The sequence below is a fragment of the Aequorivita sp. 609 genome (genome assembly GCF_014212065.1).
GTDB lineage: Bacteria > Bacteroidota > Bacteroidia > Flavobacteriales > Flavobacteriaceae > Aequorivita > Aequorivita sinensis.
On sequence record NZ_JACJVM010000214.1, the window covers coordinates 57,672 to 99,008 of the forward strand.

Consider the following 41,337-nt stretch of genomic DNA (forward strand, 5'->3'; position numbering starts at 1 on the left):
AGAATTTGCTATTTTAGATATTAGTATGCCGGATATGGATGGGTTAGAAATAGCCGAAAACATTAGATTATATCAAATCCCAACTAAAATCATCCTACTTACTTCACACAAGGAAAAAAGCATTTTTATGAAGGCTGAAGCGCTTAAAATAAACGCTTACCTTTTAAAACAACACGCCTTAGAGGAGTTAAAAACCTGTATCAATTATTTAGAAAATAACGAAGTCTATTACAGTCATAGATTAAAATTGGATATCGAAACTGATATCGATTATCTAAAAGGCGAAGCACTCGGAAAATTAACTTTTTCTGAAAAAAAGGTGTTCGAATTAATTGTACAGCAAAAAACTACCAAAGAAATTGCCAAGATGCTTTTTCTCTCAGAAAAAACAATAGAGGCACAAAGAGCCTCAATCATAAGAAAACTAGGAATAGAATCTGATAAAAATGCACTCTTAAAGTATGCAGTTAAATTCTGGAAGCCCGAGTAGTTTTATGAAGATTTAAGATGGTTACCTTAATAATTTAAATATGCTACCTAATTTTAATTTTATCAAAATGATAGTCTTGCATTTTAGCTGCTAACAGAATACTGCACTAACCTACTTCTCCTCAAAACTCCTATATCGTGTAAGAAACACATAAAACGCACCATAGGAAATAAAACCTACAGCAGTAATTGCCATTAACACTTTTCCAAAGCTGGATTGGTTTAAAAATTCAAAAGCTTCCTGTATTCCTTTAATATTATTGTTCCCAGTATAGAACCCAGCGTGTAAAAAGAAATAAGCAATAATTCCCACTACAAAAGCGCGTGAGTAAAAACCAAACATCCCCAGCCTTCTAATAACTTCTGAATATTTCTTGCCTTCAAGATTAAATTGGTCTAACATTCCTCCCTTAAAAACGCTTATAATTAAAACAACAGTTTGTATCGCTAGGATAATTCCAATTCCAACAAAAACAATAGCAAGCGTAGTAGGCTCCAAAAAATCGAGATAGGTACTTTTTACTATTTCATTATCCGTAGGAGTAGCCAAGTGATAGAATGCCAAAACTGCTATAAAAACGTAAACCAAACCTGTGATAAACAAACCCATTCGTTGTAATAAGGCATTTCGGGTAACGCCTTTCTTTTCAGGATCTTTTATACTTTGTACAAACATCCAAAACGAATAACAAAACAAACCAACACCTAAAAACAACAAGAGAATTTGCCCGAAAGGTTGCTTTTTTAAAAACGTGAGTGCCTGATTGGTTCCAGAACTCTCCCCTCCCATATTTAATGCCGCCAATAAAGAAAGTATCCCTATAACCAAGTAGATTATTCCCTTGGAAATAAAGCCAATAATAGCAAGGGTTTTAAAAGAGTTTTTCACAATTCATTTATGGTTTGTCAATTGAGCATTTAAAGGTACGAATTGTTGTACGATGGATTGAGTTTTTAATTAGTGTTAAAACTTGTGGTAAATAGTGGTGCTATAAACTTATTGCTAGGTTATTAGGTGGTAAATGGTATAATGTAGAGGGTTAGTTATAGACAACATATTCTAGATTCATACTGTTGGTAGTATTGTAGGGAGGAAGACCTGAGGATGTTTGGTCTATATCATGCATTCTTAACGATTCACATTTAAATTAATAAAACTTCTCATTAGATTATAACAAATATATGGTACAGCTATAAGCGCATTTTTTGTTTTTTACGTTGAACCATAGTTTATTTTTTGTATTCTCTATTTTTTTCTAACTACATCATTCGAATTTGATGGAGTTTCAATTTTCTTAATTTCGATAGCATTATCATATGAGCCGAAATAGTTGAAAAAAATCCTACTTTACAAGTATTTATTTTGGAAGATAATAATTCTGTTCCTTTTCAATTTTTCAAAAAAAAAATTAAAAAGCCACCTTTCGATAAAAAAAATGCCTGTAGAAAATATATCTATAGGCATTTCTTCAATTTAAAACCCGAAAATTAACGGAGTAGTTTGAAGGTCTTACTTCCATCAGGGGTTTGCACTTTACATAAATAAATTCCCCGCTCCCAGTTTTGGGCTGCAATGACAATTTGGGAAATATTGCTTTTTTCTGAAACCAATTGTTTTCCAGAAAGGTCAAAAATGGTATACGACAACGGCGTTTGAAGATTGTTGTGCAATACAAATTGAGAGTCGACCGCTAAGGTGTTTTTAAAATAGATACCATTGAGTTCTACGTCTGGCATCGATAAAACAGTGAAAAAGTATGGCATCGATTCGATGATACAAGTTTCCTGTTCATTAAATGTTACTGCTACTGTATAATCACCTGTTTCAACTGGGGTATAAGTAAAAGTATTTGCTCCCGTAATTTCTGTGCCATTTAAGAACCAGGAATACGCATCGCCATTTTCGGTAGTAAACAAGCTATTTCCCGATTCGGTAATTAAAACCTCTTCGCCGCTTACGGTAAAAGTAACTGGCACTCCACTAGACAACCATTGGTCTGGACATTGTGAATATGAAACCTCTAATAGGTATGAACCCGCTTCAGAGACTTCATAAAAATCTTGAGTTCCTTCTTGAACAATCACGCCATCTTTGTACCATCTATAATTCTGGGGGCCAGAAAAAGCACTGGTAATAATGGAGGTTTCGCCATAACATAGGTCTCTGTCTCCATCGTGTTGTATTGCTGGAGTATTAAAAATCCAGGTATCGAACATTATATTGTTTGAATCCTCAGTACATCCATCGTCAGTCATAGTAACATAAACATATGCAAAGCCAAGATCTCCAGCAGTTATGGTGAGAGTGTTATTTGTTTCCCCTTGAAAATCGTTTGGATTCCCATTGGTAGAAAATTTGTATTTCCATTGATAACTATCGTACCCTGAAGGAGCGGTAAAAACGATTATCTGATCTGAACATTGCATTTGATTGCCCCCACTCAAATCGGGATTAGAGGTAATAGTGGTATCAAAGGTGCATTGGGAATACAGAATGTTTCCGATAAACATGAACACTGTAAGAAGGAGTAATTTTTTCATAATTTAAAATTTAAATTTTAGACATTTAATGAAATTCAATATTCCAAGAATTATTGATAAACTAATTACAAAAGCTTTATAAAAAGCGTGACGGATTTCGGAAAAAGTGTGACACAATACGCTAAAGTGTTGTAATATAGCTATATAAGACACTGCTATCTTCGAGCCCCATTTTATTGCTAATACGTTCTTTTCGCTTACGAGCCGCTTCAACGGTTATGTTAAAAAGCGATGCTATTTCCTTGGTGCTAAGCTCCATATATAAATAGCTAAGGAATCGAATGTCATTGGCGGTTAATTCGGAATGATTATTTCGAAGTTTTGTAAGCAACCCGTGATTTACTTCTTCAAAATGTGTAAGGAAACTTTCCCATTCCGAATCCTTTTTCAGTAATTTTTTAAGTTCTTTTATTTTGGTAGACAAAAAGGCATTTCGAGAAATTTCAGTCCGATCTGTAAAGCTATTGATTACTTCTTTTATCAATTCATTACGTCCTGATATTTGAAGGGCTTTGGCTGCCAACTTTCTGTTTCTTTTTTCTATCTCATTTTTAAGACGCTCCTGTTCTAACAGAGCTATTGCTTCTTTTGCATGTAATTGTTTTTCTAATAAAAGAATATCACTTTCTTTTTTTTGGAGTTCTAATTTTATAAATTCTTTGTTTTGTTGGTTTAATTTTTTGCGTTGCTTATTTTTAATATAGCTATTATAAAGTGCCCAAGCTGTAAGACATATAAGTATAATTGAAATACCCAAAAGGCTATAAAGGGTGATTCGCTCTTGCCTTTGTGATTCCTTACTTTGCTGAAGTTCTCTTCTATAATTGGCTACTTCAAATTTTACCCTATTGGCTTCAAACACCCTACCATTTTTTAATTTATGTAGGGAGTCTGTGAGAGCAATAACTGAATCCTTTGCCTTTAATGCCTCATTATAGGAACCACCTTTTGAGTATATCCTTGCTAATTTCTGAAATATATCGATACGATTTTTAAGATTAAGAGCAGCATTTAAGGCATCCTTAGCGTATGAAATAGCGTTTGCGGTATCTCCCTCATCTCTCGCTATATTAGAAAGCAACATTAATAAAGAAATTCGTTCTTCATTGAAAGAAATATTTTCTAACTCTGGCAGGATTTTTAGTGCTAATAATCTAGCTTTTTGCAGTTCACCACGCTTATACCAATTCTCTGCTAATGCTATCTCTACCTGAACTGATAAAGCGGGTATATCTTTAACAATTTTTCCTGCTTCGGCGAGATAGCGGGCTGCTTTTTCAATGTTACCCCGCTGATTTTCAACTATTCCAAGATTTATTGCATACAATCCCGTTTTAATTTTTTCATTATTTTCTTTTGCAAGTATATAAGCTTTGGAAAAATTTTCTTCTGCTTTAAGTAAATCGCCTTCCTCAATGTAGAGGAGAGCAATATTGTTTAATACAGTCATCTCTTCGTTGCCATCGAGATGTTTAAGCGCTATGGTGTATGCCTCCAAATAATTATCTAATGCCTCTCCATAATCTAACATAGAATAATAATTGGCTCCAATATTGTTGATGGCCAAAAATTGTTGTCTATACCATTGATTTTCTTCGGCAACAGAGCGTACTTTTGTTAAAATTTCCAAGGATAAGGAATAATTTTTATTACTTCTTGCATCTATCCCTTGCCTTAAAAGACTGTCTAGTTGGGTTACATTTTGTGCAAATAAAAAAGGACTTATAAGAAATATAAAAAGTTTAAAAAGGGTCCTCATATATAAACGAGATTGTGGGGTTATGTTAAATGTCAAAAGGTTAATATGGTATGGCAATTTATCAAAAAGCTTCAGGAACGATCAAAATAGATGCTTCATTGGAATATAAACAAGAGTGTAAATTTATTTTTGACTGGTTAAAAATATAGAAAATTGATGCTTAAAACTTGAAGGAAGTTAAGTTATTTATGGATTATATATCACTTTTAAAAAATCTTCCCTTCCGTTAAGTTTAGGTAACAGGTAAACACGCAAAACACACCTTAAGAAATAAAGCCGCTGGCAGTAATTGCTATTAACACATTCCAAAGCTGGATTGGTTTACAAATTCAAAAGTTTCTTGTATTCCTTTAATATTATTGCTCCCTAAAGCATTTAAACATTTTAAAATAAACTGAATTGGATTATTTCCATTTTACAGGAATAATTCCAAATATTAAAAATACTTTTCCTACATTTGTTTTTCAAGTAATTAAAAATGCAATCACAACTTTTTGCAATTATAGATGTTGAAACTACCGGAGGCGGTATTGCAGGGAATAGGATTACCGAAATTTGCATCGCACTTTTAAAAGATGGCGAGGTGATAGACAAGTTCACATCGCTTGTAAATCCGGAGCGTGAAATCCCGTTGCATATCACGGCCCTTACAGGTATAGACAACGAAATGGTAGCCGATGCTCCACGCTTTTTTGAAATCGCAGAAACTGTCGAAGAATTCACTAAAGATGCCATTTTTGTAGCTCATAATGTTAGTTTCGACTACAATGTTATTCGAGGCGAGTTTAGAAGAATAGGACAACATTACAACCGAAAGAAACTCTGTACCGTTAGACTGTCTCGCAAATTGATTCCTGGCCATCTTTCGTATAGTTTAGGCAGACTTTGTAACACCATAAACATTCCACACCTCAACCGACACCGAGCGGAAGGCGATGTGGATGCAACGGTTATTCTTTTTCAGCGATTGCTTTCCTTAGATGAAAATTGGGAAACCATCAATACATTTCTAAATCCGCGTTCTAAACAAGCTACACTCCCACCCCATATTGCCAATGAACAGATTAACGAACTCCCAGAATCCCCTGGGATTTACCTTTTCAAAAACCAAAAACATCAGGTGATTTATGCGGGGAAAGCGAAGAATATCAAAAAGCGAGTGCTCTCACATTTCTACGATAAAAAAACCAAGGAATACCAACTCGGGCAAGAAACACATTTTATAGATTTTGAAATTACAGGCAACGAGCTATTAGCGCTTTTAGTGGAGTCGGAACATATCCGAAAGCATTACCCAAAGTTTAACCGCGCCCAAAAGTGGCCTACAACTACCTATCAAATTATTAGCTATACCAATCAACGCGGGATAATTCAGCTTGCGCTAAGCAAGACCAATGCATTGCACGATTCGGTTGGCACTTTCTACAATAAAACAGAGGCTCTTGAAAAGCTAGAGGAAATTTGTGAGACTTATAAACTCTGTCCGCGATTTTGTACGCTGCAAAGCAATGTTGAAATATGCAGTCACTACCGAATAAAAAACTGTGAAGGAATTTGTGAGGACACTGAAACTATAGAAGATTACAACGCCAAAGTACAAGCGGCTCTACAAGATTTATACGAAAACAAACCCAGTTTTGCCATTCAAGGAAAAGGTAGAACGGAAGACGAAATAGCTTTTGCCTTAGTTGTTGAAGGTCAGTATCGAGGTTTTGGATATTTTGATAGAAGCGATGCTATTTGCAATGTTGAAGATTACGAACCTTTCTTAAAACTTCAACAAGCTACTTATCACACCCACGCCATTATAAGAAGTCATCTTAAAAAGCACGGAGAAAAAAATGTAGTGTACTTTGATGAATCTCCTCAACTCGCAAATTACAGAGTGGAAACCTTGCGAAACAAAAGAGTTAAATCTACTGTAGAAGATGTTTTTAGCCATTGGGATTTGGCTTAACTAGTCTTAGACCTGACAGGTTTCTAAAACCTGTCAGGTCTTTGGAAACGTGTCAGAACTTTAAAAACCTGTCAGGTCTTTAGAATCGGCTAGGATAAATCCGTTAATTTCTCGTACAGAATCTCATCAAAACTAGTAATCACCTTATCTGCTTTGGTGTAGTCTTGGTTTACGGAATGTGGGCTTTTAAAACCTACACAGTAAATATTTGCTGCTTTCGCAGCTTTAATTCCGTTAGTAGAATCTTCAATTACCATACAATTTTCAGCAGGTTGTCCAGCAAGCTCTGCGGCTTTAATAAATATTTCAGGATGTGGCTTTGAAGCTTTTAAATCGGCGCCACTAATTTTTGCTTTAAAATATTTATTTAAATCAAATCGGTCGAAAATACGATTGATATTAGGCATAGAAGCCGACGAAGCCAAAACCAATGTTAGATCGTTTTCGTAATAGTTTTTTATCAAGTCGTAAACCCCATCTAGAAGATCGAGGCTAGTATCATTTTCAAAAAGGTATTTAAAATGCTTTCTTTTAGTTGCCACCAAGTGTTCTGGAGCAACTGTAAGACTAAAATGTTCACACAAAGTTCTACAAATTGGCAAAGTGGCCTGTCCTGTAAACGAATCGTAAAGTTCTTCATTTACATCTATTTTTACCTCTTCAAACATTTTGAAGTAAGCTTTACGGTGTAAAGGTTCGGTGTCTACAATAACACCATCCATATCAAAAAGAACAGCTTTCAGCATTTTTAAAAATTTTTGACGAAGGTACAGAAAACAAAGTTTTTTAAAAACTTCCTTTTAAAAGTAGATGTCAATCCGTTTAGGGTTTAGGCACTATTGCTTTAATTCCGACAGTAATTCAAACGATTTTAATCTCGCTTCTTGATCGTGAATATGGGCTACGACAATAATTTCGTCAATTCTTGTTTCTGCTATAAAATTGAGAAGTTTTTTCCGAACTGTTTCCTTGCTCCCAATAAAAGTGAATTCCATCATTTTAGTAATATGCGCTTTTTCCATCGGACTCCACACTTCATCCATATCTTTTATAGGCGGTGGCAGTGGGGCGCGGGTATTTCTGATAATATTCAGCATAAACAACTTCATACTCGAAGATAAATATTCGGCTTCCTCATCGGTATCGGCAACTACCACATTAATTCCAGCCATAGTATAAGGCTTTTCCAATTGTTTTGAGGCTTCAAAGTTACCGTGATACAATCTTAAGGCATCGTGCAAATGCGTTGGCGCAAAGTGACTCGCAAAGGCATACGGCAATCCTAATGCTCCTGCTAATTGCGCACTATAGGTACTTGAACCTAAAAGGTAAAGTGGCACCTCCAATCCCTCTCCAGGAATGGCTCTAACTAAACTGTTTTGATTGCTTGCAGAAAAAAATTGTCGTAACTCCTGCACATCATTCGGGAAATCGTTTACAGATTCGGTACGCTCCCGCCTTAGCGCTCTCGTCGTAAGCTGATCGGTGCCTGGCGCACGTCCTAAACCTAAGTCAATTCTATCTGGATAAAGCGTAGCAAGCGTTCCAAACTGCTCTGCTACAATTAAGGGAGCGTGATTTGGCAACATAACGCCACCAGACCCCACGCGAATAGATTTAGTGTTTTCGGCAACATAGCCAATTAGTAATGGCGTAGCAGAACTCACTAAACTTTCTGCATTGTGATGCTCCGAAATCCAAAAGCGTTTAAAACCTAGCTCCTCAACTTTTTGAGCTAAAGCCAGACTACTTTCCATAGCCGTTTTATGACTACTTCCCTGTATTACAGGAACAAGGTCTAAAACTGAAAATGGTATATTTATTTTATGTTCTTCTTTAGTCATAATATGTTTAGTAGCTATTAATTGTTTTGTATTACTTTAAAATGAATCACAGCGACCATCTAAATAAGCGATTAGGTTTTCGATTGCCACAAGATCAACTCTGTAACTATAATTTAGCTCGTTGGTATTGTATTGGCCATTCGATATCTGCGTTTAACTCCTTGGCGGCACGTAATGCAAAATGTGGATCTCTTAAACTTTCTCTTCCGTAGAAAATTAAATCGGCTTTCCCTTCTTTTAAAATTGCTTCCGATTGCTCAGCAGTGGTAATTTGACCTACTGCACCGGTTAAAATGTTTGCTTCTTTTTTAATCTGTTCGGCAAATTTAACTTGATACCCAGGCTCACTCGGAATTACTGCTTTAGGCACATTCCCTCCAGTAGATGTATCGATAAGATCTACCCCTCGTTTTTTTAATTCTACAGCAAGTTTTACCGAATCTTCAATCGTCCATCCTCCTTTTGTCCAGTCGGTAGCTGAAATACGAACAAAAAGTGGTTTTTCCTCTGGCCATTCTGCTCTAACTAATTCGGTAACTTCAAGAAGTAAGCGAATTCTATTTTCGAAACTTCCACCGTATTCATCGGTGCGATTATTTGCTAAAGGCGAATAGAATTGGTGAAATAAGTATCCGTGTGCCGCGTGAATTTCCACCACGTCATACCCTGCTTTTTGTGCGCGACGCGTAGCGGCTACATAATCTTGTTTTACTTTTTCAATGCCGTTGGCATCTAACGCTAGCGGCGCTGGCTCCCCTTCTCTAAATGGCAATGCTGAAGAAGAGTACGTTTGCCAACCGTTTTTATCGTCTGGTGATATTTTTCTAGCTCCCTCTTGTGGAAGTTGATGACTTGCTTTTCTACCCGCGTGAGCCAATTGAATCCCTATCAACGCCTTTTGTGCGTGAACAAAATTTACTATTTCTTTCGGCTTTAGAATGTGTTCATCGCTCCAGATTCCCATATCTCCGTAGGATATTCTTCCTTCAGGGGAAACGGCCGTAGCTTCTTGAATAATTAAAGCCGTACCTCCCAAGGCGCGGCTTCCTAAGTGAACTAAATGAAAATCGTTTGCAAAACCGTCAACACAACTATACATACACATAGGTGAAATTACGGTTCGATTTTTAAGCGTTGTATTTTTTATTTTTAGAGGAGAAAAAAGTATGCTCATTTATATTTTTATCATTTATAAAATAGACTTGAATAGCATTCTCAGATTAAATTCATAGCCTGAAAATCATTTAGCCTTTTCAAATTTGTTTGTTGTTTACAGGGGTAGTTTTAAAACTTATAAAAACTTTAAAAACCCATAGAACTTTCGTTTTTTCAAGTAACCAAAATCACTTTGATAGTAATAAGCTTCTCTTTCAAATGAAATATTTCTATAAGCTTGATTTCTATTTGGGTATTGAATACAGCGAATTAAAAACTCAAGGCTGTACCAGATATAGAATAGTACAATCAATAGCTCCACTTGTTGGCGTAAATGAATACGTTCGTGATTTAATAACACAGCATCATTCTTTAATTCCTGATGCTTTAAAATCACAAAGGGCCAAATAGTAATTCCGTTAAAATTTTTACGGAGAAGCTTTGATTGTACTATTAATATCAACTTATGGTTACTGTTTTAAAAACTGACGCAAAACATATTGTAAGATTCCCTCATTTTGGTAGTATGCAACTTCAATTGGAGAATCTAGTCTTGCTATGGCTTTGAATTCAATTTCCTTGCCATCCTCTGTTTTGGCAGATACCGTTACTTTCTTTAATGGCGACAAGTCGTTTTCGATTCCTGAAATACTAAACACTTCATTCCCCGTTAGCCCGTGTGATGCAGCCGATTCACCTTTAACATACTCTAGCGGAAGTACTCCCATCATGATTAAGTTACTTCGGTGTATACGTTCGTAGCTCTCTGCCAAAACGGCCTTTACACCCAGTAAAATTGTCCCTTTGGCGGCCCAGTCGCGAGAAGAACCACTACCGTATTCTTTTCCAGTAAGCACAATAAGCGGAGTTTTATCGGCTATATATTTCTGCGCGGCATCATAAACAGACATTTGCTCTCCTGTAGGAAGATAAGTTGTATAGCCTCCTTCTCTATCGGCCAATTGGTTTTTTATACGCACGTTTGCAAAAGTACCGCGTACCATCACTTCATCATTTCCACGTCTAGAACCATAACTATTGAAGTTTTTCTTTTCAACCCCACGAGAAATTAAATACTGTCCTGCAGCTGAGTCTTCCGAAAAAGCTCCAGCAGGTGAAATATGGTCGGTGGTAATACTATCTCCTAGCATCAGCAAAGCTCTTGCTCCTTCAATATTTTTGAGCGGTTGAGGATCGTCTGAAAGATTGTGGAAAAATGGCACTTCCTTAATGTAAGTAGAATCATCTTCCCATTGGTAAAGTTTATCTTTTGGAACTTCTAGGTTTCTCCAGATTTCATTTCCTTCAAAAATTTCGTCGTAATTCTTTTTAAAGTCTTTTGGCGTTAACACCTTGCTCATTACTGCATGTATCTCATCGTCTGTTGGCCAAATATCTTTTAGGTATATCTTTTTACCGTTTCTATCGCAGCTAAGCGGTTCAGTTGTAAGGTCTATATCTACCCTTCCAGCAATGGCAAAAGCTACCACCAGCATTGGCGACATTAGGAAATTCATTTTCACCTGTGAGTGAATACGCGCCTCGAAGTTTCGGTTTCCGGAAAGTACTGAGGTTACAATTAAATCGTTTTCTTCCACCGCTCTTGAAATTTCTGGTGGCAACGGTCCTGAGTTTCCGATACAAGAAGTACATCCGTAACCTACTAAATGAAACTGAAGCGCTTCAAGGTCTTTTAGCAAATCGGCTTTTTCCAAATAATCGGTTACTACTTTTGAACCTGGCGCTAGGGAGGTTTTAACCCAAGGTTTTACGTCTATCCCAAGTTCTCTTGCTTTTTTTGCAACTAATCCCGCCCCTATCATTACAAACGGATTGGAAGTATTGGTACAAGACGTTATAGCCGCAATGGCTACTGCCCCGTCTGAAAGCATATACTTTTCATTTCCATGAGAAATCCAAACCGTTTTTAAACCATTTTTCATTTCGGCCTTCTCTATCTCTACATCTGGTGCAGGGTCGTGAGGTTGTTTTGTTGGTTGACTTCCTCCTTCTTCTTTCCAACGGGTAATCGCCTCTTCCCGTTCAGACGGTTCAATGTACGTTCTGCCAAAAGAAGCGTGTTCTAGCTCGATAAACTTTTCTTTTAAATCTTTAAGAAGAATTTTATCCTGAGGACGCTTAGGACCCGCTACTGTAGGTTGAATGGTTGAAATATCTAGCTCTACAACATCGGTATATTCTATTTTGTCTTCATCTTGACGCCAAAGCATATTTCCTTTGCAATACTCTTCCACTAACTTTATCTGCTCTTCGCTTCGGTTGCTATCTCGCATATATTCCAAAGTCTTGTCATCTATTGGGAAGTATGTAATAGTACATCCAAATTCTGGCGACATATTTCCGATAGTCGCTCTATCTGGCACAGAAAGATTATCAAGTCCAGGTCCGAAAACCTCAACAAATTTTCCTACTACTCCATATTTTCGAAGTAGGTTAGCAATGGTAAGCACCAAATCTGTGGCAGTAGAACCTAATGGAAGTTTTCCTGTAAGTTTTAAACCGATAACTTCTGGACTAATAAAATAAATTGGTTGTCCTAAGATAGCTGCTTCGGCTTCAATTCCTCCCACACCCCAAGCTACTACTCCAATTCCATTTACCATTGGCGTATGGCTATCGGTTCCTACTAAGGTATCTGGAAAAACCATTCCGTCGCGAGCGATTGCGCCTTTAGAGAAATATTCTAAGTTTACTTGGTGACAGATTCCCATCCCTGGAGGCACCACGCTAAAATTATCGAAAGATTGCTGCGCCCATTTTAAAAATGTATAGCGCTCCTTATTTCGCTTATACTCTTCTTCTATATTTTTATCATAAGCGTATTGTGCTGCAAAATAATCTACCTGCACACTGTGGTCTATCACTAAATCTACCGGGATAAGCGGATTAATTTTCGAGGCATCTCCACCTTTTCGGGCCATTTCGGCACGTAATGAAGCTATATCCACTACCGCTGGGACTCCTGTAAAATCTTGCATCAAAACACGAGCGGGTTTAAAGGCTACATCCTTTTCACTCTGTTCTGGCGTCCAATTTAGTACTGTTTTTAGATGATCTTTAGTTACAGAAAAATCGTCGTAATTCCGCAATGCATTCTCTAGAAGAATTCGTATTGAGAATGGGAGTTTACTTATATTATGTCCTTGTTTTTCAAGCTCGGGAAGGCTGTAGTAAGAAAGTTTGCCTTTTGAAGTATCGAGCGATTTTTTAATGTTGTAAATATCTTGTTTCATGGTGAGTAGTGTTTAACTACTAAAGTTAACCATAATTAACTATCCCTACACACATAGACTTTTGTTTAACAATGTGTTAACAAATTGAAAATAATTTACCCTTAAAAATAAAAAAAGCCCCTGAGAGACATTACCTCGGAAGCTTCTTTATATCACGTTCATAAACCTAAACTATTCCTTTATAATCTTTTTGGTAATAGTGCCATTTTTAGTTTCTAACTGAAGGAAGTAAACACCTTTAAATAGGTTTTCTACATTCATTTCTCCATTGGTAAAAACTGCACCGGTATCTTTGCCGAGTAGGTCAAAAAGTCTAACGCTATTAAATGCAACTTCAGTAGGATTCTCAATGTTTATAATGTTAGTTGTCGGATTTGGGTATACAGTTACTGATGTCAAATTATTTTCATTTACCCCAAGAGATTCGCCTTTAATAGCAAACAGGCTATATTGTCTAGAGCCACCAAACCCAAGTTCTGTAAGTTCACCATTTGCAAGATTTACTGTATAGAATTTATTCCAAATTACCCCATCACTATTCAGCAAAACGGCATACATAACATTGGTGGCAGGGTCAACAGAAAAACCATTTCGCACTGGATATGTGCCACTCGGAAGCATATTACCCACAACGCTCCCCACGCCTGTATTGATATCTACAATGTACAAATTTCCCGTATTGGCATCGGCAACATACACCTTCCCGTTGTTGTCGATTTCCATAGCAACTCCATTTAAAATCCCAGTGCCAGTACCTATTGGCGTTAGTACACCGGTGGTAATATTAACTTCATAAAATTGCGTTCCAGAGTTATTGTTAGGATCCGCACTCAATGCGTAAAAAGTATCGTTTGTAGGATTATAAGATAACTGATTTAAAAATTGTCCACCAACATTGCCTGATACGGTAATAGTATTATTTATAGCTCCCGTAGTTATATCTACAGTTCCCAATACATAGTCTGGATCTTGGTATACAAATGTATATAGTTCTCCAGCATCGTTGAAATCGCCTCCCAACATTGTAGGAGCACTACCCGTAATTACTGTACCTAACGGATAATAAGGTCCCGCGAGTGGAATAGTACCAAACTGGCCCGGATTGGTAAAATTTTCCATTACATAAACATCTGTTGCAGCCCCAAGTAAATTTTGTGACTTGACGGAAGTTGCAATAAATGTGAATAAAAGAGTAAAAAGAAGAATTTTTTTCATGACATATAGTTTTAAGGATTATAACTATATATCGGACGAGTATTAAAAAGTCATCATTTTTTGGGGAAGAAGTTACAGAGATTAAAGGTTTTGCGAAACGATATAGCCACCAGTCCAAGCATTTTGAAAGTTAAATCCTCCCGTTGTAGCGTCTATATCAAGAACTTCCCCAGCGAAGAAAAGATTTTTACAAACCCTACTTTCGAAAGTTTTAAAGTTTACTTCTTTTAAATCTACCCCGCCGGCTGTGACAAATTCCTCTTTAAAGGTACTCTTTCCGTTTACTTCAAAAATTGCAGCGGTAAGTTGATTGGCTAGATTTTGAAAATTCTCGCGGGTGGCCTCAGCCCATGTAAGCGTTTCGGCAATGCCTGCTGCTTTTACTATACTTTGCCAAAGGCGCTTGGGCAATTCGAATTGTGCGTATTTATAAATTGTTTGCTTGCCTTGTAATATTTTTAAATTTTTCAAAGAATCCAACACATCCTCTTCCGTAAGCGTATTAAGCCAATTCACTTCAATAGTAAAATTGTATTTTATAGGCTCTAATATTCTAGCGCCCCAAGCCGAAAGTTTTAAAATTGCAGGACCACTCATACCCCAATGGGTAATTAGTAACGGCCCGTCGCTTTCCAAAACTGTTTTACCATTTTTATCTAAAACTTTTACCGAAGCATTTGTGCTAAGTCCGGGCAAATCTGCTATACGACTATCTTTGATGTTGAATGTAAAAAGTGAAGGTACGGCGGGAACTATACTATGCCCTAAATCTTTGAGCAACTTCCAAATTTTAGGATTACTACCCGTTGTAACTACAATTTTTTCTGCGGAAAAAGTATCGGTACTAGTAGTTAAAATATATCGGCCTTCATTTTTCTGAATTTCCTTTACCGGCTGACTAAGCAGTACCTCGACCCCTAATCTTTTTGTTTCTGAAAGAAAACAATCTATGATAGTTTGTGAAGAGTTTGAAACCGGAAACATCCGCCCGTCCTCTTCAATTTTGAGTTCCACGCCTCTTTTTTCGAACCATTCAATGGTATCGCCTGTCATAAAAGTATGGAACGGCCCTAAAAGTTCTTTTTCGCCACGTGGATAGTTTTGGGTTAATTCTTTTGGAAGAAACTCGGCGTGGGTTACATTGCATCGACCACCGCCAGAAATTTTTACTTTGGTAAGAACCTCTTTTCCACGTTCTAAAATTGCAATTTTAAGATGGGGGGTTTTTTCCGCAGCGTTTATTGCCGTGAAAAATCCCGCAGCTCCGCCGCCAATTATAATAATATCTAGATTTTTTGGCAATGAAAATAGTATTTTGGTTTACAAGCTATAAAAGTAACAAATAGAAAGCCTACAGTGTAAAGCACAACCTATTTTTTAATAAACCTTTTAAGCAAACTCTCTCCAGCCTCATTTTTAAAAATCACAAAATACAATCCTGAATTTAAATCATTTATATTAATGGTTTCCAATTTTTCGTTAATAGTATAACTTTTTAAGTTTTTACCATTCACATTATAAATTGAAACATCAACTGGTTGATTAAAATTATTTTTAATGTTTAAGGTTTCATCAACAGGGTTTGGGTAAAAACCAAAACTTGAGTTATCAAATTCCGGTGTAGTTAACAACCGGCTATTATATATTGCAAAATCACCCTCAACATTTGTTACGGTTAGCTGTAAGTAATCATCTACAGGCTCGATTATATAATTGAAGGGATTTTTTGAGTTTACGTGGCTATAAAAATATACTGAATTATGAGTACCTATAAAATCATTTTGTGGTGGATTACAAAGCCCAATTAAAACAATCCAAGGTTCAGTTTCTGAAACTATAAAACTATTCGCGTTTATTACCACATTATTACTATAACATTCATCGCAGCTTGGATAACATAAATAAATTTCTTCACTATTAAAAGTAACCTCTATAAGATGTTCTTCTGGGGGCAGAAAAAATATTTCACCATCCAATTCACCAGTTACAAAATACCAAGTATTGTCAAAAAGATTTGGATCTTGTGCATAAAGATTATTTTGCTGCTGATTAAGAATTATATATTGTAGATTAAATAGAAATATTAACAATAAAAGTGATTTTAGATTAATATAATTTTTTGTTTTATTGTTTTAGTAAATTCTTTGGACATCCGCTTGTTTCACGACAAGGATTTTTCTTCTGCAAAAGATTCGCAAAGTGCGATAGTTTCCTTTACATCGTCTAATGTTGTTCTAGGGTTTATCAAGCACATTCTTAGTACTATCTGCCCGTTAAGAACAGTAGTTACCAATAAAGCTTGTTTTGAATCAACCACACTTTGAGAAATTCGTTGGTTAAGCGCGTCAAGCTTTTTCTCTGAAAGTTTGTTGCCAATTGGGTTGTATCTAAAGTTAATAACCGCCAATGTGGCTGGTGAAATAACCTCCCAATTGCTACTCGATCTTAAAAAATCTTCTGTTGCTTCTGCCAACTTAATATTGTAGGTTATGGCCTGCCTGAACTCACCCATTCCAAAAGTTTTTACCGACATATAGAACTTTAAAGCACGAAAACGTCTTGTTAATTCGATTCCGTGATCGTAAAAATTAATTTCAGACTCATTGCCTTCAATATCGCGTAAATATTCAGGTTTTTCGGTAAAAGTTCCTTTAAGCCATTTGTGATTTTTCACTAAAAGACAACCGATTTCATAGGGCTGATAAAACCATTTATGAGGGTCTATAGTAAGTGAATCGGCTTTCCCAATTCCTTTTAAAAGCTGTTTTCCATCTTCAGAAAGTATAGCAAAACCACCATAGGCCCCATCGATATGAAACCAGATATCTTCTTTTTTACAGATTTTGGCAATGTCGGAAAGCGGATCTACCGTTCCGGTATTTGTTGTCCCGGCAGTTGCAATCAAGCAAAAAGGTTGTAGCCCTTCCAACCTATCTTTTGCAATAGCGTTTTTTAATTTATTCAATGAGAATTTAAACTCCCCATCAGTAGGAATAATTCTAATCTGTTCTTTTCTAAAACCTAATACGCGAATGGCTTTAATATTTGAAGAATGCGCTTGGTCTGAAAGGTAAATTACAGCTTTACTAAAATCGTCGCCACATTTTACTCTTCGAGCAGTTACTAAGGCAGTTAAATTGGCCATAGAACCCCCACTAGTAAAAATTCCTCCCCCTTTTTTCTGAGGGAAGCCGAACATTTTTAAAAGCCAGTTCATAGCTACAATTTCCATTTGTGCGGCTGCAGGAGACGCTTGCCACCCACCAGAGAATATATTGAAACCAGCTGTTAAGCTGTCTGCCATGGCACTGATATAGTTACTAGGCCCTGGCACAAATGAATACGACTTTGGATGAGAAACAATATTACTTTTGGTCATTACCTCCTCCAAAACAAAATCCAACACCTTTTTAGGGTCGGATGGAGTTTCAGGAGCTTCTTCTAGAAATAATGCCTCCATTTCTTTCCTTGTACCCGAAACCACAGGGAGTTTTTCATTCTGTGTAGAAAAATGATCTACAATTGCATCAACTACCTCATACCCATAACTTTTCATTTCGTCATGGCTTAACTCTAATGTCGCTTTATTCTGAATCTTCACGTGTCTTTTTCTTTATTTTTTTCAAAGTGCAAAAATACTGTTTTAGATAGGGAAAAACAGTGTTTATTTCAATAAAAAATGCCTTGATAATTACATCAAGGCATTTTAGAAAATAGCTGTTCTAGTCTTTAAAAAAATTAGGCCTCGACTGCGCTCGACCAGACATTCTTCTCGTTTATTGAACAATCATCTTTTTAGTAATACTGTTATTATTATTGCTGAAGTTTACAAAATAAAGTCCAGAAGCAAGGTTGATTGACATTGTATTAAGCCCTTCAGAAATGTTTTTTGAAACTATTAGGTTCCCTTGAACTCCGTATATTTCAACTTTCTCAAAAGAAAAGATATTGTTGAAGTTAATTTCATTTTTTACTGGATTTGGATAAAAGCTAAAGTTTGAAGCAGCTACATCGTTAACTGAAGCAACTCCACAATCAAATGGATCGAAGGTAACTAAACCTAATGTTGCATCATCTACTTGGTGAAAAATTACATCTTCAACCTCTTCCACAGTACTTTCTTCCCCTTCAATCCAGCAGTTGTTTTTGGCCATTACTGGATTAGCTGTATTGTTATAAAGCGCATAAACTACACCACCGTTTCCATTTTCAGAAAACACATTTCCTCCTGGGTTGTCAATGTCATCCCCAAGGTTAATTGTTGCTTGGTCTTGTAGTGTAATACCCCAAATATTTCTTCGTATTGTATTACCTGTAACTACTACTTCATTTCTAGCAGAACTTGTAAGTATATTAATTCCACTTCCACCAAGAGCAGGATCTCCTTGAGTGTTATTGTCTTCAATTAGATTGTTTTTAATTAAAGCAGCATCTACAGGCCCCATAATAGTAATCCCGTATCTGTTGTTTTGAATAATGTTGTCTTGAATAACTGCATTTACATTTGCACCCACAAAGTTTGCAATTGCAATACCACCAACCTTGGTTAAATTTGGATCTCCGATAATTATATTTTGAATAATCTGCAAAGGCTCGTTTGCTAATGTAGTTCCGATGTTAATTTGCGGACGGTTAGCATTATCGGTATTATTTCCTTCAATATGGTTATTATAGATATATGGAGAAACCCCAGAGTTTGCAGCAGAACCAACGGCAGGATTTTCATTAAACTGTATAAGGTTGTTCGTAATCTGCGCCATCCCACGAGAAAGCTGAATAACAGCACTTGACGTAGCTCCAGAAACATTATTGGTTATTGTACAATTGTCAATAGAAAAAGTTTCAGTTAACACTCGAAGCCCTCCCCCGTAAGATATAGTTGCGTTTTTAATATCTATTTCTGAAAACTCTTCAAAACGAAAACCTTCATAAGGAGCAGCTTCGTCTAAAGCAGTAATTGTAACTTCGTTGGCACTTACAGTAAAAGCACCATAAACTTTAATTAATAAATCAGCATCAATTAAAAGAGTTAAGTCCGTATCGATAACTACGGCATCATTTTCAGCAATTTCTAAGTTTTCTAAAAGGGTATACTCACTGCCAGAAACCGTAATTGTAGTAGGGCTTGCTGCAGCAATATCATCTAAGGTCCAAGTAACTCCTGTGTTGGGAGTTGTATAGGTCTGTGCGAATGTTATGGCAAACGCAAAAAAAGTTAATAATGTTGTAAGGGTAATTTTTTTCATTTTATTGGTTTTTATGAACTGTAAAAATAGGTAGTAGCGACTAGGTAAAAAAGAATTTTCAAACCTTATTACATCGCTACAAATTAACTAACTTTGAAATATGGTATTATATATTTTCACGATATTTTTCATCCTTAGCCCCTTCTTTCCAGCTACTAGGCATCCTCATTGGTTTTTTCGTACTGCAGATTTTGTAAGACTTCAATCGGTGGTTATACAATTAATCCTACTCGGAATTTTCATTTACACCGAAGAACACTACACTACTTTTAGTTGGATTTTACTTTTTGCGCTTATTGCAAGCATCATCTACCAACTTTTTAAAATAACACCATACAGTTCACTTTTTCCAAGAAGAAGATCGCACGATGCTACAGACGGATATGTTTCTATTTTAGCAGGAAATGTTTTACAAACAAATAACTGCTACTCAGACTTCCTGAAAGAGGTAAAACGATTTGATCCAGATTTAGTACTCACGATGGAGTCTAACAAGGATTGGGAAAATGGACTTTCCGAACTTGAAAAAGACTATCCTTTTACCGTAAAGGTACCTTTAGAAAATTTCTACGGAATGCATCTTTATTCTAAAGTTGAAGTAAAAAACGTAGAAGTAAAATATCAGATTGAAGACGATAAGCCTTCTATATTTTTCGACTACTATACCGATAAAGATTCGCCTATTTTCTTTTGCTGTCTTCACCCGGCTCCTCCAAGTCCTACAGAAAATGAAACTTCTAAGGAACGTGATGCCGAATTAATGCTTACAGGAAAGAGAATTAGAAAAATTGACAAGCCAACGGTGGTTTGTGGCGATATGAACGATGTAGTATGGAGCCGCACAACGCGTCTTTTCAAAAAAATGACAGGGATGATAGACCCTCGTGTGGGGCGTGGATTCTTTTCTACTTTTCACGCAAATTATTTCTTTTTAAGGTTTCCCCTGGACCATCTTTTTCACACCCGCGATTTGTATGTAGGTAAAATGATACGTTCCAAGAATTTTGGAAGTGATCACTTTGCGATGTACTATGAAATTCATCATAAAAAAAAAGCAAAAACTCCCAAAAACCCTAAATTAAATGGGGATGAGAAGGAAGAAATCGAGGAATTGATTGAGGAAGGGAAAGACAACGAATAAATCTTTTTCTATAAAAACTATTGTCTTTACACACTGTAATTACTCTATTAACCTACCTCAAAATTTTACTGTGTTTCAAAAACACAAAACGTTCAAGCCTGAATATTGAATTGAATGTCCAAAACATAGCATTTTAAAACCTAAAAGGGTTTAAAACTGATTTATGTCAGTTGAAAAGTTTAGGAATTTTCGTAACTTCATTCGCTAAATCAATCTTAAAACTAAAGTAATGGATAAGAAAAAACCTAAATTAACTAGGCAAACAGGAGCTCCTGTTCCAGATAATCAAAATGTACAAACAGCTGGGCCACGTGGCCCCATGTTAATGCAGGATGCTTGGTTTCTTGAAAAAATGGCAAACTTCGACAGAGAAGTTATTCCAGAAAGACGAATGCACGCGAAAGGTTCAGGTGCTTTTGGAACCTTTACAGTTACACACGATATCACACAGTACACAAAAGCTGACATCTTTAGCGAAGTAGGAAAAAAAACAGAAATGTTTAGCCGTTTCTCCACAGTTGCTGGAGAAAGAGGGGCAGCAGATGCCGAAAGAGATATTAGAGGATTTGCACTTAAGTTTTATACCGATGAAGGAATTTGGGATTTGGTTGGAAATAATACCCCCGTGTTTTTCTTCCGTGACCCGATGAAATTCCCAGATTTAAACCACGCTGTAAAACGCGACCCTAAAACCAATATGCGGGATGCTAATAACAACTGGGATTTTTGGACTTTACTTCCTGAAGCTTTACATCAGGTTACTATAATTATGAGCGATCGTGGTATTCCAAGAGGATACAGACATATGCACGGATTTGGAAGCCACACCTATAGCCTTATCAACAAAGACAATAAAAGACATTGGGTGAAATTCCATTTCGTAACCCAACAAGGTATCGAAAACCTATCCGATGAAGAAGCGGCAAAAATTGTAGGTATGGACAGGGAATCGTCTCAGAGAGACTTATTCGATGCCATTGAAAATAAAGACTTCCCAAAATGGAAGATGTATATTCAAGTAATGACGGAGGAAGAAGCAAAAACTTACCGTTTCCATCCATTCGACTTAACGAAAGTTTGGTCTAAAAAGGACTTCCCTTTAATTCCTGTAGGGGAATTTGAATTGAATAGAAACCCAGAAAACTACTTCCAAGATGTAGAGCAAGCAGCATTTAATCCGACGAATATTGTTCCAGGAATTGGTTTCTCTCCAGATAAAATGCTTCAAGGAAGATTGTTTTCATATGGAGATGCACAACGCTATAGACTTGGTGTAAACCACTATCAGATTCCAGTAAACAAACCTACTTGCCCTTACCACTCATATCATAGAGATGGGGCTATGCGAGTAGATGGTAATTACGGTGCAACAAAACACTACGAACCAAACAGCTATGGCGAATGGCAAGAACAACCTCACGCTCAAGAACCGCCTTTAGAATTGAGTGGCGATGCTTACGCTCATAACTTTAGAGATGATGATGAAGATTACTTCACCCAACCTGGGGATTTATTCCGCATTATTAAAGCCGACGGAAAAGCTGACATGTTATTTAAAAATACGGCTGCTCAAGTTGGTGGTGCCGAGAAGTTTATTCAAATACGACATATCAGGAATTGCTATAAAGCCGATCCAGAGTATGGCGAAGGTGTAGCAAAAGCACTAGGTTTATCGATAGACGAGGTGAATAACTTCGATATGACACCTTATAACAAATGGGCACCAAGACCAAGTAATGGATAGTGCTTTTTAATAAATAATAGCAATAAAAGCAAATGCCATAAATGGTCGAAATTCGATTATTTATGGCATTTATGTTAACTTTAAATATTTCACTAACATTTAATAACTTTTAAAATTTAGATACTATGAAAAAAATTATGTCATTAGTTGCAATTGTATTTTTTACAATAACTTCATTTGCACAAACACAATGGAAGGTAGATCCTTATCACTCCTCGTTAAACTTTAATATTTCCCATTCAGGAATTAGTATTGTAAACGGCAGCTTTTTAGAATACACAGGAAACTTAACCACGGAAGGAGAAGCTTTAAATAATGCAAACTTCGATTTTACTGTAAAAGTAAACAGTATAAACACCAATGTAAAAGATAGAGACAATCATTTGAGAAGTGCTGATTTTTTTGAGGTAGAGAAATACCCTAATATGACTTTTAAAAGCACTAAAATTTTAGCTACTGGAAAGCCAGACAAATATTTGTTGTATGGTAAATTAACCATTAAAGACGTTACTAAAGATGTGATTTTTGACGTGCATTATGGAGGATCTGTTAAGAGTGATAAAGGTGAAAAATTAGGTATGAAAGCCAAAACCACCATTAATAGATTTGACTACAACATCAATTTTGATCCAGCTGCTGCAGGTGTTGGAAAAGACGTAACCATTGTTGTTCACTTGCAATTTGCAAAACAATAATTATGAAAAATTCACCAAAAGACGTAGTCGAAAAAATGTTTGAAGCCTTTAGTGAAGGTGATGTAGAAAAATTTGTAGGCACGGTTTCCGAGGACACCGTTTGGGTTTATCACGGAACCCAAATAATTCCCGCCGGTACCTTTGAAAAAAAGGAAGGTGTTAGAACCTTTTTCACTAATATCATGGAAAGGACTGAGATAATCAATTTTGAACCTCAGCAATATATTGTTGAAGACAATATGGTAGTGGTATTGGGACAGGAACACCAAAGGGTTAAGCGTTCTGGAAGAGAACTTAAGCAGAAATGGGTTCAAATTTATACCGTTGAAAACAATTTAATTACGAAAATGGAAGAGTTTGCTACTTCGGAAGAGGTATCATAAATTTTGAATTTTCTTTTAAAAATGAACCTAGTGTTAGCAGTTTATAACACTAGGTTTTTTTATCTAATTATATTTTCAACTCTTCTGAAAATGTCATTTCACACAATAACAATTCACTTATAACCAATATATTGTATGACATTTATCATTGCAAATTTCACCTTTAAGGTTTAGATTGTAAACTTGTCCTAACGCCAATTATATAGGCGATTTTTAAATTTTGGGCATTACTTAATAGTATTAACTTTTAAATAAATGTATAATGAAGAAGAAGTTTTTTAATGCGAAAATCTATCGCAATGATGAAGCCACGGAAATGATTGTAGAAAATGGTAAGATCACCCAAATCGGGAAAAATTTACCTAAATGTGATGAAGAAATTGATTTAGGCGGGAAGCTTGTTTTACCTCCTTATGTAGACCCTCATTTACATTTGGACTACGTTTATACATTATCGGAACTAGGACAAGAAGGCGCTGGCTCAGGAACCTTATTTGAAGCGATTGAGTTGTGGCCAAAGTTTAAAGAAACCTTGACTGTTGAAAGTGTGAAAAAACTTGCGATGAAAGGAATTCACGATGAGGTTTCCCAAGGTGTGCAGCACATACGTACGCATATAGACGTTACCGACCCAAATTTCACGGCCTTAAAAGCGATGCTGGAAATGAAAGAGGATTTAAAAGACACGGTTGATATTCAAATTGTGGCTTTTCCGCAGCAAGGAATGTATACTTATAAAGGTGGATTAGAACTCGTAGAAGAAGCCTTGAAAATGGGGGCTGATGTAGTTGGAGGAATCCCACATTACGAACCAGCTAGGGAGTTTGGAGAAAAATCTGTTCACGATATTGTTAATCTCGGATTGAAATACGATAAGATGATTGATGTTCACTGCGATGAAACAGATGACACCCATTCGCGTTTTGTGGAATTACTGAATGCACTTGTTCTTATGGAAGACTATGGTACAAGAACAACCGCGAGTCACACCTGTTCCTTTGGTTCGGCAGATAACTCCTATGCTTTTAGAATGATGGACCTTTTCCAAAAGAGTAAGTTGAACTTTATCGCTTGTCCTACCGAAAACGCTTATCTTCAGGGTCGACAGGACAGCTACCCAAAACGTCGTGGATTAACTAGAGTAAAAGAATTTATAGAATTAGGAATTAATGTTGCCTTTGCACAAGATTCCATAAACGATCCGTGGTATCCAATGGGGAACGGAAATATGATGAACATTCTAGATAACGGAATCCATTTAGCACAAACCATGTCGCCAGAAGAGATAAAAACAAGTTTTGACTTGATTACCTACAATGGTGCCCGTTGTATGAATATTCAAGATAGTTATGGATTAGAAGTAGGGAAAGCAGCCAATTTTATCGTGCTTAACGAATCTACAGTTTATGAAGCGATAAGAAAAAGAGTAGATGTATTGGCGTCAGTTAGAAATGGTGAGTTTTTATTCCGACGCAAAGAGGTAGAATACGACGTGCCTTTGAATCTTTAAACTTATCTTGTACACTTCTTTTAGGAAAAGCATAATAATTTCAAACCACTAATTTTTCAAAGATTTTATGGATGGATTTGTAGAGTTATCAGAATACATTTTTCGCATAGGCACTGCTTTTATATTAGGCGGAATTATTGGTTTTGAAAGACAGTGGCAACAAAAAAACGCAGGATTACGAACCAATACCTTAGTGGCGATTGGCGCTGCTTCTTACGTATTACTATCTATAGACCTTTATAGTTTAGCGGGTGGAGATCCTGGCAGGGTAACGGCGCAAATTGTTACGGGTATTGGTTTTATTGGGGCTGGGGTTATAATGAAAGATGGGTTTAACGTTAGAGGACTTAATACCGCAGCCACCATATGGTGTTCCGCAGCAGTGGGAACATTAGCAGGGATGGGCTTTTTGCTTGAAGCCTTGATTACTACCATCGCCGTGGTTTTATCTCACCTAGTCTTAAGACCGATAAGTGTTCGTTTATCAAAGCTTTCAGCATATAGGAAGACTAAAGTAAAAGAAACTTACTACCAAGTTTCTATCCAATGTCTTTTAAATATGGAATCAAACGTTCGGTTTTGGCTATTAAGCCATATTGAAGCTAATGATCAGTTACTGGTGCGTTCAATTAATAGGAATACGCTAGAAGCTAATCCAGAAGAAATAGTTATTCAAATAGAAGTGGCAACTATTGGCGAACAAGAAAACTTATTGGAAAACTTGGTTACAGGTCTTACTATGGAACTCGAAGTAACTCGAGCAGGCTGGAAATTGGTAGGACGAGAAACAGAGTATTAGCCCAACTCATTCTATTAAATTATTTGTGTATTTCACACAGTTAAAAACAAAACTATGAGCAAACAAAACATTGCGGAAAAAACTAAAAGTGTTTTTCCGTGGTTGATAATGATTTTAATGTCGTCTGTAACCTTTGTGGGAATTCTCTCTGAATTAATGCCTTCTGGGGTTTTACCTCTTATGATGGACGATTTAAACATCAACGAAGTTCAGACGGGGAATTTAGTTGGGTATTACGCCATTGCTTCGGCTATTTTTGCAATTCCACTTATTTCCTTGACGATGCAATTCAACAGGAAATATTTATTACTCCTTTTATTAGGAGGTTTTGCTATTTCCAATATTATCTCAGGACTTGTTTACGACTATACCACCATCATTATTTTAAGAGTTATTGGAGGTATTTGTGCGGGAGTCATGTGGCCAATGATTGCTGCTTATGGAATGAGGTTGGTAGATGAAAAGCATCACGGTAAAGCAATTGCAGTAATTATGGCAGGAACAACCTTGGGGATTAGCGTGGGAATGCCAATAATGACAACTATTGGGAATGACTACGGCTGGAGAACAGAATTTATAGGTCTTGGTGCATTTATCCTTGCTATTGCCGTAATTAGCTTTTTTGCTTTGCCCTCAACCCCAGGCGAAAAACTCTCTAAAAGCTCCTCGCCATTTGCATTACTAAAAATACCTGAAGTGTTAATTATACTTTTACTTACATTACTGGGAGTAGTAGCACACTATGGCGTTTATGTGTATATCACAAGTCTTGTGGATGAAATTCAGCTAGCAGGTGGTGTGGAAATGGCGCTGTTATTTTTTGGAATTGGTTCGTTAATTTCAGTCTTGATAGCTATAAAATACACCGATAAATATTTAAGACTACTAACTATAGCGATGTTTGCATTGATTATTTTTTCAATGGTTATTTTCCTAATGTTTGGAGGCACAACAGGTATGGGACATTTCGCTTTCTTTTTATGGGGAGTTTCCTTTGGTCCGTTAGTGACGCTATTACAAGCCGCGGTAAGCAGGCAAGTAGAAACTGCTAAAGATGTAGCTACATCGGTTCAATCATCGGTTTTCAACTTATCAATTATGATTGCGTCATCTGCTGCCGGCCTACTATTGGGAATTTACACTCCAATGAGTTTGGTTTATCTTGCAATTGCACTTTCCATACCTGGAATTATAATTTCAGTATTTGCTAAAAAAACTTTGAGTTGATTTTATTATCCGTGCACAGATTGCCTATATTCAATACCCCATTTTGCCAATTCGTTAATAAGTGGCGAAAGTGTCGCACCATATTCTGTTATAGCATATTCAACGGTTATAGGCTTTGTATCTAAAACTGTTCGACTAACTAAATGATTCAATTCAAGATCCTGAAGTTCTTTGGAAAGCATTTTAGATCCTATCCCATCAATTTCCCTCATCAAATCCATAAACCCAAGTTTGTTACCCTCTATTAGCGTTCCTAGGATGTGAAACTTCCATTTCCCAGATAAAATACTCATCGTATCACTGATAGCTTGCATCCTAACCTGACATACAGGGGTGTCGTTTATTTTTGCTTTCTTTTTCATTTCAATATAAATATTTCACAATTACAACTTAAATGCACTAAGGTAGTTTCCTACAGGAAAGCACTTCCCAAAAGGAAACGCATATCAAATATACACTTAATTTTCAGTATATTTGTATTCATACTTGAAAACATAATAGCTTAAACCTGAACTAGGTAGAACTATGATAAATGTATTCAAGTAAATAGATAACAATTTAAAACAATATTATGAATAACGATAAATTAAAAAACAATCCACTGCTTTGCGATCCAGAAACAGGAATGTGCGAAATGCCAAGCGAGGATGTGCAAGATTCCACAGTAGAAAAAGCTCAATCATCTGAAAAATCAGTTAAGCTAGTTTACTTTACAGACCCAATTTGTTCTTCTTGTTGGGGAATTGAACCTCAGTTGAGAAAACTGAAATTAGAGTATGGAGACCACATTGAAGTTGAATACAGAATGGGTGGTCTTTTACCAGATTGGAGTTACAATAGCGGAGGTATAGGAAAACCATCAGATGTTGCTTCACATTGGGACGAGGTAAGTATCTATTACGACATGCCAATTGACGGAGATTTATGGTTAGAAGATCCCTTAGACTCGTCATATCCTCCTTCTATTGCCTATAAGGCAGCACAAATGCAAGATAAAGAGAAAGCCAATTTATTTATGCGCGAAATTCGTGAAATGGTTTTCTTACAGAAGAAGAATATTGCGAAATGGGAACATTTAGCAACTGCTGCCAAAAATGTTGGTCTTGATGTTGAGCAGTTAAAATCGGATTTTGAAGGAAAAGCAAAAACATTATTTCAAGACGATTTAATAACTGCAAGAGAATACGGTGTAAGAGGGTTCCCTACTATTTTCGTAGTTGACAACGAAGGGAATAAAGAAACCGTTTACGGCGCTAGACCGTATGCTTTTTATGAAATGGCAATCTTAAAAACGAATCCAAATATTTTAAAAAGCGAATACAGTAAAAATTGGGAATCACTTTTTGCTATCTACCCTACTCTTACAGCTAAGGAGTTTTCTGAACTTTCAGGTACGCCTCGAGAGGAAAGTGAAAACGTACTGAACGAACTTACAACCAAAGGTTCTTTAGAAAAACTATCGACTAAAAACGGTTCTATTTGGAAAGTAAAATAGGTTCAATTTAAATTAGACACTATCACTCAAAGTGTGTAAGTGTAAATACAAGGGTAGACTTTTAAAAAAGCCTACCCTTTTTTTTAGAACGTAAAGGTTTGATTTCAAATTACATATTCAAAAACAGCCCAAATCTAGCGGATACCTTACCTACTAATTTCCCGTTCAAAATGGCTGATATTTCATGGAATCAGTAATACATTAGTAGGTGTCAATGATACAGAAAAAACTCTTTCTGAAATATTTTTATATACAATTGCAAAACGGCAATTTTTCTTTAAGTTTACGCCCTGTTAACAAAAAACTTAATTTTACAATGTTTAAAAAATTACCCACTAAAAGACTTTTAAGTCTTCTGATGATTTCACTTTTTTCAGGAGTGACTTTACATGCAAGTAATGTAAACAACCAAGGCAACCCCCTTAACGATACACCTTGCGATGAGAAAATCGTGATAGAATGCGATACCGTATATACGGCAGATTTAGTTCCAAATGCGGGATATTGGACAAATTATTCAAATGTTCCTTATAACTATACTGGATCGGAACAAGTATTTGAATTTACCGCTACTGCCTCGGGTCTTCACATAATGGATTTAGATCAAGGAGCAGGCGATGCAGATTTTATGATTATGAATGCCTGTGGAAATATGGCCGGAAATATCACTGGTTTTTATTGGACTGGAGAGCACTCGGAATATATAGAATTAGTTGAAGGTACTACTTATTATATTATTGCCGATTTGTATGAAACAAGTGGACCGACTACTGTAAGTATAAAGGTAAATTGTATGGGAGATGTGGTTGTTCCTGAACCAGATTTTGATTGCTTCCAAGGTATGGGGATTGCTCCAAGCCTTGATGCTGCATTTAATTTAGATCCACTTAACCCAAATACATTTGTAGCTAATGATTTTACAGTTGAAGCTAATACTACTTTTGCACTTCAACAAATCTCACTTAGTACAAATCAAGTTCAGGTTCCAGATCACGGTGTTTTCAATATTAGAGCAAATAATAATGGAATACCAGGTGAGGTAATTGAGGTGATTGAGGCTGATGTAACATCTGCTATAGCTTACGCAGCATTATACGACGAGCCAGTGTATCACGTTGTATTTGACCTGACTGAAACTGTTCTTTTTACGGAAGGAGTTTATTGGTTAGAACCAAAAATCACTACTCCACAACCTTCTACTGTGTGGTGGGCAGCTACAGAAAACGGAACAGATGGTGCAATTACCATGTTGTCTGAAGATGGAGGTGCTACTTGGATGCCATTAGAAGCAGAATCTATATTTTTCGTAGCAGGAGAATGTGAAACCTTAGGCGTTTCTGATTTCACATCAGTTGACTTTGATTTTTACCCAAATCCAGTAAACGACGTGTTAACTATTCAATCACAGAAAACTGTAGAGTCGATTGAGGTTTATAACGTAATGGGGCAAATGATCCTAAATTCAAGCACAATTTCAAATGGAAAAATTGATTTAAGCACTCTTAAATCAGGTATCTATTTAGTGAAAGCAACTTTTGAAGGCGGACTAACTGAAACCCTGAAAATTGTAAAAAAATAATAGAAATAAATTAGATTTCTTAAAGCTTAAAAGCCGTCTCACTTTTCTAAATGGGACGGTTTTTTTTGTTTGCCATGTCCGTCAATTACGGTAAGGTCAAAGGCATAAACCGCATATAGTTGGAGAATACCACGAGTTGAGGCCGATAGTTCCCACCGAAGAACCGTTCAATTTTGGGTAACAGGTGGAAATTGAAGTAAACCCAATTTATCGATACAAGTCAATGGCAGCATTCAAAAGTTCTACAACTTCTGGCGGTAACTCTATTTTATTTTCTTTAATTTCTACGTCTGTCTTATAAAGTGGGAGCTGAGTTTCAATCTTAGCTTTCATTGTTTGTAGCGATTGCAATAATGATGTCATTGCGTGTTCCCCTCTAGGTTGATAGGGTGTAAATGTTATGGGAAGAACATTCTTTTGTGCAAATTCCCCAGAAGCAGTGCACCACTCGATTAGGTTTTTTAATACTGCAGGGATATTATGCGTGTATTCAGGAGTAGCAATGATTATCAATTCAGCAGTATCAATTTTTTCTTTCAATACAAGAATATTTTTAGGAATGCCCGCTGTTAATTTGGAAGGACTAAACAACTCAAAATCTTGTAAACCTTCAAAAACCTGCATTTCATCCTTTTCCTGCAGCAATCGCTGAATTGCTTTTAGAAGATGAAAATTACTGCTAGATATGCTTGCAGAAGCAGATATTCCTAATTTTCGCATGGGTTTTACTTTTAGTCAATACAAATTACCAAAAATATATCCTGTTGAGACTATGTAGCCTTTAACCATAAAATGCTGTAACAACTCTCACTTCTACTTTTGCAATAATTAGCGTAACATTCTTGTACAAAGTAGATTAAAACAAAAAGCTTCCCTACTTTCGTAGAGAAGCTGTATGTACTGACTCTTTGAGTTCGCACAATTAAACTAAAACACTTAACTATATAAATAGAAAAAGCTGACTTTTTACAGTCAGCTTTTCATTACGTGCGGGCGGGGAGACTCGAACTCCCACACCTCGCGGCACCAGATCCTAAGTCTGGCGTGTCTACCAATTCCACCACGCCCGCATTATAATCTTTTACAAAACTTAGGATTCTTTGTAAAAGGAGTGCAAATATAAACAAGATTTTGGTTTTTGAAATAAAAATTTTTAAAAATTTTAATTTCTGCTAAAACTTAGTTAAACCTAAACAGCATTTCCCCTATTTAGTACGCTGTTTCAGTGGTGTTTTGTACTTTAGCAATTCTTCAAAAATAAAATAATGAAAAGCGCAAAATCCTACATTGAACAAAATAAAGATCGATTTTTAGACGAATTAATCGAGCTTTTAAAAATACCATCAATTAGTGCAGACCCTGCCTACAAAAATGATGTGCTAAAAACAGCTGAAGCCGTTAAAGTACAACTTGAAAAAGCAGGCTGTGACTCAGTTGAAATCTGCGAAACTCCAGGATATCCGATTGTTTATGGCGAAAAAATCATCGATAAAAACTTACCAACTGTTTTAGTATATGGTCATTATGACGTACAACCACCAGACCCGTTGGAGTTATGGACAAGTCCGCCATTTGAACCAGTTATAAAAGAAACTGAGCTTCACCCAGAAGGAGCAATATTTGCCCGTGGAAGTTGTGACGATAAAGGACAGATGTATATGCACGTAAAAGCGTTGGAATATATGACACAAACCAACCAATTGCCGTGCAATGTTAAGTTTATGATTGAAGGTGAAGAAGAAGTTGGAAGTGAAAGTTTAGGATGGTTTATTAGCCGAAACCGCGAAAAACTTGCCAACGACGTAATCCTAATTAGCGACACTGGGATGATTTCTAAGGACACACCTTCTATTACTACCGGACTTCGTGGCTTGAGTTATGTTGAAGTAGAAGTTACAGGGCCAAATCGTGATCTTCATAGCGGTCTTTACGGTGGAGCTGTGGCAAATCCTATAAACATCTTAGCTAAGATGATTGCCTCGCTTCACGACGAGAACAACCACATTACCATTCCAGGATTTTATGATGATGTGGAAGAACTTTCAAAGGAAGAACGCGAGAAAATGGCAGAGGCACCTTTCAACCTAAAAGATTATGAAAAAGCTTTAGACATCGATTCTGTTTATGGTGAAGAAGGCTATTCAACTAATGAAAGAAATTCTATACGCCCAACATTGGATGTAAATGGAATTTGGGGTGGATATATAGGCGAAGGAGCAAAAACTGTGATTGCAAGTAAAGCCTTTGCTAAAATAAGCATGCGTTTAGTACCTGATCAAAACTGGGAGAAAATCACCGAACTTTTCAAAAACCATTTTGAAAGTATCGCTCCAAAAGGTGTACGCGTAAAAGTTAAACCTCATCACGGTGGAACAGCATATGTTACCCCAATAGATAGTTTAGGCTATAGAGCTGCAGAAAAAGCTTACGAAGAAACATTTGGAAAAACACCAATTCCACAACGCAGTGGTGGAAGCATTCCAATTGTTGCTTTGTTTGAAAAAGAATTGAAGAGTAAAACAATTTTAATGGGCTTTGGCTTAGATAGCGACGCTATCCACTCTCCAAATGAGCACTTTGGCGTTTGGAATTATTTTAAAGGAATTGAAACTATTCCCCAGTTCTACCATTATTTTACTGAAATGAGTAAATAATAAAACATTAAAATGTATTCTAGACCTGACAGGTTTTTGAAACCTGTCAGGTCTAATTATTTATAAACACTTCTCTAAAGACGAACACAACACCTATTAAATCCATCATAATTTTAAACATAAATCCGTAAGAATCAAAACGCTACTTTTAATATTATTGATATTTCCAATCTATATATTTTAAGATAAAAAGTATTATTTCGTTATCTTTAGGAATAGATTTCTAAAGAGATCCACTAAATTGTGAAACGAAAAAACAGTTTTTGGAATGAATTAAAGCGACGTAATGTAATAAAAGGTGCTATTTCTTATATAGTAGTGGCTTGGTTACTTTTACGTATAGCTGTACTATTGGGTGATATTATGGAAATGCCCTTATGGATTTCTAAAAGTCTTTTTTATTTACTTTTGGTAGGTTTTCCTCTATATCTTGTTGGTTCTTGGATATATGAATTTACTCCATCGGGTTTAAAACGCACTAGCAAAGTTTCAGAATCGGCTTCCATTCGCAAAAAAACTGGGAAGCGACTTAATAAAATCATCATCGCTTTTCTAGTAATCTGTTTAGCTGTCTTGGTTATCGACAGATTTATAATAACCGATAAGATTTCTGAAAATAATTTTGATATTCCATCCTTAGCATCTCATTCAAAAACAATTGCTGTACTTCCATTTCAGGACTTTTCTGAAAAAGATGACAATTCGTATTTCGCAGATGGCCTTACTGAAGCACTTCTTAATCTTTTAACACAAGTTGAACTATTAAAAGTCACTTCTCGTACCTCAACATTTTCATTTAAAAATTCAGATTTACAGCTTCCAGAGATTGCTCAAAAGCTAAATGTAACTTACATATTAGAAGGCAGTGTGCGCAAATCGGGGAATCTTCTTCGCATTACAGCACAGCTTATCGATGCGAAAAACGACAAGCATTTATGGTCGGAAACTTACGATAGAAATTTAGACAATATTTTTGCAATCCAGGATGAAGTATCTGCAGCAGTTGTAAAAGCACTAGAACTTAATTTATTAAAATCAAAACCGCTTCCAAAGTCGATGAAGACCAATCCCGAAGCCTACAAATTATACTTACAAGCCGTACAAGCCTCCCATTTTTCCAGCGATAAACAAAAACTAATTGAAGCAGTAGATTTAGCGAAACAAGCTCTAAATATAGACAACAATTATATACCAGCTTGGTTACTGCTTTCAAGAGTTTATGAAACTCAAGGAAACAATGGAACATTAGGGTTTGAACAAGGCTATACATTAGCCAAAGAAGCAACCAACAAAGTTTTGGAAATAGACCCGAAAAACGCACTCGCTTATGCTTATTTGGCAGATGATGAATTGAGTTATGATTGGAATTTTGTAAAGGCAAAACAACTGAATGAAATTGCCTTAAAATTAGATGGTTCAAACCCTGAAATTATTAGTCTTACCGCCACTCTTGCTTTGTCTTTAGGCAATGTAGAAAGCGCTGTTCGACTTCAAGAATACTCAGCAAGTTTAGACCCACTTAATCCAGATACACATTATCAATTAATGAATGCATACTACTGTGCAGACCTACTTGATAAGGCAGTGGAGGCCGCAAAAACTTGTATTGAATTACAATCAAATCGCTATGCTTTGCATTATTATCACGCTCGAATTCTGTTACAACAAAACAAATTAGCTGCAGCATTGGAAGCCATTAAAAAAGAAGATGATGAAGGCTGGAGTTTGCAGATACATTCCGACATCTACTTTAAACTCGGCGATATAGAAAAGTCTGATGCCTATATGCAAGAGCTTATTTCTAAATACACTAAGGACATGGCTTATCAAATTGCCGAAAGCTACGCTTTTAGAAACGATAAGGAAAATTCATTTAAATGGCTAACCAAAGCTTATAAAGTTCACGACGTGGGCTTAAATGAAGTGTTGTCTGAGCCACGTTTTAGAAGTTTACATTCCGATAAAAGATGGCAAAAATTTATTGATAAAATGGGATTTCCGAAAATTGAAAAATAAACCAAATGAATCTCAACGATTTTTTTAACGAATTAAAACGAAGGAATGTCTTTAAAGGCACCGTTTCTTATTTAATTTTTTCTTGGGTTTTGCTTCAGGTCATCGCGATTCTTGGCCCTATAATTAACGCTCCTATTTGGTTTGGAAAAATGATTTTGATTATCCTAATCGTTTTGCTTCCTGTTTGGATTTGTATCTCCTGGTTTTTTGAAATCACTACAGACGGTATTAAAAAAACTAAAAATGTTCCGAAGGAAAAGTCCATCACACAAAAAACAGGGCAAAAACTCAACACTTTTATTATCGCGTTTTTGGCCATAGCAATAATCTTATTGTTTGTTGATCGATTTAGACTGCGTTCTGAAAATAAAGAAAACAATATTGCACTCGAAACAAAACCAGATAAATCGATTGCCGTATTACCGTTTTCAGATATGTCGCCAAACCAACAACAAGAGTATTTTGCGGATGGATTGGCAGAAGAAGTGTTAAACTCACTCGCTAAAATAAACGAACTTCAAGTTACTTCACGCACCTCGGCTTTTTCATTTAAAAACAAAAAAATAGACCTGCAGGAAATAGCAAGAACCTTAAATGTTTCATACATACTTGAAGGCAGTGTACGTACACAAGACAGTGTGATAAGGGTAAATGTAAATCTTGTTGAAACTAAAGGCGATAATAATATTTGGTCGCAGACTTGGGAAAAGGAACTCAAAAACATTTTTAAAATTCAAAATGAAATAGCCGAAGCAGTTGCAGAAAATCTTCAATTGCGAATTTTAGATAATATAATTCCAAGTGTAACAGAATCAAATACTGATGCGTATGCTTTGTTTTTGGAAGGACGTTACATCTATCAAAACAATTACAATGTCGAGTCTTTGCTTAAATCTGAAAAGCTATTAAAAAAATCTTTAGCCATAGATTCTACTTACGCAGCAGCATTGATAACATTAGGTAATATTTATCATACACAAAACAACTACGGAATTATTGATTATGAAACAGGAAAAAAGTTGACCTACGATGTAGCCGAAAAAGCCATAAAAGCAGACAGCACCTATGCCGAAATCTATGCATTTATGTCTTTACTTTCCTTAGAGTATGAAAATGATATTGGAAAAGCGGGAAAACTTGCACAAAAAGCTTTACGATTGGACCCCAATAACGAAACCGCTTTGCACAGAGCTTCGGAAGTAGCGCTTTTACAAGGGAATACAGAAGAAGCCATAGCAATTCACAAAAGAGTAATTATAATAGATCCTGTAAACGCTTCTAACTATTACAGTTTGGCCAATACTTATTATATGGCTAGAAATTTTAAAGAGGCCGAAAAAAATATTAAAGAATCCATTAGGCTTAATCCAGACCAAGACGTTGCGTATTCATTGTATGCATTAATACTAATGAACCAGGAGAAATACAGTCTAGCCCTAGAAGTGATAAAAAAAGAACCTCTAGAAGGTTTTAGACTACATACAGAAGCTATGATTTACTATTTTTTAGACAATCAGGAAAAGTCTGAGGCTGCACTAAATAAATTAATTTCTGATCATGAAAAGTCCTGGAGCTATCAAATTGCCGCTACCTATGCAGTGCTTGAAAAAGAAGATAAAATGTACTATTGGTTGGAAAAAGCACATACTCACAAGGACCTTGGGCTAATTGAATTACCAAATGAACCTATGTTTGAAGCCTATAGAAACCAAGCCAGATTTAAAGATTTTATAAAAAAACTTGGGTATAAGTATTAGGAGTAATTTAATGCCGGCAAGATGGCCTGCAGCATATCAAAAGACTTGACAGGTTTTAGAAACCTGTCAGGTCTAAACTCACAAAATGGGTAGATACACACTATTAAAGTGATCTACGAGTTTACGAGGATAGTCTAATGCTATTTAATTTTGGTAAAAATGGAGGAAAACGATCTTTTGTTTATACCTACAAGGAGGCCTGTGGCAACACCTTGCAGGATAAATAACAAGGACCTGTCAGGTCTGAATTTTTATACTTTCTTTACATAGTCCGTGATAATCACAATCTGCTGACCATCTACTCTTCCTTCTATATATTTTTCGTTTTCACGATCAAGAGAAATTCTACGCACAGTAGTACCTTGTTTAGCAACCATGCTACTTCCTTTCACTTTTAGGTCTTTTATTAGCACAACAGAATCACCTGCTTCTAATACAACACCATTACTATCGCGATGAATAACCGCATCTGCTTTTGCTTCTGCTACGCCAGCTTTTGCCCATTCCTTTACATCATCTTCCATATACATCATATCCAACAAATCTTGAGGCCAACCTTCAGCTCTTAATCTGTTAAGCATACGCCACGCCATCACTTGAACCGCTGGCACTGTGCTCCACATACTATCGTTTAAGCATCTCCAGTGATTTGCATCTACTTTTTCTGGATCTTCAATTTGTTCCTTACACGTATTACAAATGTAAACTGAAGCTTCGGCTCCACTCGTTGGAGAATCAGGCACCTCAAAAACACCAAGGTTTTCTTCACTTCCGCATAGTTCACATTTGTTATCGCTTCTTTGTTGTAACTCTTTTTCTAGGCTCATAATATAAAATAATTAAGTCCGTCGCTATGGCTTTGGAGATTGATGAGGCAAAGATATATTTTTCGTGAGATTTACCTACTACAAGATGATTCGTTCGTCAATTCGCCATATTTATAGCTGTTTTGAAATACACACCACAAAAAAGCCGTTTTGTGGCAAAATATTTTACTGCCTTTCTTGCCTTCTCTATTAATTATTGGATTTAGCAAAAAAGAAGCCATTGAATTAGTTACAAAAAGCAACGAAGCAACTATAGATGTAAGCAATTATCCAAAAGTAATTTTAGGTGGATGTTGAATTTAATAAAATTAAGTGTGTCAGGTTGAGTCCTTCGGCTTCGCTCAGGATAAACTAAAGTCGAAACCTAATTGTTCTCGACTGCGCTCGAACAGACAATAAAAAAAGCATCTAATAATAGAGGCTTTTTTTATGATTCTTACGGATTATAACTTATTCCAAGTATCATTTAATATATTGATATCAGGTATCATTTTGTTAGGGTCTTGCACTACGCGTTTTACCTGCTTATCTGTTTTAAGTAGGTGACTCCAAACATTACCTCGATGCCAAATTTCAACAGGAAGCTTGATGGTTTCTTTAGTATCGTCATTATAAGTTACCAACAGCTCCACTGGCATTGGCATATCACCGTTGTTTTCAACGGTAATCAAATAATTACCTTGGTAAGGCTCTACAGATAAAATTCCTAAATCTATATTTCCATTTCCGAAGAACCACCCTTTCCAAAACCATGATAAATCCTCGCCTACAGCATTTTCAATATGATTAAAAAAGTCGTTAGGTTGCGGATGCTTATATGCCCAATGACGGATATAACTCTTAAAAGCATAGTCGAATCGCTCTTCACCCAAAATGTATTCCCTAAGCATATAAAGTCCAGCAGCTGGCTTGTAATACGCAGTATATGCTAAGTTTCGTGCATTGGCAATATCTGGATAAGTGTCAATTCCTTCGCGATTTCCATAGGTTAGGTATTGAACCAAGTCACGCGGTTTGTCTGTTCTAGTTGGATATTCTCCATTATTAAAGGCAGCTGTACTGTAGTGATTTATAAAAATATTTAAGCCTTCGTCCATCCACGGGAAACGACGTTCGTTACTACCAACAATCATTGGGAACCAGTTGTGTCCAAATTCGTGATCAGTTACACCCCAAAGTGATGCTCCTCCTCTTTGGTACCCACAAAAACTAACTCCTGGATATTCCATTCCACCTACGCTAGTTGCTACGTTAATCGCATTGTGATACGGATAAGGATAGTAAGTATTAGAGTGAAACTCTACAGAAGCCTTAGTATATTCGGTAGAGCGGCCCCAAGCGTGTTCGCCATCGCTTTCTTTAGGATAAACAGACTGTGCCAATCCAAATTTCCCATTTCCTAGATTCATTTTTGCTGCATCCCAAATAAAGGCTCTAGAGGAAGCCCATGCAACATCGCGAGTGTTCTCCATTTTAAAATGCCAAGTTAGCGTGCCTTTCTTTTTAGCTTGAGCTCCAGATTTCCCAACTTCATCTGGTTTAATAATATAAACTGTTTTATCACTTTTCTCAGCTTTTGCTAAACGCTCTTGTTGGGTTTTTGTAAGTACTTCATTTGGATTTTGTAGTATTCCTGAACAAACAACTGTTTGATCTGCAGCCGCGGTAATCTTTACATCAAAATCTCCGTATTCACAATAGAATTCTCCAGCTCCCAAATACGGATCTGTATTCCAACCTACAACATCGTCAAAAACTGCTACACGTGGATACCATTGTGCAATTGCATATACTGTTCCGTCTTTAGCTTCAAACCTACCCATACGGTCCATTCCTTCAACAGGAATCTTGTATTCAAAATTCATTTTTATCTCAACCTCTCCTCCATTAGCTGCTAAAGGTTTATCTAAGAAAACTTGCATTCTCGTATCTGAAATCAGGTATTTAGAAGAAGTTCCTGTTTTCGTTTTAGCTGAAAAATTTGAAAGTATATAGCCGCCTTCAACGTCCCCACTATAACGCCCACCTTCAAGAGGGGAAGTTAAAGTACCACGAGAAGTTTCTGTGAAGCGGTTTTGCTCTAGGTACAACCAAATAAAATCTAGTTCTTCAGGACTATTGTTGGTGTATTGAATAGCAACATTCCCTGTAACAACGTGATTTTTCTCGTCTAAAGTAACTTCAAGTTGATAATCGGCTGAGTTTTGCCAATATTTTGGCCCTGGTTTTCCTGAAGCTGTTCGATATTCATTTCCTTGCCTATAAGTGAAATTATCGAAAAGACTTTGATTGTTTGGGTTTACATCTTGTGCATAAAGCGTAAAAGACACAACGGAAAAAAGCAGCATAATCCATAAACTGCTATTGAAATACTTCATATTATTCAATTTTTATAAGTCAACTAGCGAAGATAGTAAATTGAAAATTTAATGTGCTATTAAAGTAATAACCAATATTATATTCTTCTACTAAGACCATTTTAAATTCCTTAACAATGAAAATACAAAAAGATAAATGTTTTAGGGGTAACATTTTTACTGTAGAGGTATATAAGGGTATAGAAACAAAGTTTAACCTAAATTCAATTTATCATGAAAAAATTAAAAATCACTTTTTTCTGGCTCTTAGCAGCAATTTTATTGGTTGGCTGCCAACCTGAAAATCTGAACTCTGAAATTCAGTTAGACCCTCATAATCAAAATTCATTTTCATCTGGTCCTACCTGTGATGGAAAACCAATTATGAAATTCGGCTCTTTAGATGAAATTCAAAATACCCATCGCGATTTATACAATGAATATAGTATTACTCAAGATGAGGAAACATTAAATACTTGGGAAGAAGATCTTTCATTTTACTCTCTACGCAAAAAAGATGAGGATATGGATAACGGTTTAATTCCAGAAGATCCAAATTTCGATTCATGGAATTACACTAGTGATATTATATTAGAAACTATCCTAAACGAGGATGGGATGGTGATAATTGGAGAATACCTATATATATGGGATGACGGATGTGTTATTCACCGTATACCATATAATAATTGCTCAGATTATAGTACAATGCTAAGTTTTTCCGAGTTCGCAAAAACATATGACGGTTCTCCTCTTGCTCAAGAGAAAATGTCTTATTTTGTAAATGATAAAAAAATCAGCAATATTGATATTTGTCAGGACAATCGCTTCGATTTTGAAACTATTAGCGCAGAAAATCTTACAATTAAAAATGATCCTCCGAGATATCAAACAAAAAGTGGGTCTGAATGTGGGTTCCAAGCCTATATAAGTCATGAAATCTTAAGTCATGATGCGGTGAATAGCCAAATTTCTATAAAACTTAAAGCAAATTTTATTGCTCCTATTGGAAGCAATCCACAACCATCATTTTACATTTCTAATGTATCAGATTTTACGAGTGTTGAAATTGTTGGAGGTTCATTGCCTGGAAGCCAAAACATCGAGTGGGGAATACAAGGTGCTGGCTGGGCATATCTTGGTGATGAGGTTTTTATAGATATAGATTATTCCAATTATAACACCTATGTACCTCTTCTGTTAGTTGATTTGGTTGGGGTTTTAAATCCTATTAGTGGAAATAGTTGTATGGATATGGACAATTTATCTCTTAATCTAGATTGCCCAATCTCAATTTCTAAAACCCCTTTAGACGCAAAAAATGGAAAGTGGCTATTTACCCTAGAAGGCATAGGTAATGCACAAAATTACGGTGTAACCTGGGATTTTGGGGACGGCAGTTCACCGGTGACAATAATGAATAACAGCACGGTAATCCATACGTTTCCCACTCCTTGTTCGGTTGAAACTTTCAATGTAACAGCAACAATAGAAAAATTAAATTTATGTGTAAACACAGTTACTACCTCTATGCAATCTTGGGATTCTTGTAAAAGAGGCAAGATGAGTGAAGTTGGATCATTCTCAAAAGTTGTGTGTGAATTGAAATAGAATTCTGATTTTTGTTTTTTAAAACAAAGCTTTGGACAATTATCTAGACCTACTGAAACTTATCCTGCCTGAATTTTTAATC

At 36.2% G+C, this 41,337-nt stretch carries 33 protein-coding genes and 1 tRNA gene (1 of these 34 cut by a window edge); 16 read left to right on the forward strand and 18 right to left on the reverse strand.

Annotated elements, in window-relative coordinates; translation table 11 throughout:
* Nucleotides 1-490: the 3' portion of a response regulator transcription factor gene (locus H4O20_RS14320; RefSeq protein ID WP_139855903.1), read on the forward strand. 137 nt of this gene lie to the left of the window's left edge; the window shows 490 of its 627 coding nt (coding positions 138-627); its start codon lies beyond the left edge, outside the window; it ends in the stop codon at nucleotides 488-490.
* 111 nt (nucleotides 491-601) lie between these two features.
* On the opposite strand, the gene H4O20_RS15275 is transcribed toward H4O20_RS14320, so the two are convergent.
* The 3 genes from H4O20_RS15275 to H4O20_RS14335 all read right to left on the reverse strand — a co-directional run bounded on the left by H4O20_RS15275 (nucleotide 602) and on the right by H4O20_RS14335 (nucleotide 4,789).
* Nucleotides 602-1,378, reverse strand: coding sequence for a DUF1206 domain-containing protein (locus H4O20_RS15275; RefSeq protein ID WP_185099725.1), 777 nt, complete (start codon nucleotides 1,376-1,378; stop codon nucleotides 602-604).
* Between the two features lie 599 nt (nucleotides 1,379-1,977).
* Nucleotides 1,978-3,030, reverse strand: a complete 1,053-nt coding sequence (locus tag H4O20_RS14330; RefSeq protein ID WP_185099726.1) for a T9SS type A sorting domain-containing protein — start codon at nucleotides 3,028-3,030, stop codon at nucleotides 1,978-1,980.
* Nucleotides 3,031-3,151: 121 nt separating this feature from the next.
* Nucleotides 3,152-4,789 carry a tetratricopeptide repeat protein gene (locus tag H4O20_RS14335; RefSeq protein ID WP_185099727.1) on the reverse strand — a complete coding sequence of 546 codons (1,638 nt, stop codon included), beginning with the start codon at nucleotides 4,787-4,789 and terminating at the stop codon, nucleotides 3,152-3,154.
* A gap of 478 nt (nucleotides 4,790-5,267) precedes the next feature.
* Here H4O20_RS14335 and H4O20_RS14340 point away from each other — a divergent pair, with 478 nt between their 5' ends.
* On the forward strand, nucleotides 5,268-6,746 hold the full coding sequence (locus H4O20_RS14340; protein WP_185099728.1) for an exonuclease domain-containing protein: 1,479 nt from the start codon (nucleotides 5,268-5,270) through the stop codon (nucleotides 6,744-6,746).
* Between the two features lie 89 nt (nucleotides 6,747-6,835).
* On the opposite strand, the gene H4O20_RS14345 is transcribed toward H4O20_RS14340, so the two are convergent.
* The 10 genes from H4O20_RS14345 to H4O20_RS14390 form a co-directional block, all read right to left on the reverse strand.
* Nucleotides 6,836-7,492: an HAD family phosphatase gene (locus tag H4O20_RS14345; protein WP_185099729.1), complete on the reverse strand. Its 657-nt coding sequence runs from the start codon at nucleotides 7,490-7,492 to the stop codon at nucleotides 6,836-6,838.
* 90 nt (nucleotides 7,493-7,582) lie between these two features.
* The gene (locus H4O20_RS14350; protein ID WP_185099730.1) at nucleotides 7,583-8,590 is read right to left on the reverse strand and encodes an LLM class flavin-dependent oxidoreductase; all 1,008 of its coding nucleotides are present in this window, start codon (nucleotides 8,588-8,590) and stop codon (nucleotides 7,583-7,585) included.
* A 106-nt stretch (nucleotides 8,591-8,696) separates the two neighbouring features.
* Nucleotides 8,697-9,764, reverse strand: coding sequence for an NADH:flavin oxidoreductase/NADH oxidase (locus H4O20_RS14355; RefSeq protein WP_185099731.1), 1,068 nt, complete (start codon nucleotides 9,762-9,764; stop codon nucleotides 8,697-8,699).
* 117 nt (nucleotides 9,765-9,881) lie between these two features.
* Nucleotides 9,882-10,208 (reverse strand): hypothetical protein, encoded by a 327-nt coding sequence (locus H4O20_RS14360; protein WP_185099732.1) that lies wholly within the window; start codon nucleotides 10,206-10,208, stop codon nucleotides 9,882-9,884.
* Between the two features lie 7 nt (nucleotides 10,209-10,215).
* Nucleotides 10,216-12,999 carry an aconitate hydratase gene (locus tag H4O20_RS14365; protein WP_185099733.1) on the reverse strand — a complete coding sequence of 928 codons (2,784 nt, stop codon included), beginning with the start codon at nucleotides 12,997-12,999 and terminating at the stop codon, nucleotides 10,216-10,218.
* 171 nt (nucleotides 13,000-13,170) lie between these two features.
* Nucleotides 13,171-14,214, reverse strand: coding sequence for a T9SS type A sorting domain-containing protein (locus tag H4O20_RS14370; protein ID WP_185099734.1), 1,044 nt, complete (start codon nucleotides 14,212-14,214; stop codon nucleotides 13,171-13,173).
* Between the two features lie 81 nt (nucleotides 14,215-14,295).
* Entirely contained in the window at nucleotides 14,296-15,516 is a 1,221-nt protein-coding gene (locus tag H4O20_RS14375; protein WP_185099735.1) for an NAD(P)/FAD-dependent oxidoreductase, read from the reverse strand.
* A gap of 68 nt (nucleotides 15,517-15,584) precedes the next feature.
* The gene (locus H4O20_RS14380; RefSeq protein WP_185099736.1) at nucleotides 15,585-16,304 is read right to left on the reverse strand and encodes a T9SS type A sorting domain-containing protein; all 720 of its coding nucleotides are present in this window, start codon (nucleotides 16,302-16,304) and stop codon (nucleotides 15,585-15,587) included.
* Nucleotides 16,305-16,375: 71 nt separating this feature from the next.
* A complete protein-coding gene (locus H4O20_RS14385) occupies nucleotides 16,376-17,815 on the reverse strand; it encodes an aminotransferase class V-fold PLP-dependent enzyme (RefSeq protein WP_139855892.1) in 1,440 nt (479 codons plus the stop codon).
* Nucleotides 17,816-17,990: 175 nt separating this feature from the next.
* Nucleotides 17,991-19,460, reverse strand: coding sequence for a T9SS type A sorting domain-containing protein (locus H4O20_RS14390; RefSeq protein WP_139855891.1), 1,470 nt, complete (start codon nucleotides 19,458-19,460; stop codon nucleotides 17,991-17,993).
* Nucleotides 19,461-19,560: 100 nt separating this feature from the next.
* On the opposite strand from H4O20_RS14390, the gene H4O20_RS14395 reads away from it, so the two are divergent.
* From H4O20_RS14395 to H4O20_RS14425, 7 genes are all read left to right on the forward strand, one after another.
* Nucleotides 19,561-20,601, forward strand: coding sequence for an endonuclease/exonuclease/phosphatase family protein (locus H4O20_RS14395; RefSeq protein WP_185099737.1), 1,041 nt, complete (start codon nucleotides 19,561-19,563; stop codon nucleotides 20,599-20,601).
* Between the two features lie 229 nt (nucleotides 20,602-20,830).
* Nucleotides 20,831-22,345, forward strand: a complete 1,515-nt coding sequence (locus tag H4O20_RS14400; protein ID WP_185099738.1) for a catalase — start codon at nucleotides 20,831-20,833, stop codon at nucleotides 22,343-22,345.
* A 125-nt stretch (nucleotides 22,346-22,470) separates the two neighbouring features.
* A complete protein-coding gene (locus H4O20_RS14405; protein WP_139855888.1) occupies nucleotides 22,471-23,040 on the forward strand; it encodes a YceI family protein in 570 nt (189 codons plus the stop codon).
* A 2-nt stretch (nucleotides 23,041-23,042) separates the two neighbouring features.
* On the forward strand, nucleotides 23,043-23,423 hold the full coding sequence (locus H4O20_RS14410) for a nuclear transport factor 2 family protein (protein ID WP_139855887.1): 381 nt from the start codon (nucleotides 23,043-23,045) through the stop codon (nucleotides 23,421-23,423).
* Between the two features lie 262 nt (nucleotides 23,424-23,685).
* Nucleotides 23,686-24,933, forward strand: coding sequence for an amidohydrolase family protein (locus H4O20_RS14415; RefSeq protein WP_185099739.1), 1,248 nt, complete (start codon nucleotides 23,686-23,688; stop codon nucleotides 24,931-24,933).
* 67 nt (nucleotides 24,934-25,000) lie between these two features.
* A complete protein-coding gene (locus tag H4O20_RS14420; RefSeq protein ID WP_139855885.1) occupies nucleotides 25,001-25,732 on the forward strand; it encodes an MgtC/SapB family protein in 732 nt (243 codons plus the stop codon).
* Between the two features lie 54 nt (nucleotides 25,733-25,786).
* Nucleotides 25,787-26,959, forward strand: a complete 1,173-nt coding sequence (locus H4O20_RS14425) for an MFS transporter (RefSeq protein WP_185099740.1) — start codon at nucleotides 25,787-25,789, stop codon at nucleotides 26,957-26,959.
* Between the two features lie 5 nt (nucleotides 26,960-26,964).
* On the opposite strand, the gene H4O20_RS14430 is transcribed toward H4O20_RS14425, so the two are convergent.
* Nucleotides 26,965-27,321 (reverse strand): helix-turn-helix domain-containing protein, encoded by a 357-nt coding sequence (locus H4O20_RS14430; protein WP_139855883.1) that lies wholly within the window; start codon nucleotides 27,319-27,321, stop codon nucleotides 26,965-26,967.
* Between the two features lie 209 nt (nucleotides 27,322-27,530).
* On the opposite strand from H4O20_RS14430, the gene H4O20_RS14435 reads away from it, so the two are divergent.
* The gene (locus H4O20_RS14435; protein ID WP_185099741.1) at nucleotides 27,531-28,454 is read left to right on the forward strand and encodes a ClpXP adapter SpxH family protein; all 924 of its coding nucleotides are present in this window, start codon (nucleotides 27,531-27,533) and stop codon (nucleotides 28,452-28,454) included.
* A 316-nt stretch (nucleotides 28,455-28,770) separates the two neighbouring features.
* On the forward strand, nucleotides 28,771-30,033 hold the full coding sequence (locus H4O20_RS14440) for a T9SS type A sorting domain-containing protein (RefSeq protein WP_185099742.1): 1,263 nt from the start codon (nucleotides 28,771-28,773) through the stop codon (nucleotides 30,031-30,033).
* 207 nt (nucleotides 30,034-30,240) lie between these two features.
* Here the strand turns inward: H4O20_RS14440 and H4O20_RS14445 are convergent, their stop codons facing one another.
* Together H4O20_RS14445 and H4O20_RS14450 are read right to left on the reverse strand one after the other, a co-directional pair.
* Nucleotides 30,241-30,753: an NADPH-dependent FMN reductase gene (locus tag H4O20_RS14445; protein WP_185099743.1), complete on the reverse strand. Its 513-nt coding sequence runs from the start codon at nucleotides 30,751-30,753 to the stop codon at nucleotides 30,241-30,243.
* 268 nt (nucleotides 30,754-31,021) lie between these two features.
* Nucleotides 31,022-31,103 (reverse strand) — tRNA-Leu (locus H4O20_RS14450).
* A gap of 195 nt (nucleotides 31,104-31,298) precedes the next feature.
* On the opposite strand from H4O20_RS14450, the gene H4O20_RS14455 reads away from it, so the two are divergent.
* The 3 genes from H4O20_RS14455 (at nucleotide 31,299) to H4O20_RS14465 (ending at nucleotide 36,460) form a co-directional block, all read left to right on the forward strand.
* Complete coding sequence (locus H4O20_RS14455; protein ID WP_185099744.1) at nucleotides 31,299-32,687, forward strand: dipeptidase; 1,389 nt, start codon at nucleotides 31,299-31,301, stop codon at nucleotides 32,685-32,687.
* Nucleotides 32,688-32,930: 243 nt separating this feature from the next.
* Entirely contained in the window at nucleotides 32,931-34,703 is a 1,773-nt protein-coding gene (locus H4O20_RS14460) for a hypothetical protein (protein ID WP_185099745.1), read from the forward strand.
* Nucleotides 34,704-34,708: 5 nt separating this feature from the next.
* Entirely contained in the window at nucleotides 34,709-36,460 is a 1,752-nt protein-coding gene (locus H4O20_RS14465; RefSeq protein WP_139856736.1) for a tetratricopeptide repeat protein, read from the forward strand.
* Between the two features lie 251 nt (nucleotides 36,461-36,711).
* On the opposite strand, the gene H4O20_RS14470 is transcribed toward H4O20_RS14465, so the two are convergent.
* Nucleotides 36,712-37,287, reverse strand: coding sequence for an alkylphosphonate utilization protein (locus H4O20_RS14470; protein ID WP_139856737.1), 576 nt, complete (start codon nucleotides 37,285-37,287; stop codon nucleotides 36,712-36,714).
* A gap of 150 nt (nucleotides 37,288-37,437) precedes the next feature.
* Here H4O20_RS14470 and H4O20_RS14475 point away from each other — a divergent pair, with 150 nt between their 5' ends.
* Nucleotides 37,438-37,584 carry a hypothetical protein gene (locus tag H4O20_RS14475; RefSeq protein WP_185099746.1) on the forward strand — a complete coding sequence of 49 codons (147 nt, stop codon included), beginning with the start codon at nucleotides 37,438-37,440 and terminating at the stop codon, nucleotides 37,582-37,584.
* Between the two features lie 146 nt (nucleotides 37,585-37,730).
* Here H4O20_RS14475 and H4O20_RS14480 read toward each other — a convergent pair whose 3' ends face one another.
* Complete coding sequence (locus H4O20_RS14480; protein ID WP_185099747.1) at nucleotides 37,731-39,665, reverse strand: M1 family metallopeptidase; 1,935 nt, start codon at nucleotides 39,663-39,665, stop codon at nucleotides 37,731-37,733.
* 213 nt (nucleotides 39,666-39,878) lie between these two features.
* Here H4O20_RS14480 and H4O20_RS14485 point away from each other — a divergent pair, with 213 nt between their 5' ends.
* Nucleotides 39,879-41,255 (forward strand): PKD domain-containing protein, encoded by a 1,377-nt coding sequence (locus H4O20_RS14485; RefSeq protein ID WP_185099748.1) that lies wholly within the window; start codon nucleotides 39,879-39,881, stop codon nucleotides 41,253-41,255.
* Nucleotides 41,256-41,337 lie beyond the last annotated feature (82 nt).

Excerpts from the sequence above, each read along its gene's own strand:
- H4O20_RS14405 (WP_139855888.1), top strand. The coding sequence starts at position 22,471 with ATGAAAAAAATTATGTCATTAGTTGCAATTGTATTTTTTACAATAACT.
- H4O20_RS14395 (WP_185099737.1), top strand. The coding sequence starts at position 19,561 with ATGGTATTATATATTTTCACGATATTTTTCATCCTTAGCCCCTTCTTT.
- H4O20_RS14480 (WP_185099747.1), bottom strand. The coding sequence starts at position 39,665 with ATGAAGTATTTCAATAGCAGTTTATGGATTATGCTGCTTTTTTCCGTT.
- H4O20_RS14455 (WP_185099744.1), top strand. The coding sequence starts at position 31,299 with ATGAAAAGCGCAAAATCCTACATTGAACAAAATAAAGATCGATTTTTA.
- H4O20_RS14430 (WP_139855883.1), bottom strand. The coding sequence starts at position 27,321 with ATGAAAAAGAAAGCAAAAATAAACGACACCCCTGTATGTCAGGTTAGG.
- H4O20_RS14435 (WP_185099741.1), top strand. The coding sequence starts at position 27,531 with ATGAATAACGATAAATTAAAAAACAATCCACTGCTTTGCGATCCAGAA.
- H4O20_RS14445 (WP_185099743.1), bottom strand. The coding sequence starts at position 30,753 with ATGCGAAAATTAGGAATATCTGCTTCTGCAAGCATATCTAGCAGTAAT.
- H4O20_RS14355 (WP_185099731.1), bottom strand. The coding sequence starts at position 9,764 with ATGAGCATACTTTTTTCTCCTCTAAAAATAAAAAATACAACGCTTAAA.
- H4O20_RS14400 (WP_185099738.1), top strand. The coding sequence starts at position 20,831 with ATGGATAAGAAAAAACCTAAATTAACTAGGCAAACAGGAGCTCCTGTT.
- H4O20_RS14415 (WP_185099739.1), top strand. The coding sequence starts at position 23,686 with ATGAAGAAGAAGTTTTTTAATGCGAAAATCTATCGCAATGATGAAGCC.
- H4O20_RS14440 (WP_185099742.1), top strand. The coding sequence starts at position 28,771 with ATGTTTAAAAAATTACCCACTAAAAGACTTTTAAGTCTTCTGATGATT.
- H4O20_RS14420 (WP_139855885.1), top strand. The coding sequence starts at position 25,001 with ATGGATGGATTTGTAGAGTTATCAGAATACATTTTTCGCATAGGCACT.
- H4O20_RS14345 (WP_185099729.1), bottom strand. The coding sequence starts at position 7,492 with ATGCTGAAAGCTGTTCTTTTTGATATGGATGGTGTTATTGTAGACACC.
- H4O20_RS14330 (WP_185099726.1), bottom strand. The coding sequence starts at position 3,030 with ATGAAAAAATTACTCCTTCTTACAGTGTTCATGTTTATCGGAAACATT.
- H4O20_RS14390 (WP_139855891.1), bottom strand. The coding sequence starts at position 19,460 with ATGAAAAAAATTACCCTTACAACATTATTAACTTTTTTTGCGTTTGCC.
- H4O20_RS14425 (WP_185099740.1), top strand. The coding sequence starts at position 25,787 with ATGAGCAAACAAAACATTGCGGAAAAAACTAAAAGTGTTTTTCCGTGG.
- H4O20_RS14485 (WP_185099748.1), top strand. The coding sequence starts at position 39,879 with ATGAAAAAATTAAAAATCACTTTTTTCTGGCTCTTAGCAGCAATTTTA.
- H4O20_RS14350 (WP_185099730.1), bottom strand. The coding sequence starts at position 8,590 with ATGACTAAAGAAGAACATAAAATAAATATACCATTTTCAGTTTTAGAC.
- H4O20_RS14410 (WP_139855887.1), top strand. The coding sequence starts at position 23,043 with ATGAAAAATTCACCAAAAGACGTAGTCGAAAAAATGTTTGAAGCCTTT.
- H4O20_RS14365 (WP_185099733.1), bottom strand. The coding sequence starts at position 12,999 with ATGAAACAAGATATTTACAACATTAAAAAATCGCTCGATACTTCAAAA.
- H4O20_RS14465 (WP_139856736.1), top strand. The coding sequence starts at position 34,709 with ATGAATCTCAACGATTTTTTTAACGAATTAAAACGAAGGAATGTCTTT.
- H4O20_RS14335 (WP_185099727.1), bottom strand. The coding sequence starts at position 4,789 with ATGAGGACCCTTTTTAAACTTTTTATATTTCTTATAAGTCCTTTTTTA.
- H4O20_RS14340 (WP_185099728.1), top strand. The coding sequence starts at position 5,268 with ATGCAATCACAACTTTTTGCAATTATAGATGTTGAAACTACCGGAGGC.
- H4O20_RS14470 (WP_139856737.1), bottom strand. The coding sequence starts at position 37,287 with ATGAGCCTAGAAAAAGAGTTACAACAAAGAAGCGATAACAAATGTGAA.
- H4O20_RS14370 (WP_185099734.1), bottom strand. The coding sequence starts at position 14,214 with ATGAAAAAAATTCTTCTTTTTACTCTTTTATTCACATTTATTGCAACT.